This window comes from Ralstonia pickettii (assembly GCF_001699815.1).
GTDB lineage: Bacteria > Pseudomonadota > Gammaproteobacteria > Burkholderiales > Burkholderiaceae > Ralstonia > Ralstonia thomasii.
The window spans coordinates 1-44209 of sequence record NZ_MCGB01000094.1; the positions used below are offsets into that span (position 1 = coordinate 1).

The 44209-nt window shown below is 59.8% G+C and carries 39 protein-coding genes and 1 tRNA gene; 25 read left to right on the forward strand and 15 right to left on the reverse strand.

What is annotated here, in order from left to right; all coding sequences use genetic code 11:
- Positions 1-26: 26 nt before the first annotated feature.
- The gene (locus BEK68_RS19795) at positions 27-1175 is read right to left on the reverse strand and encodes a hypothetical protein (RefSeq protein ID WP_024973518.1); all 1149 of its coding nucleotides are present in this window, start codon (positions 1173-1175) and stop codon (positions 27-29) included.
- Positions 1176-1193: 18 nt separating this feature from the next.
- Here BEK68_RS19795 and mads1 point away from each other — a divergent pair, with 18 nt between their 5' ends.
- The 6 genes from mads1 to BEK68_RS19825 are packed head-to-tail and all read left to right on the forward strand — an operon-like array spanning position 1194 to position 11732.
- A complete protein-coding gene (gene mads1, locus BEK68_RS19800; RefSeq protein WP_349289608.1) occupies positions 1194-1502 on the forward strand; it encodes a methylation-associated defense system helix-turn-helix domain-containing protein MAD1 in 309 nt (102 codons plus the stop codon).
- A complete protein-coding gene (locus BEK68_RS19805) occupies positions 1502-4225 on the forward strand; it encodes a nucleoporin (protein WP_024973516.1) in 2724 nt (907 codons plus the stop codon). Before mads1 ends, BEK68_RS19805 begins: the two co-directional genes overlap by 1 nt.
- Positions 4225-5214 (forward strand): hypothetical protein, encoded by a 990-nt coding sequence (locus BEK68_RS19810; protein ID WP_024973515.1) that lies wholly within the window; start codon positions 4225-4227, stop codon positions 5212-5214. Before BEK68_RS19805 ends, BEK68_RS19810 begins: the two co-directional genes overlap by 1 nt.
- A gap of 12 nt (positions 5215-5226) precedes the next feature.
- Positions 5227-8439, forward strand: a complete 3213-nt coding sequence (locus tag BEK68_RS19815) for a hypothetical protein (protein ID WP_061954852.1) — start codon at positions 5227-5229, stop codon at positions 8437-8439.
- On the forward strand, positions 8436-8942 hold the full coding sequence (locus BEK68_RS19820; RefSeq protein ID WP_024973513.1) for a hypothetical protein: 507 nt from the start codon (positions 8436-8438) through the stop codon (positions 8940-8942). The genes BEK68_RS19815 and BEK68_RS19820 overlap by 4 nt, the downstream gene beginning before the upstream one ends.
- 9 nt (positions 8943-8951) lie before the next feature.
- The gene (locus BEK68_RS19825; protein WP_024973512.1) at positions 8952-11732 is read left to right on the forward strand and encodes a DEAD/DEAH box helicase; all 2781 of its coding nucleotides are present in this window, start codon (positions 8952-8954) and stop codon (positions 11730-11732) included.
- 272 nt (positions 11733-12004) lie between these two features.
- Here BEK68_RS19825 and BEK68_RS25150 read toward each other — a convergent pair whose 3' ends face one another.
- Entirely contained in the window at positions 12005-13933 is a 1929-nt protein-coding gene (locus BEK68_RS25150) for an ATP-binding protein (RefSeq protein WP_024973511.1), read from the reverse strand.
- A 422-nt stretch (positions 13934-14355) separates the two neighbouring features.
- Between BEK68_RS25150 and BEK68_RS19835 the strand changes: the two genes are divergently transcribed.
- The 3 genes from BEK68_RS19835 (at position 14356) to BEK68_RS19845 (ending at position 16545) form a co-directional block, all read left to right on the forward strand.
- On the forward strand, positions 14356-14766 hold the full coding sequence (locus BEK68_RS19835; protein WP_024973510.1) for a plasmid mobilization protein: 411 nt from the start codon (positions 14356-14358) through the stop codon (positions 14764-14766).
- Positions 14763-16136 carry a relaxase/mobilization nuclease domain-containing protein gene (locus BEK68_RS19840; RefSeq protein WP_024973509.1) on the forward strand — a complete coding sequence of 458 codons (1374 nt, stop codon included), beginning with the start codon at positions 14763-14765 and terminating at the stop codon, positions 16134-16136. Before BEK68_RS19835 ends, BEK68_RS19840 begins: the two co-directional genes overlap by 4 nt.
- Positions 16137-16203: 67 nt before the next feature.
- A complete protein-coding gene (locus BEK68_RS19845) occupies positions 16204-16545 on the forward strand; it encodes a hypothetical protein (protein ID WP_235202047.1) in 342 nt (113 codons plus the stop codon).
- Here BEK68_RS19845 and BEK68_RS19850 read toward each other — a convergent pair.
- The 5 genes from BEK68_RS19850 to BEK68_RS19870 form a co-directional block, all read right to left on the reverse strand.
- Positions 16518-17513, reverse strand: a complete 996-nt coding sequence (locus BEK68_RS19850; RefSeq protein ID WP_024973507.1) for a membrane protein — start codon at positions 17511-17513, stop codon at positions 16518-16520. The two genes, BEK68_RS19845 and BEK68_RS19850, sit on opposite strands and share 28 nt — an antisense overlap.
- 32 nt (positions 17514-17545) lie before the next feature.
- Positions 17546-18646 (reverse strand): hypothetical protein, encoded by a 1101-nt coding sequence (locus BEK68_RS19855; RefSeq protein ID WP_024973506.1) that lies wholly within the window; start codon positions 18644-18646, stop codon positions 17546-17548.
- Between the two features lie 19 nt (positions 18647-18665).
- Positions 18666-19187, reverse strand: a complete 522-nt coding sequence (locus BEK68_RS19860; RefSeq protein WP_024973505.1) for a hypothetical protein — start codon at positions 19185-19187, stop codon at positions 18666-18668.
- A 64-nt stretch (positions 19188-19251) separates the two neighbouring features.
- Positions 19252-19929 (reverse strand): hypothetical protein, encoded by a 678-nt coding sequence (locus BEK68_RS19865; RefSeq protein ID WP_004635431.1) that lies wholly within the window; start codon positions 19927-19929, stop codon positions 19252-19254.
- 65 nt (positions 19930-19994) lie between these two features.
- Positions 19995-21206, reverse strand: coding sequence for a hypothetical protein (locus BEK68_RS19870; RefSeq protein ID WP_024973504.1), 1212 nt, complete (start codon positions 21204-21206; stop codon positions 19995-19997).
- 115 nt (positions 21207-21321) lie between these two features.
- On the opposite strand from BEK68_RS19870, the gene BEK68_RS19875 reads away from it, so the two are divergent.
- On the forward strand, positions 21322-21567 hold the full coding sequence (locus tag BEK68_RS19875; RefSeq protein ID WP_004635428.1) for a helix-turn-helix domain-containing protein: 246 nt from the start codon (positions 21322-21324) through the stop codon (positions 21565-21567).
- 103 nt (positions 21568-21670) lie between these two features.
- Here BEK68_RS19875 and BEK68_RS19880 read toward each other — a convergent pair whose 3' ends face one another.
- From BEK68_RS19880 to BEK68_RS19900, 5 genes are all read right to left on the reverse strand, one after another.
- Positions 21671-22432, reverse strand: a complete 762-nt coding sequence (locus BEK68_RS19880; RefSeq protein WP_024973503.1) for an autoinducer binding domain-containing protein — start codon at positions 22430-22432, stop codon at positions 21671-21673.
- Positions 22433-22436: 4 nt separating this feature from the next.
- Positions 22437-23168 carry a hypothetical protein gene (locus BEK68_RS19885; protein WP_249262947.1) on the reverse strand — a complete coding sequence of 244 codons (732 nt, stop codon included), beginning with the start codon at positions 23166-23168 and terminating at the stop codon, positions 22437-22439.
- On the reverse strand, positions 23131-24450 hold the full coding sequence (locus BEK68_RS19890; RefSeq protein ID WP_024973501.1) for a site-specific integrase: 1320 nt from the start codon (positions 24448-24450) through the stop codon (positions 23131-23133). Before BEK68_RS19890 ends, BEK68_RS19885 begins: the two co-directional genes overlap by 38 nt.
- Positions 24451-24534: 84 nt before the next feature.
- Positions 24535-24611, reverse strand: a tRNA-Met gene (locus BEK68_RS19895).
- A gap of 48 nt (positions 24612-24659) precedes the next feature.
- Positions 24660-26363: an MFS transporter gene (locus BEK68_RS19900; RefSeq protein WP_012434927.1), complete on the reverse strand. Its 1704-nt coding sequence runs from the start codon at positions 26361-26363 to the stop codon at positions 24660-24662.
- A 513-nt stretch (positions 26364-26876) separates the two neighbouring features.
- On the opposite strand from BEK68_RS19900, the gene BEK68_RS19905 reads away from it, so the two are divergent.
- From BEK68_RS19905 to BEK68_RS19920, 4 genes are all read left to right on the forward strand, one after another.
- Positions 26877-27185 (forward strand): DUF485 domain-containing protein, encoded by a 309-nt coding sequence (locus BEK68_RS19905; RefSeq protein ID WP_004635419.1) that lies wholly within the window; start codon positions 26877-26879, stop codon positions 27183-27185.
- On the forward strand, positions 27182-28912 hold the full coding sequence (locus BEK68_RS19910; protein WP_004635416.1) for a cation acetate symporter: 1731 nt from the start codon (positions 27182-27184) through the stop codon (positions 28910-28912). Before BEK68_RS19905 ends, BEK68_RS19910 begins: the two co-directional genes overlap by 4 nt.
- Before the next feature lie 64 nt (positions 28913-28976).
- Entirely contained in the window at positions 28977-30803 is a 1827-nt protein-coding gene (locus BEK68_RS19915; protein ID WP_012434928.1) for a DUF294 nucleotidyltransferase-like domain-containing protein, read from the forward strand.
- Positions 30804-30819: 16 nt separating this feature from the next.
- Positions 30820-31470, forward strand: a complete 651-nt coding sequence (locus tag BEK68_RS19920) for a 3'-5' exonuclease (RefSeq protein ID WP_012434929.1) — start codon at positions 30820-30822, stop codon at positions 31468-31470.
- An 8-nt stretch (positions 31471-31478) separates the two neighbouring features.
- On the opposite strand, the gene BEK68_RS19925 is transcribed toward BEK68_RS19920, so the two are convergent.
- The 3 genes from BEK68_RS19925 to BEK68_RS19935 are packed head-to-tail and all read right to left on the reverse strand — an operon-like array spanning position 31479 to position 34088.
- Positions 31479-31793, reverse strand: a complete 315-nt coding sequence (locus tag BEK68_RS19925) for a sodium/substrate symporter small subunit (protein ID WP_012434930.1) — start codon at positions 31791-31793, stop codon at positions 31479-31481.
- The gene (locus BEK68_RS19930; RefSeq protein WP_012434931.1) at positions 31790-33385 is read right to left on the reverse strand and encodes a sensor histidine kinase; all 1596 of its coding nucleotides are present in this window, start codon (positions 33383-33385) and stop codon (positions 31790-31792) included. Before BEK68_RS19930 ends, BEK68_RS19925 begins: the two co-directional genes overlap by 4 nt.
- The gene (locus tag BEK68_RS19935) at positions 33378-34088 is read right to left on the reverse strand and encodes a response regulator (RefSeq protein WP_004635405.1); all 711 of its coding nucleotides are present in this window, start codon (positions 34086-34088) and stop codon (positions 33378-33380) included. The genes BEK68_RS19930 and BEK68_RS19935 overlap by 8 nt, the downstream gene beginning before the upstream one ends.
- 265 nt (positions 34089-34353) lie before the next feature.
- On the opposite strand from BEK68_RS19935, the gene recA reads away from it, so the two are divergent.
- The 11 genes from recA to BEK68_RS25970 all read left to right on the forward strand — a co-directional run.
- Complete coding sequence (gene recA, locus BEK68_RS19940; protein WP_004635402.1) at positions 34354-35412, forward strand: recombinase RecA; 1059 nt, start codon at positions 34354-34356, stop codon at positions 35410-35412.
- A gap of 110 nt (positions 35413-35522) precedes the next feature.
- The gene (recX, locus tag BEK68_RS19945) at positions 35523-36002 is read left to right on the forward strand and encodes a recombination regulator RecX (RefSeq protein ID WP_004635401.1); all 480 of its coding nucleotides are present in this window, start codon (positions 35523-35525) and stop codon (positions 36000-36002) included.
- 286 nt (positions 36003-36288) lie between these two features.
- Positions 36289-36915, forward strand: coding sequence for a DUF2889 domain-containing protein (locus BEK68_RS19950; protein ID WP_012434932.1), 627 nt, complete (start codon positions 36289-36291; stop codon positions 36913-36915).
- A 66-nt stretch (positions 36916-36981) separates the two neighbouring features.
- The gene (gene sucC, locus BEK68_RS19955) at positions 36982-38148 is read left to right on the forward strand and encodes an ADP-forming succinate--CoA ligase subunit beta (RefSeq protein WP_012434933.1); all 1167 of its coding nucleotides are present in this window, start codon (positions 36982-36984) and stop codon (positions 38146-38148) included.
- Positions 38149-38236: 88 nt separating this feature from the next.
- On the forward strand, positions 38237-39118 hold the full coding sequence (gene sucD / locus BEK68_RS19960) for a succinate--CoA ligase subunit alpha (protein WP_012434934.1): 882 nt from the start codon (positions 38237-38239) through the stop codon (positions 39116-39118).
- A 153-nt stretch (positions 39119-39271) separates the two neighbouring features.
- On the forward strand, positions 39272-39967 hold the full coding sequence (locus BEK68_RS19965) for a TerC family protein (protein ID WP_012434935.1): 696 nt from the start codon (positions 39272-39274) through the stop codon (positions 39965-39967).
- A gap of 185 nt (positions 39968-40152) precedes the next feature.
- Positions 40153-40674, forward strand: coding sequence for a pilin (locus tag BEK68_RS19970; RefSeq protein WP_012434936.1), 522 nt, complete (start codon positions 40153-40155; stop codon positions 40672-40674).
- A gap of 252 nt (positions 40675-40926) precedes the next feature.
- Entirely contained in the window at positions 40927-41436 is a 510-nt protein-coding gene (locus BEK68_RS19975) for a pilin (protein WP_012434937.1), read from the forward strand.
- Positions 41437-41507: 71 nt separating this feature from the next.
- Positions 41508-43244, forward strand: a complete 1737-nt coding sequence (locus tag BEK68_RS19980; protein ID WP_012434938.1) for a PglL family O-oligosaccharyltransferase — start codon at positions 41508-41510, stop codon at positions 43242-43244.
- A gap of 187 nt (positions 43245-43431) precedes the next feature.
- The gene (locus tag BEK68_RS19985) at positions 43432-43956 is read left to right on the forward strand and encodes a pilin (protein ID WP_012434939.1); all 525 of its coding nucleotides are present in this window, start codon (positions 43432-43434) and stop codon (positions 43954-43956) included.
- 69 nt (positions 43957-44025) lie between these two features.
- On the forward strand, positions 44026-44209 hold a 184-nt coding region (locus BEK68_RS25970; RefSeq protein ID WP_139111350.1), incomplete at its 3' end, for a hypothetical protein.

Below are 44209 nucleotides of genomic sequence, written 5' to 3' on the forward strand. Positions count from 1 at the left end.
GGCGACAAGCGGATCGATCCGTTTGGCTAGGCGGGTTGCTTGCGGGGCTTTGCAGCCTTGGAGTCGAGCGTGCTTTCCAGCTTGCTGCGCAATGTGTGGGTGTTGAGCACGCTACAGAATTCGCTTCCTGTTGAATATGTGGCCTGCACGACATCACCGATGCCCAGAGCGGTCAACCCGCCGTAATTCTCCACCTCGACATCGAGGCCTCCATTCAGCAGGCCGCAAAGCAGTTGCTCGTAGATTGGCATGCCGAAACCCACTCGCAGATTCAGCCTGAAGTGATCGCCATACGTGTCGGCCAGCAGATGTGCCGACGTGCCGTTGAAGACAGGATAGCCGAAGGAATCCTTGTACCCCTTGACGGTATTGATGCCGATGCCTTGCTCACTGGCGAACGTGAAAGCGGACAGAAGCGTGTCGGCGTTCAGATTGCGGAATTCGTGATTGAGCAGAAGCTCCCAAAGCCAGCAGCCAAGATGCCATCGACTGCGCAGAAGCGCCTCGTCCAAGCTGGCGAAGATCTCCATCGCTACGTCGTAGTCGTGGCCGATGGCGGCGAGGAAGAACTGCAATGCCAGGTCGGGTGAGATCTCATCACGGATGCCACGCCAAGTTGCCATGGCCTGACTCGGTGACGCGGAAAGCCGTTTGGCGAAGACCGCCAGCGCCTGATAGGCCGCCATGAGATTGGCGGATTGTCTGGGCGTGAGTCGTGCCGTCTCAAGCGCGCGCAAATCGTCGCCTTGGACGATCACGTACCCTTGAGGCTCCATCTCAAGATGGAGGCTGCGGAAAAACCCGATCAGGTGACCATCGACTTCCAGTGCTGGGATCAGGTTCGTCCAGCATGCTTCGGCAATGCGGGTGGCATCCTCATCGGTGCCCGTGAGCGTGACCGTATGCCCGTCCAGCCAGTCAACCACAGCCCCAAGCCGATACTGCTGCTTGCCAGTGACGTCGAGCCGCCAGTCTTCAACGGCGCTGACTGGCTCGCTCAGCCAGTGGGCCAGTGCAGCTTCGTCGGTCCATCTCTTCTGTCGTTCAACGCTGTCTTTGGGGCGACACGTCAGGATCGGCGCTAGCACCTCCAGTGCAGCCGCGACGTGAGGCAGGCACATAGGTGTGGCGGAGGGGAGCTGTTGTAGGCGGATCAGAAATTCAAGCGCGGTCATGACGTGGGAGACCTATCGTTGATCAAGGATTTCGCTGCGCAAGGTATGAAAATTTTGTACTATTCTGCACCAAACCCACTTTTAATACCCGCGATTGTGTCTACCCCAAAAGGCGAGATCCTCACCATCAAGGAAGTTGCTGACTACTTGAAGGTTACGGAGCGGACGATTTATCGGCTCGCAGGAGCCAAAAAAATTCCCGCCTTCAAAGTTGGGGGGGTATGGCGATTCTCGCGCAGCGACATAGATACCTGGATCGAGCAGCAGTCGACGGAAGAACGAGAACCTATCACGCAGGGGACGCCCCACAAGGGGGAGCGTAAATAATGCTTGGACTGACTCTACGAGAAGAATTCCGGGGCAAACGCCTCAAGGGCACGGCCATCGAGCTGTCCAACGATCAGCATACTGGCGCGACCCAGATTGCGGCCAAGCAGTTTTTGGAGATCACCTATCCCACGCACGATCTGTTGAAGGGCATTGAGGCTGTTGGCCCCAACCAGGGGCGCCCCGTGGTCGTGATTGGCGAACGCGGTCTCGGTAAGTCGCACTTGATGGCCGCGCTTTACCACGCGGTGACTGACCCGGCATCGACCAGCGCGTGGCTCAATACGTGGGCAACCACGCTGGCTGAACCCGGCATCGGCAAGATCGCGCTGCGCGACGGGATGCACGTCATTGGCGAAAGCCTGCATCGTCACCGCTACAAATTCTTGTGGGACGTGCTGTTCGAGAACCATCCGCACGGCACCTTCATCAATGGCAAGTGGGAAGGGCAAGGCGCATCCAAGACCGAAATCCCGTCCGACAAGCTCATTATCGAGTTGCTGGAGAACAAGCCGACGATGCTGCTGCTGGACGAATTCCAGACGTGGTACGACGGCCTGACCAACACCAAGCAGTACCCGTGGAAGAACTGGGCGTTCAACTTTATCCAGATTCTTTCGGAGATCGCCAAGGAGCGCCCTGATCTGCTGGTGCTGGTGATTTCGGTGCGCAATGGTGGTAGCGATGCGTACCAGCAGGTGCATCGTGTCAATCCGGTCGCCATCGACTTCAAGGCAGGTGGCAGCGCCGAGCGCATCCAGCAGGATCGTCGCCGAATGCTGCTCCACCGTCTGTTCGACAACCGTTTGCAGATCGCCAATGGCACGATTGAGTCGCTGGTCGCGCAGCACGTCACCGAATCCTTCCGCCTGCTCGACGTCCCACCTGCAGAGCAGGAGCGCAAGCGCCGGGAATTCATCGAGTCGTGGCCCTACGCACCGCACCTGCTGCGTCTGCTCGAAGAGCAGGTGCTGATCGCTACCGATGCGCAGGAGACGCGCGACCTGATCCGCATCCTCGCCAATCTCTACAAGAGCCGTGGCGAGGCCGTGCCGGTGCTCACCGCCGCTGACTTTCGGCTGGACGACGGCACATCGGGCATCGGGGCGTTGCTGGAGGCCGTGGCCAACCAACACCACCGCATGCTGCGCGAGAAGGCGCAGCAGAACATCATCTCGGTGCAGGAGGCGCGGCACGACCACGCCAGCACCGCACCACACCTGCAAGAAATCGTCGGTGCGCTGTGGTTGCGCTCGATTGCCGTGGGGAACCTCGCTGGAGCCGAACCAGCCACGTTGCAACTGGATATCACCCGTGACAAGCCAGTAGACGATAACGCTTTTCAGGTTGAGTTGGCGACCATCGTCGAGAACAGCTTCAACATCCATAAGGAAGGCACCAAGCTGTTGTTCCGCGAGGAAGAAAACCCGCGCGCCAAGCTGATGGCCTACGCACGCAACGACAAGCTGTTCGCTGATGGGGCCGATCAGGCGCAGCTCGCTAAGCAGGTGCGCTACGTGATCGGCGGCAGCGACGAAGTTGCGAAAACTTTCCGCGTGATTGCCTTGCCGAAGTCTTGGGCCAACGATCCGTGGACATCGCTCGACGAAGCAGAGCAGCCCGAAAAGTGGGACGACCGCTTGCCCATCCTTGTGCTGCCCGAAGAACCGGATAAGCTCGACTCCACGCTCGGCCGCTGGCTCAAAGACCAGTTGCAGAAGCGCCGCAACACCGTGCGTTTCCTGCTGCCGCGCACAGGCAGTACCAATGCCTTTCTGGATCGTGACCTGCTCATCCTTGCCCGCGCCGAGATGAAGGCCCAGGAATGGAGCAGCCAGAACCCCGAATATAAGAAGCTGCACAAAGAGTTCGAGGGCACGCTGCGCGACAATCTTAAGAAGAGATTCGACCGCTTTGCTGTGTTGCAACGCTGGAATTTTGCCGAACCCGCGCAGTGCAAATTCAGCGTCGAGCGACTCGACAAGCAGGGCTCGCAGATTCCTGACGCCATCGAAGCATCGCTGATCAGTGATCTGTTCGTACCCGAGGATTTCGAGGAGCTGGTTCTCGAATTCGCCAACAACAACGAATCGGTCGGCAAGCTGCTACGTGAGCTGCAAGAGCCGCGTCCCGCCGGACAGGACTGCATCCCGTGGCTGGGCGAAACGATGATGAAGGAGCGCTTGCTGCGCCTATGTGCTAAGGGCAGAGTCGCCATCAATGTGCGTGGCAGGGATATCCTGCAAACCCATCCTGGTGAAGAGGAAGACATCGCATGGCAACGCCTTAAATCTAAGTTTGCCGTGACGGGGCGCCAACTCGACGAGGTATCTGTGATGCTGCCCTCCGCAGTACCTGCGACGGGTGGCTTCATGCCGCCTGCGTCGTCGCCGACAGGTGGCGGAATGTTCGGCGGCGATAGCGCGGCACCGCCTGTGCCCGGAGACGATACGACCACCGGCACTCCTTCTGCATCCACGCCGGGCGGCATTTTTGGCGGCGATACTACGGCCACAAAACCGCGCACCCCGCTATCCAACCCAGCTACGTCGCCGCTCAACCTGATTGGCAAGATCGAAGGTTGGGGCATCGGCCCGGCTACGCGAGTGGCCGAGGTGTCGATTAAAGTGTCCGCCGCCACTGGCGCGCAGCTCAAGGAACTGCTCAAGAAGTTGCCCGAAGGTATGACCTTCGAGCTGAACCTTGAGAAGGAGGACGACTGATGGCTTTGACCGCTAGCGTACTGCACGCTCTGACGCAAGGCACGGACGCCGACGCTTGGCGCGTTATCGTCAATCACGCGGTCGAGATCGCCTCGAAGCCCTTGGCCGCAGGCAATGCGCCCGGCGAGGTGGTGAAGCGTGACCGTGAAATTGGCGAACTGGATCTGTTCCTTTCCTCCAGCGGTTGGGATTTGTGGCAAGCATTCGACGGCAGCGTGGAACGTACCTCGGATCGCTTGGTGCGCTGGTGGGCCGAACCGTTCAGCGCCAAGGCGGTGCTGATTCTCGACGGCCTGTCGTTGCGCGAACTGCCGTGGTTGTTGCAGGGCGCGAAGGAGCACGGCTTCACCTTGCATGAGGTCAGCGCCAAGGCATCCGAACTGCCTGGCGAAACCGACGAATTCGCACGCGCGCTTGGCTTCTCCAGCCGCAGCAAACTACAGAACAACGGAGGCGGCTTGGCCCACAAGCTGCAACAGGCACTGACCGAAACCGTCGATCTGCCGTGGAAGGATTGTGAAGCCCTGATCAACAGCACGCCAAATCAAATCTTCTGGCACCACTGGCCGGACGCTAAGCTGCACGATGGCTCTGGCGCGGGCCAAGGATTGGAACCGTTGACGAAGGACGTAGCCGAGCAACTATCCGGCGTCGACTTCTGGGCCTTCGTCGAACGTCTGGCGACCGGGCGGCGGCTGGTCATCACCTCCGACCACGGCTATGCGGCCACCGGCTACTTCCCCGACGCGGATGGCGAGGTCGGCCAGTTCCTCAAGCAGACCTTTTCCAGTGGGCGCAGCAAGACGGGCACCGGTGACCCCGGCCCCTTCGTGCCACCCGTGGCATTACAGATCAACAGCCCCCACGGCGCGCACCTGTTGGCCTTGGGTCGCAGGAAGTGGCGCAGTCAAGGCGGCTACCCAACGCTCACACATGGCGGCCTGTCGCTGCTGGAAGTGCTGTCGCCCTTCGTGGAGCTGACCAAGTAAGGATAACGGCCGATGGCCATCAAGAAAGAATTACTCGCGCAAGAGGTTGCCAAGGCTGTTGGCGCAGGCAAGACAGCCGCACTGGTAACGGTCGATTTCAACGATCCGAACCGTCCCAAGACTTGCTTGGAGGTGGATTTCCCGATTTTGCCCGTCAACCAAGTGGCGGTGATCGAAGGTAACGCGGGCAAACCCATCTATCAGATGTCCAAATGGTGGGCGCGGCGGCGTTCCAGCGTGTTTCGCTCGATGTTGATCGCGGCGGCTACGAAGGCGCCGGAAGATTCCTCACACGCGGCCAAGCTGGTGTGGGATAACTACTACGCCAACCACCAAAAGAAGGGTGCGTTCAAGCACCTGAAGGTAGCGGACATCTTCATGGGCGGCGGCACCACTCTGGTGGAAGGCTCGCGCCTGGGCATGCAGATGGTCGGCAACGACCTGAATCCGGTGGCGTGGTTCGTGGTCAAGCAGGAACTGGCGAATGTTGATCTGAAGCAGGTGAAGAAGCTCGTCGCCGACATCGAGGCCGAGGTCAAGCCGCAGATCATGCCGTACTACTACTGCGACGGCCCGCAGGGTGAGAAAGGCACATGGACGCATCAGCCTACGGGCAAGGCGATGCCCGCCGAATTCGACCCACTCGCCATCCCGCGTGATGAGCGCAAGGACTACCATTACGAAGGCCCGGAGATCATCTACACCTTCTGGGCTAAGCACGGCCCATGTCAGGTGACGGGCTGCGGCCATCGCACACCGATCATGACCAGTCCTGTGATGGCGGTGAAGACGCTCACCGTCAAGCATTGGGAACACACCTGCGGGAAATGCGGTGAGGCGTTCGTCGTGGAGGAAGAGTCCGCGCGTATGGCTCCCGATGCGCCGTTCTACGTCGCTCCCACCGAATCGCCGTATTCCGTACTCGACCGTAAGAAGGGCGTGATCTGCCCACACTGCGGCCACACGGCGTTGGTGAATCTTGGCAAGGGCAAGAACAAGAAGGTTGAACTGAGCCTGCTGGTGCATCCGCAGTGGTTGGCGGGTGAGGCCAAGCAGGACGCCGACGGTCAGCCGTACGGCGGTTCGGCGCAGGACGATGTGGTGGCGACTACGCGGTGGGATGCGGCACGCTCCGCGAAGATTCGCTTGCTGGAGGTGCGCGGCGCGCTACCGGATGAAGTGACCGACCCGGAAACTGGCGTCACATTCGCTCCAGAGAAAGGTACGGTACCGAAGAAATCGCATTACGCCTGCTCGGCCTGCGGCACGGTGCAGGATGTGCTAACCACCATCAAGGCGACAGGCAAGACCGGGCCGATGGCAGCCTACGCGGTGCAGGGCTATGCACCCAAGCGAGATGAAGCAGGCAAGCCTTACAGCGGTCGCTTCTTCGCCGCCTACGATGCTGCGCACGCCCGGCAGTACGACAGCGCGTTCGCGGAATGGGAGGTGCGCAAGGACGATGACCTAAAGGACTACTGGCCGCGGTCCGAACTGGCTTACGGCTTTATGACCCACCACCTGCAAGGCGGTGTGCCCAACCACGGCTTTACGCACTGGTGGACGATGTTCAACCCGCGCCAGTTGCTTGTTCATGCGCAACTGCTCAAAGCCATTGTCGAGGTCGGCAACTACGACTGGAAGACTCGCGAGTATTTGCTCGGCGCATTCCAGCAGTACCTGCGTAACCAGAGTCAGTTTGGATTCTGGAACCCGCAGCGTGACACCCCCGAGCCGATGTTTTCGAACAATAACTTTCACCCGAAATCCACGGTCATCGAGAATTGCGTGTTCCCTGCACTGGGGCGCGGCAATTGGGCCGCCTGCGTTGAGGGCATCGTCGAAGGACGTGAATGGGCTGTGGAGCCCTGGGAAGCGGTAAGCCTTGAAGCGCTGAAGCGACAAGCTCCAGCATTGGTCGAGCAACTTTCAGGCAAGAGTGAGAAGGTCTATCCTGGCGATCCGGTCGGCGAGGTTGGCGTGTTCCAAGGCTCGTCCACCGACCTTTCGCACGTCCCCACTGCCAGCCTCGATCTGGTCATCACCGACCCACCCTTTGGTGGCCTGCTGCACTACTCGGAACTGTCCGATTTCTTTTACGTCTGGTTGCGCCTCGCGCTGAAAGACAAGTATCCCGACTACTTCCGCGCCGACTACACACCCAAGTCGCTTGAGGCAGTTGCAAACCGCGCACGCGAGCCGGAAGACCCGGATGGCTTCTATCAACGCCTGCTCACACAGTGCTGGCGCGAGGCCCATCGCGCGCTCAAGCCCAGCGGCATCCTCGCCTTCACTTTTCACCACAGCGAGGATGAGCCGTGGGTGGCGGTACTGGAATCGCTGTTCGACGCTGGGTACTACCTCGAAGCGACGTATCCCATTCGCTCCGACGAAACCAAAGGCGAAGGCGAGTTCGGCTCCAAGACCATCGAGTACGACATCATCCATGTCTGCCGCAAGCGTACCGAGGAACCCAAGCCGGTGAGCTGGGGCCGGATGCGCCGCGAGGTGATGGCAGACGTGCGCCAGTTGCAGGCCATGCTGGAAAACCACGCGAAGGAAGGTCTGCCTGCTGCCGACATTCAGGTCATCCGACGCGGCAAGGCGCTGGAATACTTCTCGCGCCATTACGGCAAGGTCTATGTCGATGAGGAACGAACCATCTCTGTTAAGGAGGCATTGATCGGTATTAATCAACTCATCGATGAAGACGCCAACAAGGGGCAGGAGCCTCCACCAGTCAATGCCGAACCGATGACCCGGCAGTTTCTGCGTACCTTCGGCAATTCGATGGAGCTGAAGCGCGACCAGTTGCAGAAATTCCTGCGGGGTACCATCACAACACCGGATGATTTCGTTCAGCGTGGTTGGTGCAGCGAAGTCAAGAAGATCTTCACTCGCACGACCCCGCTGGACTTTGCGCGCGAATGGTCGGGGAAGCATCGCCGCCGCCTGACATCCGATCTGGATCAGGCGCTGGTACTGATCGGCGCGTGCTTCGACGGAAGCGGAATCAACGCCTCGGATACGTTGAAGAATGACAACTTCAAGTCGCACGTCGCGCTGAAGCCGCTGCTGGAGTGGATCAACCGCAACGGCCCGGATCAGGTCACTCGCAGCGCGGCTTCACGCGCGGTGTCCATCTACAACGCTTGGCATGCTGGTCAGGCACCGAAGCCCGCACAGGGCTCCTTGTTCGATGACGAAGGGGGGTACGAAAGATGAGGCAACTGCTGGACACAGTGTGGCAGCGGCGTGGCACCAGTTGGGTATGGGACGAAGAAGCACGCAACCAGATCTGCGCGGCCAACGAGGTGTGGAGCTTGCGTCAGTTTCTGCGTGCGGCGCAAACAGCGGGAAGCTGGCCGGAAGACCTGCCTAGTAATGACGATCAAACGCTAGTGGTTGCGGGGTTGGATGGTAGCCTTGACCTGCTGATGCCGACAGACGCGGAAACGTGGCTGAGTGATGTGGTTAAGCCCGCCCTACTGTCGTTTCAGGACGCCTATGCGGGCGGTGCGGCGCTGGTGTTCTGGTTGCCCGGTGGTCATAACCGAATCAAGGTGCAGACGACTACCGACGAGGTGGGCTGGCTGTGCCACACTCCCCATGGGCATCAGATCGACTTCGGTCGTATCTTGTGGGGTCAAGCCAATGAGTACCCGCAGGAAATCCTGTTGCGCGACGGCAGCAAGCCCGCTGGCCTGTTCCACCTGCGGATTACGTGAGGTCGGCGCGTGACGACAGAGATTCAGTTCCAACCCGGCGAGCGCATTACCCACCACGAATATGGCCAGGGTGTTGTCCTTGACCCAGCGCATGACGGCTATCTGCGTGCGTTTTTCGGCGTCGGTGAGCGCCGAGTGCCGGTGGCTTCGCTGCGGCGCGAGCTCACACGTACCGAACGCATTCTGCGCGCCGTGGACGGCAACGCGGAGCGTGCTCGCAAGGCGTGGCTGTCCTATGAGGCTCACGCGCTACCAGTGATGGAAAGTGCTTCGGCGCTGACCTCGGCCAAGATCGACCTCTTGCCGCATCAGGTGGTACTGACGCACCGCATCGCCACCGCATCGCCCCGGCGCTACCTGGTCGCCGACGAAGTGGGCTTGGGCAAGACCATCGAAACTGCGTTGATCCTGCGCGAGCTGGCCAGTCGGGGCGAACTAAACCGCGCGCTGATGGTTGTGCCCGCCGGTCTCGTAAACAACTGGCACCGTGAATTGAACGAGGTGTTCAACCTCGAATTCGAAGTGTTCGGTTCCGAGGGTGACATCACCGACCGCAAGACCAACGCCTTTGCCAAGCATGATCGGCTGATCGCCAGCATCGACACGCTGAAGCGCCCGGCGCGCATCAAGCGTTTGCTGGACGCGCCACGTTGGGATCTGGTGGTATTCGATGAAGCGCACCATTTGACTGCCTACCGTAGTGGCGGAAAGGTGCGGAAAACCGAGAACTACAAGCTAGCCGAGGCGTTGAAGGATCACTCGCGCGACCTCGTGCTGCTTTCGGCAACGCCGCACCAGGGCAATCATTTCCAATTCTGGATGCTGGTGCAGTTGCTGAACCCGACGTTGTTCCGTAGCCCCGAGGAGATGGTGGAGAGCCGTCACCGGCTTAACACGGTGATGTTCCGCCGTACCAAGGCCGATGCCTGCCAGCCTGACGGTTCGCCGTTGTTTGCGCGCCGCTGGGTTCACACCGAATCCTTTGTGATGTCTCAGGCCGAACGGCTGTTCTATGAGAAGCTGCGCGAGTATCTGGAGGACGGCTTCGACCTCGCACGTCGCCAGGGTAATCAAGGGCGCGCGCTCGGCTTCTTGATGGCGATCTTCCAGAAGATAGCGGCGTCGAGCTTTGCCGCCGTGCGCCGCACGCTTAAACGCCGCCTGCTGATGCTGACGTTGCATGAGGCGCTGCTGCGTGACAAGGAGCTGGACATCGAAGGTCGCGAACGTCTGACTGAGGAAGCGCGTGAGCTAATCCACGAGGAGTTCAATCTGTTACGCGACAACATTGGGCGTAGCGAGGTGGATCGAGTGCTGGCCGACCTGAAATACCGGTTGGTAAAGAAGCTGGACGAGGATGCGCTGGAAATGGCCTCCGATCCCTACGGCAGCGAGTATTCAGCCACGTACGCGGAAGAAGCTGCCTCGGCGGCGGTAAACCTGCATCTGCCCGAGGAACGCTTGCGTATCGGCGACCTGCTGCGCGTGTTTCCGCCGCAGCGCGAAACCAAGATGCAGAAGCTGCTCGACGGCTTGGGCACGCTGTGGCGGCAGAACCCGAACGAGAAGATCGTGATTTTCGCCACCTACCTCGGCACGGTGGACATGATTGCCCGCGAGATCGAGCAGACTTTCCCCGGTCAGGGCGTGGTGGTGCTGCGTGGCGGCGACCACGGCGCGAAGGTGGCGGCGGAACGGCGCTTCAGGCAAAAAGATGGCCCACGCGTGCTGGTCTGTACAGCGGCAGGACGCGAAGGTATTAATCTGCAATTCGCGCGCATCCTGTTTAACTTCGACCTGCCGTGGAATCCGATGGACATGGAGCAGCGTATCGGCCGTATCCATCGATACGGTCAGCGCGACACCGCGCAGGTTTACAACCTTGTGCTGTCGGATACCATCGAGGGCCGTATCTTCCTGCTGCTGGACGAGAAGCTAATAGAGATCGCACGTACGGTTGGCAAGGTCGATGATCAAGGCAATGTCGCCGAAGATTTACGAGGGCAAATTCTTGGCCAGTTGTCGGAGCGTCTGAATTACGACCGTTTGTATCAGGAGGCTCTGTCCGACCCAGAACTCAAGCGAACGCAGGTGGAATTGGAAGCGGCACTCTCCAATTCACGCGAAGCACGACAGGTGGTTTTCGACCTTTTCCAAGACCTCGACGGGTTCAGCCTTGACGACTACAAGCCATTCTCTGACGTGTCGTCCAGTCTAGAGCGGCTGGTGCAATTTCTGTCGGCTGCAATCGCAGATCGCCAGCGGAAGCTGACCAAGGTGGACGATGCGACCTTCGACCTCGTCAATGCTGACGGCACGCGTCGCGCTCGCTTTACCTTGAACCGCGAAGCTGCGACGAACCAGGATGATCTGCAGTTGATAGGCCTGGATCACTCTTTGGTGCAGGAGGAACTGGGGCGCTGGCGCAGCGTGCCCCCCGAGGATCTCGGGATTGCGGTTTCAGGTGACGTAGACGAGCCGGTACTGCTATCGCTCTGGATGGTCGAAGCATCCACTGGCAATGGTGAGCGTCGTGTTGTGGTTCAACCCATCGCCGTCAAGCAGGATGGCACGCGAGTTCCTGCGGTTGAGCGGCAGAGTGAACGGTACCTGCAGGCGCCAACGACCACACCGACATTCAATCCAGAACGTCGCCGGGACATATTTTCCCATGCTGTCGAACCGACCTTGCAGCGGGAATTGAAGCACAAGGGGGCTGTAAATGGGGATGGCAGTTACTCAGCGGAACTGATTGGCTACGTCGAGATCGTAGGCGTGCCTACCTCTTGAGAAGTACCCTTTCTCGTAGACCACTACGGCGTACAACAGGTAATTAGCCGACATCGCTGCCAGGCGTAGTTACGCACAGCAATCGATGTTCATATCTCTTCCCATCAAACGCGGAGATGGCCGGTGGCCATAAGCAATAACAAAGGAGTTGGCACAACCTGTGACTGATGATAAGAACGAGACATGAGGAAGAGTGAATTCCCGATTGGTCGCGGTAGTCTTTCCCAGTCGGACGAATCTCATCTCATCGATGCATGGCAAGCAGTCCGTTCTTATATCTCCATCTTGCCTTGTTCTGGCTGTGCAAAGACTCGATTCAACAGACCGTCGGTTGAGACGTCGCCATACCGTGCGGCCAACACGTCGCGCATTTTGAGCAAGCGGCGGTTCGCTGTGTCCACCAGCGTACCGAACGTTGTAGCTCGTATGCGGCCATATTTCTGATTACCGTCGCCTACTTCTTTTTCGCGCGCTACGCCAGCTGCCACCTTCTGACCAACCACCCATGCGCAGATGTAGGGTGTCCCCGCAAGTGCACCAGACGAAGCAATGTCCTGTACGTACCCGTCAGCCTGATTAACTTCCTTGCGTGTCAACTCAAAGCCGCCCTTCTTGAGTTCAATCACGAGGACATGCTGTAACCTAGTGAGAGTCGGGTCAGCAGGGTCGAACGATTCAATGCCAGTAAGCTGCCACGTCGTCTTGTCAGGCAGGACTACGATATCGGGACGATGGCGCTCGTTGATGAACTGCGCGTCTGAGCTCTTAAACAGTTCGCGTGCCACCGTCTGCAAGGTGGCATTTGAGCAATATTCCTGTGATTCGAATTCGGGGCCAAACACCCACCGCGAGCGCAGTACCAAGGGGTGCAGCGTATGCAGTTCATCTGTATGCGGATCGTCGGCCAAGCGCCGGATGGTTTCAATCACGCTAATTCGGCTGTCTATCTCATCAAGTACACGCAGTGCATCCTTGATGGTCCACTCAGTAAGCAGGCGATCCAGCCCATCAATATCGTCGGGTTGCAAAACGGATAGCTTCTGTAGGAGCGCAGCCCCCGTTTTTGACTTCTCCAGATGGATGACCGCTTTGACAGCGGTCGCAAGGAAATCGGGCGAGATGGTGGGATGCGTCTGGGCTACCGCCTTGGTGAACTCGGCGACTTCCAAACGTGCCCCTTGCCCCAAGGTGGCCAGCTCGCTTCGGTTTTGTGTCAGCGCGTCTTCGGAGGCCGCTTCAACAACTTCTGCGGCGAGTTCCTGCGCGACTTTCCCGATGTGTTCCGCCGTCGCGGAATACAGCTTTTGAACTTCGTCCGTCATACGGAATGCAGTCCAATCTTGCGTTACATCGGCCTCGTAGCCTTGTGTGTCCACAATGACCTTGTAGCGACGAGCAAAGCGCGTCCGTCCGTCAAAACTAGCCACCGATCCAATCGACCATGAGGGCATGCCAACCAGCCGCCGTTGCACCCAGAAAGCGATACCCTGATGTATGGACGAATGGTTGAGGCGGGTCGAGTCGATCACGATGATGGTGGCGCGACGTCCATCACCAAGCTCAAGTGTTTCCTCACTGACTCGGCCGTCAATTTCGGTGAAGGGGCGTTGACTGCCGTTGACCCGAATCTCGAACTCAGGGTCATGAATGAAGCGTGCCGCGAGCACGGTGAGGATTTCATCAGCGTCAGGGAGCTTGCGAGTTATCTGTACCGAAAGCCGAGTGCCGTTGCCCGTTCGTTGCCCGAGCGTTTCGCTGCGCAATACAAAGGGGCTGGGACCGGATTCGGTGCCGACGACGAATGTCGCGAGCGTACCGTCGCGCCAAGTCTCTACTTGGTATTCATCTGCGAAGCACAGCAAGCCGTGCCGTCCAACGCCGTTGCGTCCATAGGCTTTTCGGGGGCGAGCTGATCGCCCGTCCGGAAATTCAACATTCGCACCCTGGTGCTTTAGACGAGAGTAGCGCAAGGTCATCCAGCGCTTCTTGAACTGCGCCGGCGTCATGCCGTGTCCGTCGTCAGTAACCGTAAGCGTGCCACCGACTTCAGTGGGCAGAATCAAAGCCACGCGTGCAGCACCGGCATCCCAGGCGTTCGCCACTAACTCGGTCAGCGCCACTTGCGGTACATGAGCGACATCTCCCAGTTCGCGCAGCAGATAGTCGTCTTCGAACAGCGAGGTTTGCAGCGGCTCAGACATGAGCGGGCTCTCCCGAGAACATCCACTTAATCGTCGCCGACAACGGAGCGATCATTTTGAAGATAGCAGCATGTTTGTATCCGGTGTCTTGATGGCGCGACGTCGAACGTGGGATACAGCACCGCAATTGTATCAGTGGGTATGTGATCGCAACCCCTGATATCGAGCGGAATCACGGATTTCTGGATGCCGGAAACCCGCCGCTTATCCACCAATCCGACCGCCTATCCAAGCCGCCTTGCAATCAGCCAGATTCGCGGTAAGGTAGACAAAGCTGAAGAGCAAAACACAAGCAAGGTTAACCTGTCCGCCGTATCACGCGGTCAGGATATTCTGGGGCTCGCCCCAGTCCCCTTGAGAAAGCGCATCGTTGCACAACACGTGTCGCCTCGGCCCAATAACAACAAGAACAAGGAGCCATCATGGAACAACAATTCGAGCAGGCCGTACCTGCCACATCATCAAACACCAATCAGCTCGTCGCCGAGCAGCGGCGCACGCAGCGCATCGAACTGCGCGTGACCGCCATCGAGCGTGCGCAACTGGAAGCGCTCGCGTTGGCATCGGGCTACACCAATCTCGCTCAATATCTTCGTGAAACCGGGTTGCATATCGGCCGTGCCTTGCCACCCACCGCCGACTATCAGTTGCAATTGCAATGGCTACAAGCCGTCAATCGCATCGCCGATCATGTCCGAGAAATCGCGGATCAGATCGCCGGCGGCCGTCAGCCTGACGACGACATGCTTTATTACTTGCTCCAGGTCCACGATATGGCCGAGGACATCTGGAAGGAGGCTAGGCAGGAGAGCAAACCAGTAGGTGACGCATGATCGTACGCATCTTCAACAGCGGAACCTCGGGTGGCGAGTCTCCAGTCCGCTACCTGTTGAGTGGCACCGACCACGCCGGGCAGAAGCGTTTCGTCGATCCTGAAGTGCTGAGCGGCAGCCCTGATCTGACGATTGCCGCGATCAACACCATAACGCGCAAGCACAAGTACGTGTCCGGTGCCATCGCCTTCCGCGATCAAGAGCAGCCCAGCCGTGAGCAGATCATGAACATCATCGGCCGGTTCAAGGAGACTGTCTGCCCCGGTCTTGATGCGCGCCACTACAACAGTCTGTTTGTTCTGCATCGAGACAAGGGCAATACTGAGATCCACTTCGTGGTGCCAAGCCTCGAATTGACCACGGGACGTCGCCTATCGATTCATCCGCCCGGCCCTCGCAATATCGCGCTCTACGATGCGTTCACCAAGGTCACGAATCATGAGTTCGGTTATGACCAAGTCATCCCCGATCCATTGAAGCTGGCGTTGTCGGATTTCGAGCGCAAGGTGCCAGAGGGACAGAGAGACCGCAGCAACAAGCTGCATCTGCACAAACACCTTGCCCGCGCCATTCGTCGCGGCGAGATCACGACCCGTGATCAGCTTTGCGAGCACCTCGAAGAGCAGTTCGGCGTGACCATCACCCGCAAGGGGGCCGATTACATCTCGGTCAAGTTTCCCGGCAGCCAGAAGGCCAAGCGCATGCGCGGGCCGCTATATCGAGCCGATGCCGACTATGCGCAACTGTTGGAGCAATATCGCCGTCCGCCACCTGCCAAGCTGACAGATACCGAGTACCACCAGCACAAGAGCATGCTCGCCGAACTCGTTGCCGAACGTAAACAGTTTTTCGCGGCGGCGTATCTGCAACCCAGGCAACTGCGTGCTCATAAGGCCAGAGTCGCGTTACGCCCAAGTGCAATGCGACATCGCCCATCAACACCCCATAACTACAAGGAGACCAAAACCATGCACCTAGAACTGAATGCCATCAAGCGCATCGTGTCCGATTCCCTATCCGTTGCGCGCCAAATCCGTGCGGAGCGTCCTGTATTCACACCAGCCCATCGTGGTGCCGTTGCCGGCCGTATCCGACATCTGCGTGATCAGGCATACCAGTCCAGCAAGAGCGATCTCAGCGAATATGCGGCCATGGATACAGTCCATGAAGTCGAGGGTGCGTTGGGCGAGATTGAATCCGATATCAGTGCAGCTACCGCCGATGTGAACCATGCCAAGACACCCGAACAGCGCAGAAAGGCCGAAGAGCGCGTGTCCAAACTGATTGCGCAAAAGAACCGCTTGTTGCAGCAGCTTGCGCAGGCCAAGCTTCGTCAGATCAACGCTAGCGCGAAGCGTCAGCGTATCTGACGCGACACATCCGGGTATCCGTGTGTTTTACCCGGCTTCTCGTTGACGCGGGAAGATGGTCAGTCCATTGTACGATTCCATCTATCAGATCTGCGCATCAATGGATGCCCACCGCAAAACACCGCTGACCTTCTTTCAGCAGGCCATCCTGAAGCCGTTCAAGAGCGATAGCAACGCGGATATCGGCGATGTCTTCATCGCACTGATTTACCCAGAGATATTGATCCGCGATGCCACTGGCGATTACGTCATCGAATGCCGACAGGACGGTTTCCACGCCGAGGCGGACGATTTCCCGTTGCTGAATTTCCTCGAAATGTTCCCCACAATCTGCGATTCGCTTATCGCAGAGAGCTCCGCGCTCAAGAGGTGCTACGAACGCTATCTCGCCGATTTGCAGTGCTTGTGATGCTGCGTACATCGCGCATGAGATTGCAATGTCGGCTGCGCCGCTGCGTGCAGGGCATGATCCTCCGGGACCGTAGCTGAGGCATGCGAGTCTCGTTGGAGGTGGTTGACTGTGATGACGAATCCCAGGAACAGTGCCATACCAACCACCCACACCACGGGTAGGTAGAGCAACCACGGAATTGCACGTTTGCCTTGTGCCTGTCGCTTCCTGAACCATGCCTGCAAGATGCTGAGCGTGACTGCGTTGGGAAACGCGGCAAGCAGCATGGTCGCGGAGTCGTTGTAATTGCTCAGCGAGATGTAGGTTTTGCCGCCGAAAAAGACAATCGAATTCCCGACGAACCGCACCAGATCTGCGCCCCAGTGGAATCCTTCAATCCATAGGAAGAACAGCATCTCGAATGAGATCGCCAGTGAGAACAGCACGATCCATGACCACGCGCCGAAATTGAATGGTGCGCCTTTGGCGATCCGGTCATTCAGCCGATGGCATATCCATCCAGTGACAGCGAAGGGCAGGTACACGACACCGAACACCACCTGCACGCCGAGCGCGGTGTCCAGCAGAGCGCCGTGGGTCTTGGTCAGGAAGTACCAGGTCGAAGCAGCAAACAGCAATGCTGTCAGGGCAAGATAGAGCCAATTCTTCTTACGGTAATGCCAGACCAGCGCAGCGGGCAGGATCGCAACAGTAAGAAGAGGCAGCAGAAGCAACCCCAGCAGGAACTCGCCGCCACCAGATACACCGCCGCCACCGCTGTTGACGCCGCTTGAACCGGTGCTGCTTTCCGCGCGCTTCTGCTCACTGTTGGCTACCCATTGCCAGTAATGGCGGGAAGAATCCGTCGGCGGAGCAATGTGCTGATCGTCGAGCATCCCCCAATTCTGCTGCATGTCCAGCAATTGTTCGCGCAACGCTTGCTGTCGCTTTTGGTCACTCGCCGCGCTGTAGAAGTCGTCATCCATGGGCAGTTCTCGTGATCTAGTCGATAGCAGGTCTATTCCAGGCCAGGCACGGTCCATTTCATGCGCCGTGCTTCCTCCCGTGCGGTCGAGATCGAGACATTTTTCAAGGCAGGATTTCCGTGGTCCATGACGGGAACGATCACTTCGATGGCTGGGGCGTCGGCATTGGCTCCAGCGTTGAGCAGCGCTGTCGCGGCATCGGCGTTGCCTGACCAGATAGCGACGATCAGTGGGCTGGCTTTAACCATCGACGGAAGCAGACCAACGGTTTGCAAGCCTCTACGCCGGGCCTTGGCGAGCAACCCATCCATGGCTGGAATTGATCGCGTTTGCGCTTGTGTGAACGTCAATGGGAAGGCGGTGGACAATGCCGCCTCGTCGAACTTAGGGTCATCGGACAGGATTTTCAGCATCTCTGCGAAGTGTTCGTTCTTCGCCAGAATCGGGGCTTCGAGGGTGGAGCCCCCACGTTTGCCGAACACAGGCATGGCCAACGGCATGGTCTCGTGGAGATGAGCATAGAGCGTAGTGGCGTCGATGTCGCACGCTTCGATAGCTCGCGCCTTCGACTCGTCATCCAGGCCATACCCAAGGCGGGTCAACCGACCACGATCATCTTGTGGATCGACGGCACGTCGTATTGCCTGCGTGTCGTCTTGAATATCGCTCGTCCGTTGGGCGACCACATCGACTTTTGCGTGCAATGCGGCGAGGGACTGCTGCAACTGACCAATAGCGGGAACCGCCGATCCAATGGCACTTGGATTTGGTGCGTCAGCATGAGAGAACGTTGCGAACGCCAGTGCAAAGCCGCCCATGCAGCATGTCGTGGCGAGCCAGAGCTTGCGTGAACGTGCATAAAATTCCAGACGGCTGCGTATCGGTTGCTGCTCGGTGCGCCGACGTTCCAGCCGAATCATGGTGATCAGCAGGAGCAGAATACAAGCTGCCCCGGCGACGGCTGCGAGCCTGCTGGTCGCTCGTCCAAACAGCGGCGCGAGCAGGTCGAGAATCAGTGTCGACGTGAAGACCGTCGCATTGATGGGCGACACCCAGTCCGACGATAGACGCAAGGCACTGCGAACGGTGGAGTCGCCGCTTGGCTGGGTATTGCTCGCTGCACGTTCGTCCATTAGGGAGCTCACTTGCGGATCAGGCGGCAACCTGGTGGATTTCAGCAAGCAGGGCTTCGGCCAAGGCCCGCGTGATGTGACAGGTGACGGATATCTGTTGTCCTCCTGCATTGGCATAGATATACGAGCTTTCGGTGTATTCGGCATTCCGCGAGGCAGTTTCCGTAGCGATACCGAAGCCGGAAACATCACGGAAGGCGAGGCGACCTTCTCCTCCGCCAAAAACCGTCTTGCCGCGCTTGTTGAAGATGATGCCCTCCGGCCTGACGGTGATACTCGTCGTTTTGCTGAACAGCTTCTTGTACAGGAACACGACGCCGCCCATAAGGAGGATGCCCGCCACCATGCCGACTGTGAAGTCTTTCGCAATTGCGCCAATGACGAGGAAACTGATGAGCCAGCCGAAGAACACGATCCCCGTGTTGAAGACCAACATGGCAGCCTTGAAGTGCGCTCCATGGCGAGATCCTTTGTAGGTCAGCTTGATGGAGCCGTCGGGCAGGGTTTCTTTTTCGTACTGGCGTTTGAACGTGCTTTCCATATGCTGCCATTCCAATGAACTGATTTTTCGGCCGCGATGCGGACATGCGTTGTCCGGTTGTCCGCTATTGAACTGTGCTGACTACCCACAGGCGGTTCTCGTGGAGATAGTCGACAGTCAAATCGAGCCCCATGCTCATCAGAAGATGGGCAAACATGAAGCTTGCTCGCGAGTTCGCCGTGTCGATGATGATCGACCGGGACGGGAATGATTTCAGCGGCGGATTTGGCCCGAATGTCCTTGAGGCTCCGGTGTTTTTTCCACCGTTCTTCGGCATCTGTGCCCACCCGAGCAGCGTGAAGGTGTAGTCGTCGGTGATGTCGCGGACCTTGGCATCACGCCCGCAGTAAGGGATGTGGTCGAACCGTTGCGAGGATTTTTCGCTCTTCCAGACCACGGCAGAGATCGTGATGCAGTAGTTGGCGGGCGCGACCGCAACGCTTGCTGCGGGGACCGGAGCGGCACGCCATTCAAACCAATTGTTCTGCGCATCTGCCGGCATGTTGTCGATGGTCAGCGCAACGCGAGGCCATTTGCTGGCCGGGTCGGTTCCTTTGAATACGTTGGCCAGTCCTGACTGGCTGAATGCGGAAGGGCCGCTCGGGACCAAGGGGCTGGAGACACTCTGGCCGAGCTGTCGCAGGTTATCGGCAACCTGATCCATTTGCTGGGGCAATCCGGCGCAGGCGGTGAGCATCGTGCAGGCTGCCGCCAGTACGGCGGCGCGATATGAATGGCGCATGGAGGGTCAATCTCAAGAGGGAGGCTCACGGGATGCGCAGCACCCCGTGCATGGCTATTGAACGATCAGCGGCAGGTGGCGACCGACTGTGCGGCGTCGCGCTCGACAACAAACATGCTGGACGACAGCGGCAGCAGGATCACGCCTGAGCTGGGGGCCTGGCCATTCACGACCGAGGTCGCAGCGCCATTGACCGCAACCAACCCGGTGTTGGTGCTGATGTCGTTGAAGTACAGCGTTTCTGCCGTGGAGACACCGGAGGTGTCTGCGGTCTTCACTGTGGTTCCGTTGATCGTCACCGTACCGATGGTTGTGCCACGGTCGGTACACGTCCACGAACCGTTGAGTTCGGTGCCCGCGAGCACCTGCTGCTTGCTGGCGTAGATCACCCCGGTGCGCAGGACCGGCGTCGCCGACTGGCTGTAGCCAAAGCGGTCGATAACCAGCACCGGGCCACGGTCACCTGCCTGGAAGCTCAGAATGCCGAGATCCGAGCCGCTCCCTTGAACGTGCGTCAGGCCATCGGTGGTGTTCTTCACCAGCTTGAACGCGAACTGCTGGCTCGGCGAGCTCGAACCTGCAACGGCATTGCACGTGCCCGATGCGTTGATCAGGCCGCTGTCGCACCACGTGACATCCGTGCCGTTGGCCGCTACACGGAACGTGCCGCCCAAGAACGACGGCGAGCCGCCATCGCTGGCATTGCGGGTTGCGCCGATATAGAAGTAGTCGCCGGCCAGCGTGGCCGTGTTGGCAGGAACGGAATAGCCCGAGCCTGCAACGCTGGAGCTGCGTGTGCGGAGGACAACGTTACCGCCCATGATGTGGGTGCGCGTGTCCAGCTTGAGTGTGAAGCTGCCGTTCGCGCTGGTGCCCGTGTACGTCGTGAAGCTACCGCTCGTCGATTGGGTATAGGTGCCCGAGATGTCGGTCAGCCCGTACTGCGTCGACAACACCTTGATCGTGAATGAGCCGTCCTGGTTCAGCACCAGACGCCACGTGTCGCCGATATCCGCCGTGAGATCGAAGGCTTGTGCAGTGGAGGTCGTTCCGGGCACAGCAGTTGCGCCGGTCTGAGCGACAAGCGCGGTTGACGATTGGCTGACGGCATCCTGTTGCGGCGTCGTGGTTGTCGAGCCCCCTGATGTCGACGTATTGCTGCCGCTGCTTCCATCACTGCCGCCACCGCATGCCGCCAAGGCCACCGCAATGGTGCTGAGAGCAAGGATGTTCTGCACGGAGAGAACGCGTTTCTTGTAGGCCAAAATCGTTTTCATGTGGTTGGTTGCCTATGACGAGCGTGTAGTTAAAGGTGCGCCAAGTGGTCTCGGTGTTCTAAAATGGGTCGTAAAGACCGTGGCCGTAAACCGATCATAGCGTGACGATTCCGTCATGCCAAGGGTCTCTTTCAAAACGGATAAGGACGGTCAGCTCGCGCTGATCGGAGCGGCAGTGCGTGCCCGGCGCAAGGCCATTCCACTGTCTCAGGAGGCATTAGCCGACCTCGCCGAGATTGATCGTTCTCATATGGGTAAGATCGAACGTGGGGAACGCAACGTGACGATGCTCAACGTCCTGCGCATTGCGCAGGCGCTCGGCTGCCAGCCGTCCGAATTGCTAGCTGACGCCGGTCTGTAAGCGGATTGGTTGCATGCTGACTTCCCCCGAAGAATGTGTTGATTTGGGGAAGATTGTCGCGGCGAGCTACCGGAGGAGGTAGCTGTAAGAAGTTATAGGGTGCTCAAGGAGCAATCAGGCGAAGGCTGATGGCACGAGCCACCGCCTGACGGCGGTTTGTAGCACCGAGCTTTTTCGTCGCATTCCCGATATGGAAGATCACCGTCCGCTCGGAAACGGAGAGGATGTGTGCGATTTCCCACGAGGTTTTGCCCGCCGCTGCCCATTGCAGGCATTCTTTCTCGCGTGACGTCAGCGAAGGCATCGGGGCGTTGGACATCGACGCATCGAGTCGCCGTACTGCTTCATGCAAATGCAGGGCAGTCAGTACCGCGAGGCCGGATATCGCGTCGGTGTGGCGTTGCGAACGTTCTGGAGCCTGATCGGACGTCACGCTAAACAAAGCCCGAGTGTGGTCGAAACCGTTGATCGGTATCGTGATACCGGTTGCCAACCCGTGCTCACGGGCCTCATCGAACACAGGACTTCGCGCTGCCTGCAAATCGTCGGCATCCCAGTGAATCGGGAGGTTGCTGGTAGTGATTAGTTTGACAACAGGATCGGCGGCAACATGCCCGGCTTCCTGATAGCGGCGTATCCAGGAGGCCGGGTAGGTCGAGAAGATATTTTTCGTGTACAGCATTTCTGCTGCGACGACGTTGTGATCGTCCTTGAAAAAGTGCCGGGCATCACCGGCGACGAGCAGCGGCGAGTAGAAGAATCGGCCATAGCCGAGGTTGCCCGCATGGCGTTCCATGAAGGCTGCGATCTCCGCATGTGAGCCGGCAGTTAGCAAGCTCTCGAACGTGTAGAGCGGCGATACCATGACCTTATTTCAGAATCCCGGACAACGCCTTGATTGCGCTGTCGATGGAGTTCTGGGCATCCAGTTTCCGGTCTTTCAGCAGCGGAAAGACCTTGTCGAGCTGAGACATCGCCCACCAGAGGCTGTCTTCTTTCAGTTCATCGACGGCCTTCCAGTAATGCCGCCACACTTGATCGTCCTCATATTTCAGTTGGACGCTGTACTTCTCATCTTGGTATCTGACTCGGCAGCACCGCAGATAAGTCGACGGATAGTACAGACCCTTGTGATTCGGGGGATCGGCGTTGATCGAGACGAGCACGAGCTCGCCAAAAATTTCCACCTGCGGCCTGATCTCCTCGAAAAGGTCTTTTCCCCATTTGCTGCGGTATTTCACCTCGACCAGGAATTTGTCGTCCTGGTCCTTCGTCATGACGGTGAAGTCTGGCAGACGGCTCATGGCATCCGGGTAGGCCAGCTTCGCATACTCGAAGCTGGACATGCAGGAGAGCTCCCGAATGACTTTCTCAATGCCCGAGTCGATCACGCGATACCCCGCGTCTTCGAGGATCGCCTTGACGATGCCCTCGGTCATTTCCTTTTTTATTCGGTTCTCGAAATCCATGGCACGAAAGCGGGCAGGGCAGAACGGTAATATTTTGCCGACTGCGTTATCTCCAGTCAGTGGAACTGCTGCCGAGGGGCAGGGCGGTGAAGCGTTACCAGAAATGCTTGATCGGGAATTCCAGCCGGTCAATGGTCTGCTTCAAAACGGATAACGGCTTCTCGTGCTGATAATTGACGACGTGCGGCGCAGAAAGATCCACCTTCGCCTGCGCATAGTGCCCCACCATGGACATGACCAGCACCGGGTGGACGTTCAATTCCGTCATACGAGTAATGAACGTGTGGCGGAACGAGTGAAACACCTTGCGGGAATCGCTGATCTTCAGCGAGTCGAGGTAAGCCCCGAATCGGCGCGACATATTCTTGCTGTAGCCGTTCTTGCCCGCTGTCAGGTGGGGAAACAGCATCGTCGCACCTTGAGCGCGCACGCTGTCCACGTAGGCCAGGAATCCCGAGGTTTCGATCTGCCGGTGTAGCGGGATTTTGCGGATCGAATTGAGGTTCTTGGCTTTCTCGATCTCGAAGTAGTGAATACCGCCATCCTTCTTGATCTGGTTCAGCGACAGGCTTGCCAGCTCCTCGACCCGAGCACCCGTGTAGAGGGCAAGCAGCGGCAACCAGTGATAGTCGGGCTTGTTCATGAACTCCCGATACGGTGCCTCGGCGAAGATCAGCTTGAGATCGTCGTCCGTGAATTCTCGATAGGATTCCACTTGTTGTTTTAGCTTGGTTTTGCTCGAGACGCGGACCTTCTCGAACGGGTTGGTGGTGAAGTACAGGTTATTGTTGATTGCGTATGCGAAGAGATCCCTCAGGAACGAGGTCTTCGCATTGATTCGGCTGGCCGACGCATTGGCGGCGAGCAGCCGGTTCTTGTAGGCGATTGCGGTATCGGCATCAAAGGCGTTGATATCGCTGTCCTGGAAGAACCCCTGGAACTCGGTAAAGGTGCGTTCCTTGTCCTCCAGTGTTTTCGCTACGTTATCGAGCTTCTTTTCTGTGAGGTAGAGCGCAATGACGTCGGAGAGCGGCTTGCTCTTCGGTTTCGGCGGCTCCATGCGCTGAGGCTCGGGACCGGCCAGTAGCCTGGCAACTTCCGTTGTTGGCATCGCGGCGAGCTGTTCGCCTGTCACGCCGAGCTTGTCGAGAATGTCGAACAGAATGCCCTTGTCCTCGGGCTGGATATTCGTGAGCTTGACCCCGTTCGGCAGCGCGATATCGAGGTGACGGAACATCTCAGCATCAAGGCGCGATTTGCTCATCTCAACGTGCACGTTCAGTAACAAAGCGGACAGTTTAGCCCGCTGGAAATCTTTTGTGCCGAGAGAGCGGCGAGTGTCGGTTTTGCCGTGCGTGAGGCGCAGGTAGTAGACCCCATGACGGGAGCGGGTCAGGCGGGGGATTTTGTGCATGGTCGGGTATCTGGGACACCGACCGGGACACCACAAGAAAAAAGCCCTTGAACTTCTCGCGAAGTATCAAGGGCTTACAGCATTTGGTGGCGAATCAGGGACTCGAACCCCGGACCTGCGGATTATGATTCCGTCGCTCTAACCGACTGAGCTAATTCGCCGAAGAAGCGGGATTCTACCGTCTTCGGCGAATATGTCAACCCCCTGCGTTAGTCGTTGCGATAAATATCCACATCCTTGGTCTCGCGCACGAACAGCACACCGATCACGAAGGTGATGGCCGCGATCCAGATCGGGTACCACAAACCGTGATAGATATTGCCGTTCTGGGCCACGAGGGCGAACGAAATGGTCGGCAGCAGGCCCCCAAACCAGCCGTTGCCGATGTGATACGGCAGCGACATCGACGAGTACCGGATGCGCGTCGGGAACATCTCCACCAGCATTGCCGCGATCGGGCCGTAGACCATGGTCACGTAGATCACCAGGATCACCAGGATCACCAGCACCATGATCGTGTTCATCTGGGCGGGATCGGCCTTGGCCGGGTAGTTGGCCGCCTTGAGCGACTCGCTCACCTGCTTCTTGAAGTCGGCGATCTTGGCCTTGCTGTCGGCGTCGAAGTTCTGGCCGTCTGCCGTGCGGGTGGCGTTGAGCGAGGTGATCTGCTTACCCGCGATCGACACCGATGCGACCGTGCCGGCCGGGCCTTCGACCGTCTCGTAGCTGGCCGACGACTGCGCCAGCGTGCGCTTGGCGATGTCGCACGACGAGCGGAAGTCCACCTCGCGGGCGATCGGGCTGCCCTGGAACGAGCACTCCTTCGGATCGACCGTGATGGTGATCTGCGCGGTCTGCTGGGCGCGCTCCAGCGCCGGGTTGGCGTAGTGCGTGAGCGCCTTGAACAGCGGGAAGTAGGTCAGCACCGCCAGCAGGCAGCCGGCCATGATGATCTTCTTGCGACCGATGCGGTCCGACAGCGAGCCGAAGAACACGAAGAACGGCGTGCCGATGGCAAGCGCCACCGCAATCAGCACGTTGGCCGTGAATGCGTCGACCTTCAGCACCTGCGTGAGGAAGAACAGTGCGTAGAACTGGCCCGTGTACCACACCACAGCCTGGCCGGCGGTCAGGCCGAGCAGCGCCAGGATGACGATCTTCAGGTTGCGCCATTGGCCGAATGCTTCTGTCAACGGGGCCTTGGAGGTCTTGCCTTCGGCCTTCATCTTCTGGAATGCGGGCGATTCGCTCATCGACAGGCGGATGTACACCGACGTGGCGAGCAGCAGGATCGAGACCAGGAACGGGATGCGCCAGCCCCAGTCGTCGAACGCCTTGCCGGTCAGTTCGCGCACGGCCAGGATGACGACCAGCGAGAGGAACAGGCCCAACGTAGCCGTCGTCTGGATCCACGATGTGTAGGCACCGCGGCGGCCGTGCGGGGCGTGCTCGGCGACATACGTGGCGGCGCCGCCGTACTCACCGCCCAGTGCCAGACCTTGCAGCATGCGCAGCGCGATCAGGATGACCGGCGCAGCAACGCCAATCGTGCCGTACGACGGAAGCAGGCCGACGATGAACGTCGACGTACCCATGATGACGATGGTGACCAGGAACGTGTACTTGCGCCCGATCATGTCGCCCAGACGGCCGAACACCAGCGCGCCGAACGGGCGCACCAGGAAGCCGGCGGCAAAGGCCAGCAGGGCAAAGATGAAACCCGCCGTGGGGTCCAGGCCCGAGAAGAACTGCTTGGCGATGATGGCCGCCAACGAGCCGTAAAGATAAAAGTCGTACCACTCGAACACCGTCCCCAGCGACGAGGCAAAGATGACCTTCTTCTCCTCCCTCGTCATGGGCGCGGGCTGCACACGCCCGACGGGCGCGTTCGGTGCACTCTGCACGGTTGCCATGTTGTCTCCTGTTTTTTTTTCGTAGGTCGTCCCGCTGGGCACCGACATGACAACGCAAACGCTTTTCGCCCGCGGAAGTGTCACCGATTGTGGAAGCCGAAACTTACGGCGTTCTGACGGGCATGTGCCTTCCGATGCACGCGATTGGCGGTGACGATTTCAACGAAATCAAGCCCTTGGGTGCGCGCGGCGCATTGATCAGGCCGTTGCCGGCTGCGTGCGCTGCATCATCCAACCGCCCGTTTGTATATGCAGTGCCAGACGGCATGTGCACCTTCTGCGAATGTGCATACGCACAAGACGCACGCGGTTACCGACGTCGTTTTGGGCGATGGCTGTCGCTTCACGGCCGATTTGCCGCTGGATGTCGCGCACCGTTTCTTACGTTGTTGTGCGGCGCTAGGGAAAACCACTATCGCAGTAAACCGCCGCGGACCGCCTGAGTAAGAGTTCAGTCAGTTTCGCTATCCAGAATCGCCGCACACATTCCAAGAGCAAACCAGGAGACAGGCGATGCAGGATGGATTGGTAGGAAAAATCGAAGCGCATCCGAAATATGCGCAGCTCAAACAGAGACGCAACAGGCTCGGCCTCGTTCTGACAGTGCTGATGCTGGCCGTGTACTACGGCTACATCGCGCTGATCGCCTTCGATAAGGCATTTCTCGCCAAGCCCGTGGGTACAGGCGTGATGAGCGTGGGCATGCCCGTCGGTATGGCGGTCATCATCTTCACCGTCGTCATTACCGGCATCTACGTGCGCCGCGCCAACAGCGAATACGATCAACTGACGCAGGACATCCTGAAGGACGTCGCCAAATGAAGAAGATGCTTTCGATCCTGCTGGTGGCGCTACTGGCCGCTGGCGCCTGCGGGGCGGCTCTGGCTGCCGGCGGCGATGTCGGACAGACCGCCAAGCAGGAAACCAACACCACGGCCATCGTTCTGTTTGCTCTGTTCGTGGCCGGCACGCTGTGGATCACGAAGTGGGCGGCCAAGCGTACGCGGTCCGCGGCCGATTTCTACACGGCGGGCGGCGGCATCACCGGCTTCCAGAATGGCCTGGCCATTTCGGGCGACTACATGTCGGCAGCGTCCTTCCTCGGTATTTCCGCGGCCGTGATGACCTCCGGCTACGACGGCCTGATCTACTCCATCGGCTTTCTGGTCGGCTGGCCGATCATCACGTTCCTGATGGCCGAGCGGCTGCGCAACCTTGGCAAGTTCACCTTTGCAGACGTGGCAGGCTACCGGTTCGAGCAAGGCCCGATCCGCAGCTTTGCCGCGGTTGGCACGCTGGTGGTGGTGGCGTTCTATCTGATCGCTCAGATGGTGGGTGCAGGCCAGCTCATCAAACTGCTGTTCGGGCTGGATTACTGGATCGCGGTGGTCATTGTCGGCGCGTTGATGATGGTCTACGTGCTGTTCGGCGGCATGACCGCAACCACCTGGGTGCAGATCATCAAGGCGTGCATGCTGCTGGCCGGCGTGACGTTCATGGCCATCATGGTGCTGGCGCAGTACGGTTTCAGTCTGGAGGCGTTGTTCGCCAAGGCTGTGCAGGTCAAGACCGCCATTGCAGCCAATGCCGGCAAATCGCCCGATGAGGCCGCCAAGATCGGTCTGTCGGTGATGGCGCCGGGTGGCTTCATCAAGGACCCGATCTCGGCCATCTCGTTCGGCATGGCGCTGATGTTCGGCACCGCCGGTCTGCCGCACATCCTGATGCGTTTCTTCACGGTCCCGGATGCCAAGGAGGCGCGCAAATCGGTCTTCTGGGCGACCACCTGGATCGGCTACTTCTACATCCTGATCTTCATCATCGGCTTTGGTGCGATCACGCTGGTGTTGACGAACCCCGAACTGTCCGACGTGGCCAAGGGTGTCATCAAGGGCGGCGCGGGCACGGCCAACATGGCTGCGGTGCTGGTGGCCAAGACGGTGGGCGGCGATGTGTTCTACGGCTTCATCTCGGCCGTGGCGTTTGCCACGATTCTGGCGGTGGTGGCAGGGCTCACGCTGTCGGGTGCATCGGCGGTGTCGCATGATCTTTACGCCACGGTCTTCAAGCACGGCAAGGCCAACAGCGCCGACGAGCTGAAGGTCTCGCGCATCACCACGCTGGTGCTGGGCGTGATCGCTGTGCTGCTGGGCATCGCTTTCGAGAAGCAGAACATCGCGTTCATGGTGTCGCTGGCGTTTGCGGTGGCGGCATCGGCCAACTTTCCGGTGTTGTTCCTCTCGATGCTGTGGAAGGGCTGTACCACGCGTGGTGCGGTTATCGGCGGGTTCCTGGGGCTGATCTCGTCGGTGGGTCTGACGATCGTTTCGCCGTCGGTGTGGGAGGCCACGCTCGGCTATCCGAAGGGCTCGGCGTGGTTCCCGTACACGTCGCCCGCGCTGTTCTCGATGACGATCGGCTTCGTGGGCGTGTGGCTGTTCTCGGTGCTGGACAGCAGCGTTCGCGCCAAGAACGAGAAGGCGTCGTTTGCCGCGCAGCAGGTCCGCTCGGAAACGGGCCTCGGTGCGGCTGGCGCATCGGGCCACTGATCGGCCACTGGCCACGCTGACTGGAGGCGGGTGACGCATTGCATCGCCCGCCTTCAAGGCAACCATGCCCAGCGCTTTCAACTTCGCCGTCTGGCCATTCGATTGCCTCAACCAGGACGAACAGCGCCTGGTGCGCGATGCCGTCGACATCGGCTATTACCCGCAAGGGCAGAGCATCCTCGATACGGGTGCCGCTCCGCAGCACCTGTTCTTGATCATCAAGGGCCACGTCGCCCAGTACGACGGCGAGGAGCTGATCGCCAGCTATGGCCCCGATGACTGTTTTGACGGCCGGGCGCTGGTGGCCGGCAAAGCCAGCAGCCGCTTCGTCGCTGCTGAAGAAGTGGTGGCTTATCAGGTGGCACGTCAGGCGGTGCGCGACCTTATTGCCGCCAACGCCACCTTCGGTGCGCTGCTTTTTTCCGATCTCGGCAGCAAGCTCAGCGCCATTGCTCAGCGGCAGAGCATGGAGACGATGCAGTCGCTGGCTGTCTCGCACGTGAGCGATGCCTTCATCCGGCCCGCCCATTTTGTGGATGCCGACACGGACGTGGTCTCCGTGGTGAAGCTGTTCCAGGCACAGAGCACCTCGAACGTGCTCGTGCGAGATGGCACCGCCAGCCCGCCGCGTGTGGGCATCTTCACGCGCAGTTCCTTGCAGCGCGCCGTCCTGCAAGGCACGCCGCTGGATCGTCTGCCGGTGGGGCGGATGAGCCAGTTCTCGCTCATCACCGTACCAGCCTCTGCGCAGATCGGCGACGCATTGACGCTGATGCTGCGCCATCGCGTTCACCGGCTGGTCGTCACGCGCGGGGATGAGATTCTCGGTTTGCTGGAATCACTGGATGTGTTCAGCTTTCTGGCCAACCACTCGTATCTGCTGACAGTGCAGATCAACCTGGCGCAGGACTTGGACGCGCTCGCCCAGGTGGCAGCGCAGATTACGCGGATGGTCGCGTTGCTCACGCGTGGCGGCTCGCGCATTGACCACGTCGCCAGTCTCGTGCGCGAAATCAACGCGTGCCTGTTTGAACGCGCCTGGCAGATGATTGCGCCCCCCGAACTCGTTGAAAACAGTTGCCTGTTCGTCATGGGCAGCGAAGGGCGCGGCGAGCAGCTGCTCAAGACCGATCAGGACAACGCGCTGGTACTGCGCGATGGTTACGTGCCACCCCCCGACCTGCAGCGCATCGTCACGCGCTTCTCCGATGCGCTCGCCGCATTCGGCTACCCGCCTTGCCCCGGCGGCATCATGCTCAGCCGGCCCGAGTGGTGCATGACCGCGAGCGACTTCGCGCGGCGCATTCGCGAATGGCTGATCCTGCCGAGCCCCGAGGGCTTGATGCATCTGGCCATCTTCTTCGATGCCCATGCGGTGTGCGGCGATGCCGCCTTGCTCAAGCAACTGCGGCGGACGTTGCTGGAGCTAACGATCGACAATGACGCCGTACTCGGCCGCTTCGCCGCAGCCGTTGAAGCCTTCAGTGCCGCGCCGGGCTGGCGCGATCGCCTGCTCGGGTTTGGCGATCCCGACCCGGTGCTCGACGTGAAGAAGGAGGGCATCTTCCCGATTGTCCACGGCGTGCGCAGCCTCGCGCTCGCCCACCACATACTCGACGAGACCGGCACCGTGCCGCGCCTTAATGCACTGGTGCGCGCCGAGGCTCTGGACGCCCACATGGCTGCCGAGTTGAGCGAGAGCCTGCACTTCCTGATGACGCTGCGGCTCAAGGCCGGGTTGGCGGAGATCGATGCGCATCAACCGGTGTCGTGTGACGTGCATCTGTCGCGCTTGTCGTCGCTGGAGCGAGATCTGCTCAAGGATGCACTGAGCGCGGTCAAGCGGTTCAAGGCGTTGCTGCGGCAGCGCTGGCGGACCGAGTGGATGTGATCATGGGCGGGTGGTCATGAGCGGGAGGCTCTCCGACTGGCTGCGGGCACTGCAAAGGCGGCGCCTGCTGCGCAGGTTGCGCGATCCGGCGTTCCGCTTCCTGTTTGAGGTACCGCCCCCGGACGAGTGGGTCGCACTTGATTGCGAGACCACCGGCCTGGACGTACGCACCGACGAGATCATCTCCATCGGTGCCGTCCGTATTGTCGGCAATCGTATCCTGACCAGCCAGCGCCTTGAGTTGCTGATCAGACCGCAAGGGGAGATGCGCCCGGAAAGCATCTGCGTGCATCGTCTGCGCAATCGCGACCTGGACAGCGGTGTATCGATCGAGCAGGCGGTTCATACATTGCTGCACTTCATCGGCAGTAGGCCGCTGGTCGGCTATTACCTTGAGTTCGATGTGGCGATGCTCAATCGGGTGGTGGTGCCCATGCTTGGCATCGGCTTGCCGCAGCCCAAGATTGAAGTGTCCGCCTTGTACTACGACCATCAGTTCGCCCTGCTGCCGCCATATCGGCAGCAGGGCGATCCCGATCTGGACCTGCGCTTCGCCACCGTCATGAAGGAACTGGACTTGCCCACGTGGGACGCGCACGACGCGCTCAACGACGCGGTGATGGCCGCGTTGGCCTTTGTGAAGCTGCGCCATCTGGGTGAAGCGTAACGTCCAGGTCAGATGGACGGCGGCAGGTGGGATGACTCCGACGGATCGCGCTGCGCCGCTTCGTCGTGTTGTGCGGCTGCATCTGCAGCCCGGTTCGTGCGCCACGCATACAGCACGGTAATCAGCACATAGACGATGGGCGCCCCCTGCGCGCCGACCCAATAGGCGAAGGTCCAGTCCGAGTTGAAGAAGTGCTGCGACAGGTCGCGCGCAAAGAACGCGACCACGAACGTCACCACAAACCACACCGCGAGCAGTGCCGCGATCCAGCGCATATTGGCGATCCACCGCCGGCGCGCGGGCGTTCCGGGCGTGATGCTCATGCGTTGGGTTCCTCGCTCGGCGAGCAGCGGTGCAGCGTGATGCGAAAGCGCGCCCCCGCCAGCCGCGGCGACACTTGATACACGTTGTCGAGCACCTCGATGTCCCCGCCGTGCTGCTGCACGATCTCGCGCACGATGGCCAGGCCCAGCCCGCTGCCCTCGGCTTGCGTGCCGAGGATGCGGTAGAAGCGCTGCATCACGCGTTCGCGCTCGGCCACGGGGATGCCGGGGCCGGTGTCATCCACGTCGATGAAGACGAACGGCTCGAACGGCGCGGTGGTCACGCGCACGGTGACATGTCCGCCGTCGGGCGTGTAGCGGATCGCGTTGTCGAGCAGGTTGTTGAGCATCTCGGCGAGCATCGTCGCATTGCCCGAAATCGTGACGGGCGGCCCCGGCTCCTCGAAGCCGAGGTCGATCTGCTTGGCCCACGCCTTGGGCAGCCAGTCGGCCACCACTCGGCGCGACAGCGCGCAGATATCCAGCGGCACCATACCGTCGGTGGCGCCCATGTTTTCCATGCGTGCCAGCGAAAGCAACTGCTTGACGAGGTGCGCGGTGCGATCCGAGCTGTCGGCGATATGTGCGAGCGTGCGGCGCAGCTCGTCGGGCGACTGCTCGCGCTGTGCCAGCTCTGCCTGCATGCGCAGGCCGGCCAGCGGCGTCTTCATCTGATGCGCGGCATCCGCAATGAAGCGCTTCTGCGTGTGCACCGATTGCTCCAGCCGCCCGAGCAGATCATTGAACGATGCCACCAGCGGCGTCAGCTCCTGCGGCGCCGCGCCTTCGTCGATGGGGCTGGTGTCGCCCGGGTTGCGAGCGCGGATGCGTTCCTGAATCGCATTGAGCGGTGCCAGCCCGCGCGAGAGGCCAAACCACACCAGGATCACCGCCAACGGCAGGATCACAAACTGCGGCAGGATCACGCCCTTGATGATTTCGTTGGCGAGTTGTGCGCGCTTGTCGAGCGTCTCCGCCACTTGCACCAGCGCGGGTTTGCCGCCGGAGCCCGGCCGCTGCACGAAGGTATACGCAACACGGATCTCCGCGCCATGGATGTGGTCGTCGCGCAGTTGCACGAGGCCGCCGGCGTTGGCGTCTTCTTCGGGCGGCAGCGGGAGGTCGCGGTCCCCGGAGACAAACTCGCCGTTGGTGCCGAGCACCTGGTAGTAGATGTTGTCGGTTTCGTCCGCACGCAGGATTTCGCGCGCCGAGATCGGCAGTTGCAGCGTCACGCGCCCATTCACCTCGCGCAGTTGCTGGCTGAGCACGATCGCGCTCGATTCCAGTGCGCGGTCATATGGCGCATTCGCAATCGACTTGGCGACCAGGTACGTCACCGCAATGCTCATCGGCCACAGCAACAGCAGCGGCGCAAGCATCCAGTCCAGAATTTCGCCGAAGAGGGATCGGGCGGCGGGCCGCGTGGCGTCGTCTTCGAGGTGGGGGAGGGTGTCGGCGAGGTCGCCGCCGCCATCGCGGCCATCGCGGCCATCGCGGCCATCGCGGCCATCGGCTCCGGGCACCGCGTCGGTGCGTTCGCGCAGCGATGCGCGATGCCGACGCCACGGCCAGGCCAGCCGATCACCCATGGGCAGCGGTCGCGGTGGTGGTTGGGGTGGCCGTGCGTTCCAGGCAATAGCCCAGCCCGCGCACGGTGGCGATGCGGATGCCTTCCACTTCGATCTTCTTGCGCAGGCGGTGGATGTAGACCTCGATGGCGTTGTTGCTGACTTCTTCGCCCCAGCCGCACAGATGGTCGACCAGTTGCTCTTTCGACACCAGGCGGCCCACGCGCGCCAGCAGAATCTCCAGCAGCCCGATCTCGCGTGCCGACAGTTCCACCACCTGATCGTGGATATAGGCAATGCGCCCGACCTGGTCGAATGCCAGCGGCCCATGGCGCACGAGCGTGGCGCCGCCGCCCGTGCCGCGCCGCACCAGCGCACGCACGCGCGCTTCCAGCTCGGACAGCGCGAACGGTTTGGCCATGTAATCGTCGGCGCCAAGATCCAGCCCCTTGACTCGTTCTTCCACGCTGTCGGCGGCGGTCAGGATCAGCACCGGCAGCATGGCCCCGCGCGAGCGCAGGCGCTTAAGGACCTCCAGCCCCGACATACGCGGCAGTCCCACGTCGAGGATCAGCAGGTCATAGGTCTGGGCCGTTTGCGCGGACAGCGCCGCGTCGGCAGTCGCCCCATCGGAGGCTTGGTCGACGGCGTAGCCCGCCTGGCGCAGCGAGCGTGTGAGCCCGTCAGCCAGCGTGGCGTCGTCTTCGGCAATCAGGATGCGCATGCGTGTCTCCCCGCGATGCCGGGCAAGATATCTTGCCCATCCCGCCCGCTACATTGTTTTCGCGCGACATCTGTTCTGGAGACTTGTCAAAACCACTGGTTTTTTATACAGTACTCCGAATTCGCGGTGCTGTAGTCTTGGCGGCGCTAAAGTCATGGAATGGGTCGCGTCGGGGCAATCACCCAGCCGCCCGTTGTTGCAGGCAACCGCTGGAATCGCAAGCCCTTGCGGCCCATTTATACACCAATTTGCACGAAGGACGACCATGGAAGACGGTAAGAAGGCAGCCACGATGAGCGCAGAAAAGCAGAAGGCGCTGGCTGCCGCGCTCGCGCAGATCGAAAAGCAGTTCGGCAAGGGCTCCATCATGAAGATGGGCGACGCCGAGGTCGAGCCGGTCCAGGTCGTGTCGACGGGTTCGCTGGGGCTGGATGTGGCGCTGGGCGTTGGTGGCCTGCCGCGCGGCCGTGTGATTGAAATCTACGGTCCGGAATCGTCGGGCAAGACCACGCTGACACTGCAAGTGGTTGCCGAGATGCAGAAGCTGGGCGGCACTTGCGCCTTCATCGACGCAGAACATGCGCTTGACGTCACTTATGCCGATAAGATTGGCGTAAGTGTCCCGGACCTGCTGATCTCCCAGCCGGACACGGGTGAACAGGCTTTGGAAATTGCCGACGCGCTGGTGCGCTCGGGCTCGGTTGATCTGATCGTCATCGACTCGGTGGCCGCTCTGGTACCGAAGGCTGAAATTGAAGGCGAAATGGGCGATGCGTTGCCCGGCCTGCAGGCCCGTCTGATGAGCCAGGCGCTGCGCAAGCTGACCGGCACCATCAAGAAGACCAATTGCATGGTCATCTTCATCAACCAGATCCGCATGAAGATCGGCGTGATGTTTGGTTCGCCGGAAACCACCACGGGCGGTAACGCGCTCAAGTTCTACGCTTCGGTGCGTCTGGACATCCGCCGTATCGGCTCAATCAAGCGGGGCGACGACGTGGTCGGCAACGAAACCAAGGTCAAGGTCGTCAAGAACAAGGTGGCGCCGCCGTTCCGCGAAGCCATCTTCGACATCCTCTACGGTCAGGGCGTATCGCGCGAGGGCGAGATCATCGACCTGGGCGTGGAAGCCAAGGTGGTCGAGAAGTCTGGCGCCTGGTACAGCTACGGCGGCGAACGCATCGGCCAGGGCCGCGACAACTGCCGCGAATACCTGCGCGAGAACCCCGACCTTGCCCGTGAGATCGAGAACAAGGTCCGCGAGCAACTGGGCGTGACGCCGATGGGCGCCGTCGCAGTGGCCGAGGAAGTCGGAGAAGAGTAATTGGGTTGGCCGTCGGCGCAGATCGATGGCTCTATCGAGCTTCATACGCCTGCCGTTCCCCAACGGTGGGCGTTTTTCTTTGGAACCCGCTTCTTGAACGTCAAATCCGCATGCCGTTGCCACGTCAACCGCTATCGCTGAAGGCACGTGCGCTGGGCTATCTGTCTCGGCGCGAGCACAGCCGCGTCGAATTGCGCCGTAAGTTGGTCCCGCACGCCGAGTCCGCCGAGGAGGTCGACGCGCTGCTGGATTGGCTGGAGGGCGAAAACTGGCTCTCCAACACGCGTTTTGCCGAAAGCATGGTGCACCGCCGCGCGGGCCGCTACGGTACAGCGCGCTTGATGCAGGAGTTGAAAACGCATCAGCTCGGCGAAGAGACGCTGGGCGAGGTCAAGGCGCAACTGCAAAGCACGGAAGCAGTCCGGGCGAAAGCCCTGTGGGAAAAACGCTTCGGCCGCCCACCGGCCGACCTGGCCGAACGGGCCAAGCAGGTGCGATACATGATGGCGCGCGGATTCTCCCGTTCCGTAGTGTCGCGCATCATCGCAGGGGCGGATGAGCTGCTGGAAGATGGCGACATGTCGGACTGAACATCGACGATCTCGCAACAATTCAGGCGGACAATCCTCTTGTGTGCAGATTACGTGGGTTGCGCCTCATGCGATCGTTGCAACCACTTTCACACTGCATTGCAGCACGCGACCAGTCCGGTCGTGACGACGTGTTAAAATTCTGGCCTTTGATATCGCCCTCAATTTCGGTTGCAGGGCGGTAGTGTTCGTGTGTGGCGGCTGATGCGCTGCCGCATACGTCCCGTAGGCGATGCACGCGATCTGCGTGCGCCGCCTCCATCGGTCCTATCGGTCTGTCTGGTCCATGCCTCTGTCTGCTCCCCTCCCGCGCGCCATGCGCCACCGCCGTGCCATCACGGTCGAGGCCTATTTGCGGGAAGACGGCCTGTGGGACATTGAAGCGCGCCTGACCGACATCAAACCTCGCGATATCCCCCTGGCCAGCGGTGGCGTGCGCCCTGAAGGCGAGCCGCTGCATGACCTGTGGCTGCGCGTGACCATCGATACCCGCATGAACGTCGTGGATGCCGAAGCGTGTTCCGACTGGGTGCCGTATCCCACCCATTGCGACACGATTGGCCCGGCCTACCGAAAGCTCATCGGCCTGAACCTGATGAAGGGTTTTCGAAAGGCCTCGCGTGAGAGACTTGGCGGCGTGGCGGGCTGTACGCACCTGACCGAGCTCTGTGGTGTGCTGCCGACCGCTGCCATCCAGGCCTTCGCGGGCGACGTCTTCCCGGTGCGCGATAACGCCAATGACCTGCGACCGATCGAGCCCGGCGAAAAACCGCCTTATCAACTCCATGGCTGCCATGCCCTGCATCTTGAGGGTGAGGTGGTCCGCAAGCATTACCCGCGCTGGTTTGCATACCAGCCCGAAGCCAAGATCCAACCGCCACCCACCGAACTGTCGCCTGAGCCCTCGTCCTGAAGGGCACCGCGCTGTTCGCGTTTTCAATACTCATAACACTCACTCTGCCTAGCAAAGGAAACACGCATGAATATCCATGAGTACCAAGGCAAGGAAATCCTGCGCAAATACAATGTGCCGGTTCCGCGCGGCATTCCGGCCTTCTCGGTCGACGAGGCCATCAAGGCTGCTGAAACCCTGGGCGGCCCGGTGTGGGTCGTGAAGGCGCAGATTCATGCGGGTGGCCGTGGCAAGGGCGGTGGCGTGAAGGTTGCCAAGAGCATCGAGCAGGTCAAGGAATACGCCAGCAGCATCCTGGGCATGACGCTGGTGACGCACCAGACCGGTCCGGAAGGCAAGCTGGTCAAGCGCCTGCTGATTGAAGAAGGCGCGGACATCAAGAAGGAACTGTACGTGTCGCTGGTGGTGGACCGTGTGTCGCAGCAAGTGGCGCTGATGGCCTCCAGCGAAGGCGGCATGGACATCGAAGAAGTCGCCGAATCGCACCCGGAAAAGATCCACACGCTGTTGATCGATCCGCAAGCCGGTCTGCAAGACGCCCAGGCTGACGACATCGCCCGCAAGATCGGCGTGCCCGACGCGAGCGTGCCGCAAGCCCGCCAAGCCCTGCAGGGCCTGTACAAGGCATTCTGGGAAACCGACGCTTCGCAAGCTGAAATCAACCCGCTGATCCTGACCGGCGACGGCAAGGTCATCGCGCTGGACGCCAAGTTCAACTTCGACTCGAACGCGCTGTTCCGTCACCCGGAAATCGTGGCGTACCGCGATCTGGATGAAGAAGACCCGGCCGAAATCGAAGCCTCGAAGTTCGACCTGGCCTACATCTCGCTCGACGGCAACATCGGCTGCCTGGTGAACGGCGCCGGTCTGGCCATGGCCACGATGGACACCATCAAGCTGTTCGGCGGCGAGCCGGCCAACTTCCTCGACGTGGGCGGCGGTGCCACCACCGAGAAGGTGACCGAAGCCTTCAAGCTGATGCTGAAGAACCCGGACGTGAAGGCCATCCTGGTCAACATCTTCGGCGGCATCATGCGTTGCGACGTGATCGCCGAAGGCGTGATCGCGGCAGCAAAGGCTGTGTCGCTGTCGGTGCCGCTGGTTGTGCGCATGAAGGGCACCAACGAAGACCTCGGCAAGAAGATGCTGGCCGACTCGGGTCTGCCCATCATCGCCGCAGACACGATGGCAGAGGCCGCCGAGAAGGTCGTGGCCGCAGCCGCCGGCAAGTAAGCCGCCCGCTGACCCAACCATACGCGAACGCGAGTTGCGCCCGCTGCTGAGTACGTCGGCGCGGCTCGCTGCATAAAAGGATTACAGCATGTCGATTCTGATCAACAAAGACACCAAGGTCATCACCCAGGGGATCACCGGTAAGACCGGCCAGTTCCACACCCGCGGCTGCCGCGACTACGCCAACGGCAAGAACGCCTTCGTGGCAGGCGTGAACCCGAAGAAGGCCGGCGAAGACTTCGAAGGCATTCCCATCTACGCAACCGTCAAGGACGCCAAGGCCCAGACCGGCGCGACCGTGTCGGTGATCTACGTGCCGCCCGCTGGCGCCGCTGATGCAATCTGGGAAGCTGTCGAAGCCGAACTGGACCTGGTGGTTTGCATCACCGAAGGCATCCCCGTGCGCGACATGATGATGGTCAAGGACAAGATGCGTAAGGCCGGCAGCAAGACGCTGCTGCTGGGCCCGAACTGCCCGGGCCTGATCACGCCGGACGAAATCAAGATCGGCATCATGCCGGGTCATATCCACCGCAAGGGCCGCATCGGCGTGGTGTCGCGCTCGGGCACGCTGACGTACGAAGCCGTGGGCCAGCTCACCGCGCTGGGCCTGGGCCAATCGTCGGCTGTCGGTATCGGCGGCGACCCGATCAACGGTCTGAAGCACATCGACGTGATGAAGATGTTCAACGACGATCCGGAAACGGACGCCGTGGTCATGATCGGTGAGATCGGCGGTCCGGACGAAGCCAACGCGGCTTACTGGATCAAGGACAACATGAAGAAGCCGGTGGTTGGCTTCATCGCTGGCGTGACCGCGCCTCCGGGCAAGCGCATGGGCCACGCCGGCGCGCTGATCTCGGGCGGTGCCGACACCGCGCAAGCCAAGCTCGACATCATGGAAGAATGCGGCATCAAGACCACCAAGAACCCGTCGGAAATGGCACGTCTGCTCAAGGCGATGCTGTAATCGATCAGGTTTGAGGTTGTGCGAGAACGGGGGCTTCGGCTCCCGTTTTTGTTTGTGCGCGACGCGGCGTGCGATCGCGGCACGACATGTGTATAAGCAAACAAGTCAGTGGCGCATCTGCCGCCGATCCACAAGGACATCTTCGAGAACACTATGGCGCTCACCTCAAGCGCATTCTGGTTCGCACTCGGCTCCATCATCCTGACCAACATCGTGCTGTCGGGCGATAACGCGGTTGTCATTGCGCTGGCAGCGCGCAACCTGCCCAAGCGCCAGCAGAAACAAGCCATTTTCTGGGGCAGCGCGGGCGCCATTGTGCTGCGCGTGGTGTTGACCGTGCTGGCTGTCAAGCTGCTTGCGCTGCCTTACCTCAAAACGATTGGCGCGTTGCTGCTGGTGTACATCGGCGTGAAGCTGCTGACGGAAGCCGAAGATGAAGCCTCCGATCGCCATCAGCAGGGCGGCCTATGGCCTGCCATCCAGACCATCCTTATCGCCGACTTTGTAATGTCGCTCGATAACGTCGTCGCGGTGGCCGCCGCGGCGGAGAAGGGGCCGCCAGGCACGACGTTCCTGTTGCTCGTGCTGGGGCTTGGTTTGTCGGTGCCGTTGATCGTGTTCGGCAGCACCCTGCTGGTAGGGGTCATGGCGCGCTTTCCGGTGATCATCACGCTGGGGGCGGCGCTGCTCGGGTACCTTGCCGGTGACATGCTGGTCACCGATCCGATTGATGCGGCGTGGTTCGAACGCGCGGTGCCGTATGCGGATGTGGTGGTTGGGTGTGTTGGGGCGCTGCTGGTCGTGTGTGTGGGCTGGTGGCTCAGCCGGCGAACATTGCGCCAAGCCTAGTCCGAACGATTCCCCACGAAAGTAGGTGATGACGGGTTCTGTCTGAAATTCTGTCAAGAACGGTCAGATTTGCGCCTGAATATCCAGCAAAGTGCGCCAGTTTGTGCCCAGATACACGATGTATGCCTTGGCATAGTCCCTGCAGGGTGGCCTCTCAACAACAAAATACCTTTTGGGGAGAGGTCATGGTTTTCAAGCACAGCAAGGGAATAAAGCGTCGGGCGGGCGGCTTTACGCTGATCGAGCTGATGATTGTGGTGGCGATTGTTGGGATTCTCGCGGCGTTGGCGATTCCGGCGTATCAGGACTATACGATTCGGTCGCGGGTGACGGAGGGGCTAATCATCGCTGTGCAGGCGAAGGCGCTGGTGGTCGAGAACGCTGCAAACGCACAAAGCAGCCTATCTCTGGGCGCCGCTTCGCTATCGGCCACACGAAATGTGGCCTCATTAGACATTGATGGTAGCTCTGGTGAAATTTCCATCGGGTTCACCTCTAGCGTGGCTGGAGCCGGCAGCAACACGCTAATCCTCACGCCCTACTCAGGCACTGCGTCGTCTACTTACGCGAATCTCAGTGCGGGGTCGGCTCCTCCAGCAGTCGTCATGTGGGCATGTTCGGCGAATGGCAAGCAAATGCCACCGAACGTCAACCGCACCGGGACGCCAACTTTGGATGCTCGATATGCTCCGGCGGAGTGCAGATAGCGATCCTTGTGCTCAGTCGAGGCGTCTACGCGCGCCGTTTTCGTGTAAGCCGCCGGCCACTGATGACTTTGTGCCAGCTCCACAAAAATTGACGATACACGTCACGGCATGTCAAAAACTGTCACTTCATGCCCAAGCAGTAGAGCGAATAGCGACAGTTTTGACACACGAGTTCACGAAATCGAGATGGCACGGTCCCTGCTCTAATAGCCTTGCATCATCCTTAACCAAATTTTTCCGGGGGAAAATTCAATGAAATCGATGCGTCGTCTGAACAAGCGGGTCCAGAAGGGCTTCACGCTGATCGAACTGATGATCGTGGTTGCAATCGTCGGTATTCTGGCTGCTATCGCCATTCCGGCGTATCAGGACTACACGATTCGTGCCCGCGTGACGGAAGGTCTGTCGCTGGCTGCTGCTGCCAAGGTGTTGGTGGCCGAAAACGCAGCCAATGCACAAAGCGATCTGTCGGCTGGTTCCACGGTGTTTGCGGCTACGAAAAACGTGAATAACTTGGTCGTCTCGGGTACGGATGGGCATATCACGATTACCTATGGCTCGGCCGTGTCCACCTCTAACCCGACGCTGACGCTCACGCCGTATTTCACGGTTGGCTCGACGAACTCCAACCTGGCTCAAAGCTCCGCACCGGCCGCTCCGGTTCAGTGGAAGTGCGCATCGGCAAGCGCAACGGCGCCTACCGGCGTGACTGTGACGCTTGGCTCGCTGCCGGCCAAGTGGGCACCGGCTGAGTGCCGCTAAGCTACACTAGCTGTTGCTCAAAGAGCGCCTTCGGGCGCTCTTTTTATTTCGCCGATCCCATTTCACTTCAAATGCCTCAGTCGCGATTTTTGTTGTGGCCCTTGTGGTTTTTCGCAGCGGTTTGCTTCTCTGCGCCCTTCTTGGTCGCACCGCACACCTATCCGATTCCAACGTTTTATGCCGAGTCCGCGTCAGCATGGTGCTGGATTGCCTTCTCGTTAGTCGTGCTGGGGCTTAGTTGGCGTGGGAGGGCTAGCTCGCCAAGTATTGCGCTCGCACCACTCGCTTTGATTGTGGTGCTCATCGTTCAACTGGGAATCGCAACGCCTCTCAATCCATTTTTTTCCTTTGCCGCATGCATTTGTTTACTGGCAGCGATGGTTGTTTGCGGTTTGGGTGCTCGATGCCGGGAGATGCCCGGTGTGCTTGAGGCCGTAGCGGTCGGCACGATCCTTGGCGGGTTGGCAACGGTCGCAGTGGAGCAAGTTCATCTCTGGCGGCTCGTGGGGATACCGGACATTCTCATCGGTTTGCCTCCCACCGGGCTTGGCCGCCGCATGTGGGGCAACTTGAACCAGCCAAACCACGTGGCTTCGTACTTCGCATTTGGTCTTGCCGCATGCCTCTTCCTCTGGCAGCGAGTCCGCTCGTTAGGTTTGCGTATTCTGCTAGGCATCGTGGTACTGGCCTTCCTGTTTGGCACTGCGCTCAGTGTTTCCCGCGTGGCGTGGCTACATCTGATTGCCGTAGGCCTGTTCGCCGGATGGTCTTGGGCTTCACAAACGACAGGCCGACGTCGCTGGTTCGTTTTCGTAACCCCGGTTCTGGCATTGACGATTGCCTATCAGTTATGCAATTGGTTGATGGATTACGGCAATGTTCTCTGGCAATGGGGCCTGCCGACATCACTGGGGGAACGCATGCAGCAAGGCGCAGGATTGCGCCCCCTGTTGTGGAACCACGCATGGCACATGTTCATCGCGCACCCGTGGCTCGGCGCAGGATGGGGGGATTACGCGTGGAATCAGTACGTCCAAACCGATGTGCTGGGTCATGTTGAGATGTCAATGAACGCGCACAACATCGTGCTAGATCTGCTCGCCAAGGTTGGCTTAGCCGGTCTGTTTGCTGTTGTGCTGCCGGCGGTCGGACTGATCTCGCTTCTTTGGAAGTTTCGGATGACGCCCCCAGCGGCATTTCTGTGGTCGGTGGTTGCCGTACTAACCATTCATTCGATGCTGGAGTATCCGCTGTACTACCTCTATTTCCTGCTGCCCTTTGCGTTCGCACTCGGCTACCTAGACACGCGCATGCTGCGTTTTCCCTCGCCCAGCATGACATGGGTTTTGAGCGGAGTGATCGTGGTGTGCGTCAGTGCGCTATCTGCCCGCATGTGGATTGACTACAAGTCAGTCGAGCGCCTGTACTACGCACCTGCCGGCTTGAGCAAGGAGTTGCCGGTCTATCAAGCAAGCGGACAGATGCTGTTGGTACCTTACGCAACACTGGCCATTGCAATCAACTCGGGAATTACATACGAGATGGCAGCCGTAATGGCGGCATTGGAACGCCAGGCAACCCAGTTCTATCCAGGAGCCGCTACATCGCAGCGCTACGCTCTAACGTTGGCGTTCCAAGGGAAAACGGAAGAGGCCGTGACGCAAGTGCGCCGCCTACATAACCAATACTGGACGGATTACGCAGCGCAGTCGTCGCTGCTTACTCAATCATGTTTGCAGAAGGCCGATGATCTCAAAGTGTTCTGCGACCGCCTGAAGTCTGAGGGCTTACTTGTTGGTGTCAATTAGTATCGTGAGTAAAGCCTGAAGGAATAATAAAACGCCTCATTGAGGCGTTTTTTTTTGATGCGCGCAAAAATTGCGGCTGCTTTTGTGAAAATGAGTTGTGCTTCATGTTAATAAGCAACTGATTCGTTAATCTCCTCCCACCTCATTAAATTCAATGAGGATCCATTTTTGCATCTGGAGGAGAAAAATGCAGTTGCATTACCAGTACAACGGGCGACACCAGCGCGGTTTTACTCTGATTGAGCTGATGATCGTTGTTGCGATTGTCGGTATTCTGGCGGCGATCGCCGTCCCCGCGTATCAAGATTACGTCACGCGCGCCCGCGTAAGCGAGGGGTTGGCCCTCGCAGCATCAGCCAAGACAACTGTGGCCGAGAACGCCAGCGCTGGGGTTCCGTTCGACGAGGGTTTCGCCGCAGACACGAAAGCCACGCGCTACGTCCAAGCGAAAGGCATCGTGATCAGTCAAAAGACTGGCGAAATTCAAATTAAATACACTGATTCGGTAGCGAAAGACGGTGAAAATGTCTTGTTGCTCAAGCCAACAACCTATGATGAAGCCATGAGCGGGTCAAGCGCGAGCAGTGTTCGCCCCACAGGTCCAATTCGTTGGGATTGCTATGCCAAGGGCGCCGCCGTCCGAGCAGGAACAGCCGAACTTGAAACGAAGCCGTCATTGGCGACAAATGTTGCACCTGCGGAATGCCGGTAATTTAAGCGCCAAATGATGAGAGCGCGAGCTAAAGTCGAAAGTGGTGTACGGGGGAGTTGAGGCGGGAAGTTGAAGGCGGTGGAGGTTTCAGCTGAGAATCTGATTGTCGAAGTCGGAAACCAGCAAAAAATCAAACCATCCACCATGAGCAAGGATACGGAAAAAGCAGTCGTCGGTCTATCGGGAGTCGGGCTTGGACTTGACGAATTGGTTCGTCACGGGGCGCGGCAAGTGATTCAACAAGCGATCGAAG

Coding starts and splice junctions, on each gene's coding strand:
- BEK68_RS19910 (WP_004635416.1), top strand. CDS start 27,182: ATGAAGAAGATGCTTTCGATCCTGCTGGTGGCGCTACTGGCCGCTGGC.
- BEK68_RS19820 (WP_024973513.1), top strand. CDS start 8,436: ATGAGGCAACTGCTGGACACAGTGTGGCAGCGGCGTGGCACCAGTTGG.
- BEK68_RS19950 (WP_012434932.1), top strand. CDS start 36,289: ATGCCTCTGTCTGCTCCCCTCCCGCGCGCCATGCGCCACCGCCGTGCC.
- sucD (WP_012434934.1), top strand. CDS start 38,237: ATGTCGATTCTGATCAACAAAGACACCAAGGTCATCACCCAGGGGATC.
- BEK68_RS19935 (WP_004635405.1), bottom strand. CDS start 34,088: ATGCGCATCCTGATTGCCGAAGACGACGCCACGCTGGCTGACGGGCTC.
- BEK68_RS19870 (WP_024973504.1), bottom strand. CDS start 21,206: ATGAAAACGATTTTGGCCTACAAGAAACGCGTTCTCTCCGTGCAGAAC.
- BEK68_RS19860 (WP_024973505.1), bottom strand. CDS start 19,187: ATGGAAAGCACGTTCAAACGCCAGTACGAAAAAGAAACCCTGCCCGAC.
- BEK68_RS19970 (WP_012434936.1), top strand. CDS start 40,153: ATGGTTTTCAAGCACAGCAAGGGAATAAAGCGTCGGGCGGGCGGCTTT.
- BEK68_RS19815 (WP_061954852.1), top strand. CDS start 5,227: ATGGCCATCAAGAAAGAATTACTCGCGCAAGAGGTTGCCAAGGCTGTT.
- BEK68_RS19865 (WP_004635431.1), bottom strand. CDS start 19,929: ATGCGCCATTCATATCGCGCCGCCGTACTGGCGGCAGCCTGCACGATG.
- BEK68_RS19920 (WP_012434929.1), top strand. CDS start 30,820: ATGAGCGGGAGGCTCTCCGACTGGCTGCGGGCACTGCAAAGGCGGCGC.
- BEK68_RS19810 (WP_024973515.1), top strand. CDS start 4,225: ATGGCTTTGACCGCTAGCGTACTGCACGCTCTGACGCAAGGCACGGAC.
- BEK68_RS19795 (WP_024973518.1), bottom strand. CDS start 1,175: ATGACCGCGCTTGAATTTCTGATCCGCCTACAACAGCTCCCCTCCGCC.
- BEK68_RS25150 (WP_024973511.1), bottom strand. CDS start 13,933: ATGTCTGAGCCGCTGCAAACCTCGCTGTTCGAAGACGACTATCTGCTG.
- BEK68_RS19925 (WP_012434930.1), bottom strand. CDS start 31,793: ATGAGCATCACGCCCGGAACGCCCGCGCGCCGGCGGTGGATCGCCAAT.
- BEK68_RS19850 (WP_024973507.1), bottom strand. CDS start 17,513: ATGGATGACGACTTCTACAGCGCGGCGAGTGACCAAAAGCGACAGCAA.
- recA (WP_004635402.1), top strand. CDS start 34,354: ATGGAAGACGGTAAGAAGGCAGCCACGATGAGCGCAGAAAAGCAGAAG.
- BEK68_RS19965 (WP_012434935.1), top strand. CDS start 39,272: ATGGCGCTCACCTCAAGCGCATTCTGGTTCGCACTCGGCTCCATCATC.
- BEK68_RS19980 (WP_012434938.1), top strand. CDS start 41,508: ATGCCTCAGTCGCGATTTTTGTTGTGGCCCTTGTGGTTTTTCGCAGCG.
- sucC (WP_012434933.1), top strand. CDS start 36,982: ATGAATATCCATGAGTACCAAGGCAAGGAAATCCTGCGCAAATACAAT.
- recX (WP_004635401.1), top strand. CDS start 35,523: ATGCCGTTGCCACGTCAACCGCTATCGCTGAAGGCACGTGCGCTGGGC.
- BEK68_RS19880 (WP_024973503.1), bottom strand. CDS start 22,432: ATGGTATCGCCGCTCTACACGTTCGAGAGCTTGCTAACTGCCGGCTCA.
- BEK68_RS19875 (WP_004635428.1), top strand. CDS start 21,322: ATGCCAAGGGTCTCTTTCAAAACGGATAAGGACGGTCAGCTCGCGCTG.
- BEK68_RS19805 (WP_024973516.1), top strand. CDS start 1,502: ATGCTTGGACTGACTCTACGAGAAGAATTCCGGGGCAAACGCCTCAAG.
- BEK68_RS19835 (WP_024973510.1), top strand. CDS start 14,356: ATGGAACAACAATTCGAGCAGGCCGTACCTGCCACATCATCAAACACC.
- BEK68_RS19890 (WP_024973501.1), bottom strand. CDS start 24,450: ATGCACAAAATCCCCCGCCTGACCCGCTCCCGTCATGGGGTCTACTAC.
- BEK68_RS19840 (WP_024973509.1), top strand. CDS start 14,763: ATGATCGTACGCATCTTCAACAGCGGAACCTCGGGTGGCGAGTCTCCA.
- BEK68_RS19975 (WP_012434937.1), top strand. CDS start 40,927: ATGAAATCGATGCGTCGTCTGAACAAGCGGGTCCAGAAGGGCTTCACG.
- BEK68_RS19985 (WP_012434939.1), top strand. CDS start 43,432: ATGCAGTTGCATTACCAGTACAACGGGCGACACCAGCGCGGTTTTACT.
- BEK68_RS19915 (WP_012434928.1), top strand. CDS start 28,977: ATGCCCAGCGCTTTCAACTTCGCCGTCTGGCCATTCGATTGCCTCAAC.
- BEK68_RS19900 (WP_012434927.1), bottom strand. CDS start 26,363: ATGGCAACCGTGCAGAGTGCACCGAACGCGCCCGTCGGGCGTGTGCAG.
- BEK68_RS19905 (WP_004635419.1), top strand. CDS start 26,877: ATGCAGGATGGATTGGTAGGAAAAATCGAAGCGCATCCGAAATATGCG.
- BEK68_RS19930 (WP_012434931.1), bottom strand. CDS start 33,385: ATGGGTGATCGGCTGGCCTGGCCGTGGCGTCGGCATCGCGCATCGCTG.
- BEK68_RS19855 (WP_024973506.1), bottom strand. CDS start 18,646: ATGGACGAACGTGCAGCGAGCAATACCCAGCCAAGCGGCGACTCCACC.